Annotated in this window: 54 protein-coding genes (1 of these 54 cut by a window edge); 24 read left to right on the forward strand and 30 right to left on the reverse strand. The window is 71.6% G+C overall.

Going from position 1 to position 56,414, the window contains the following annotated elements:
- Window positions 1-112 precede the first annotated feature (112 nt).
- From ACPC54_RS16595 to ACPC54_RS16610, 4 genes are all read right to left on the reverse strand, one after another.
- On the reverse strand, window positions 113-1,042 hold the full coding sequence (locus tag ACPC54_RS16595; RefSeq protein WP_498965501.1) for a proline dehydrogenase family protein: 930 nt from the start codon (window positions 1,040-1,042) through the stop codon (window positions 113-115).
- 159 nt (window positions 1,043-1,201) lie between these two features.
- On the reverse strand, window positions 1,202-2,830 hold the full coding sequence (gene pruA / locus ACPC54_RS16600; RefSeq protein WP_498965502.1) for an L-glutamate gamma-semialdehyde dehydrogenase: 1,629 nt from the start codon (window positions 2,828-2,830) through the stop codon (window positions 1,202-1,204).
- Between the two features lie 203 nt (window positions 2,831-3,033).
- A complete protein-coding gene (locus ACPC54_RS16605) occupies window positions 3,034-4,284 on the reverse strand; it encodes an FAD-dependent oxidoreductase (protein WP_498965503.1) in 1,251 nt (416 codons plus the stop codon).
- Window positions 4,281-4,877, reverse strand: coding sequence for a PadR family transcriptional regulator (locus ACPC54_RS16610; protein WP_498965504.1), 597 nt, complete (start codon window positions 4,875-4,877; stop codon window positions 4,281-4,283). Before ACPC54_RS16610 ends, ACPC54_RS16605 begins: the two co-directional genes overlap by 4 nt.
- A 145-nt stretch (window positions 4,878-5,022) precedes the next feature.
- Between ACPC54_RS16610 and ACPC54_RS16615 the strand changes: the two genes are divergently transcribed.
- Complete coding sequence (locus ACPC54_RS16615; protein ID WP_498965505.1) at window positions 5,023-6,621, forward strand: PucR family transcriptional regulator; 1,599 nt, start codon at window positions 5,023-5,025, stop codon at window positions 6,619-6,621.
- Between the two features lie 108 nt (window positions 6,622-6,729).
- Here ACPC54_RS16615 and ACPC54_RS16620 read toward each other — a convergent pair whose 3' ends face one another.
- Window positions 6,730-8,043: a hypothetical protein gene (locus ACPC54_RS16620; protein ID WP_498965506.1), complete on the reverse strand. Its 1,314-nt coding sequence runs from the start codon at window positions 8,041-8,043 to the stop codon at window positions 6,730-6,732.
- Window positions 8,044-8,218: 175 nt separating this feature from the next.
- On the opposite strand from ACPC54_RS16620, the gene ACPC54_RS16625 reads away from it, so the two are divergent.
- A complete protein-coding gene (locus ACPC54_RS16625) occupies window positions 8,219-8,686 on the forward strand; it encodes a VOC family protein (protein WP_498965507.1) in 468 nt (155 codons plus the stop codon).
- Window positions 8,687-8,698: 12 nt separating this feature from the next.
- On the opposite strand, the gene ACPC54_RS16630 is transcribed toward ACPC54_RS16625, so the two are convergent.
- Window positions 8,699-10,309: a hypothetical protein gene (locus tag ACPC54_RS16630; protein WP_498965508.1), complete on the reverse strand. Its 1,611-nt coding sequence runs from the start codon at window positions 10,307-10,309 to the stop codon at window positions 8,699-8,701.
- 312 nt (window positions 10,310-10,621) lie between these two features.
- Here ACPC54_RS16630 and ACPC54_RS16635 point away from each other — a divergent pair, with 312 nt between their 5' ends.
- A complete protein-coding gene (locus ACPC54_RS16635; RefSeq protein WP_498965509.1) occupies window positions 10,622-11,953 on the forward strand; it encodes an MFS transporter in 1,332 nt (443 codons plus the stop codon).
- 712 nt (window positions 11,954-12,665) lie between these two features.
- Here ACPC54_RS16635 and ACPC54_RS16640 read toward each other — a convergent pair.
- From ACPC54_RS16640 to ACPC54_RS16650, 3 genes are read right to left on the reverse strand one after another with little or no spacing between them, the layout of a single operon-like run.
- Window positions 12,666-13,484 (reverse strand): WbqC family protein, encoded by an 819-nt coding sequence (locus ACPC54_RS16640; RefSeq protein WP_498965616.1) that lies wholly within the window; start codon window positions 13,482-13,484, stop codon window positions 12,666-12,668.
- Entirely contained in the window at window positions 13,432-14,100 is a 669-nt protein-coding gene (locus ACPC54_RS16645; protein WP_498965510.1) for a YdcF family protein, read from the reverse strand. The genes ACPC54_RS16640 and ACPC54_RS16645 overlap by 53 nt, the downstream gene beginning before the upstream one ends.
- Window positions 14,101-14,113: 13 nt before the next feature.
- Window positions 14,114-15,199 carry a helix-turn-helix domain-containing protein gene (locus ACPC54_RS16650; protein ID WP_498965617.1) on the reverse strand — a complete coding sequence of 362 codons (1,086 nt, stop codon included), beginning with the start codon at window positions 15,197-15,199 and terminating at the stop codon, window positions 14,114-14,116.
- Window positions 15,200-15,347: 148 nt separating this feature from the next.
- Here ACPC54_RS16650 and ACPC54_RS16655 point away from each other — a divergent pair, with 148 nt between their 5' ends.
- The 6 genes from ACPC54_RS16655 (at window position 15,348) to ACPC54_RS16680 (ending at window position 22,231) form a co-directional block, all read left to right on the forward strand.
- On the forward strand, window positions 15,348-16,268 hold the full coding sequence (locus ACPC54_RS16655; RefSeq protein WP_498965511.1) for an ATP-binding protein: 921 nt from the start codon (window positions 15,348-15,350) through the stop codon (window positions 16,266-16,268).
- A 598-nt stretch (window positions 16,269-16,866) separates the two neighbouring features.
- A complete protein-coding gene (locus ACPC54_RS16660) occupies window positions 16,867-18,789 on the forward strand; it encodes a nucleotidyltransferase domain-containing protein (protein ID WP_498965512.1) in 1,923 nt (640 codons plus the stop codon).
- Window positions 18,786-19,901 (forward strand): hypothetical protein, encoded by a 1,116-nt coding sequence (locus ACPC54_RS16665; protein WP_498965513.1) that lies wholly within the window; start codon window positions 18,786-18,788, stop codon window positions 19,899-19,901. Before ACPC54_RS16660 ends, ACPC54_RS16665 begins: the two co-directional genes overlap by 4 nt.
- Entirely contained in the window at window positions 19,898-20,692 is a 795-nt protein-coding gene (locus ACPC54_RS16670) for an SDR family NAD(P)-dependent oxidoreductase (RefSeq protein WP_498965514.1), read from the forward strand. The genes ACPC54_RS16665 and ACPC54_RS16670 overlap by 4 nt, the downstream gene beginning before the upstream one ends.
- 34 nt (window positions 20,693-20,726) lie before the next feature.
- Entirely contained in the window at window positions 20,727-21,158 is a 432-nt protein-coding gene (locus ACPC54_RS16675) for an NUDIX hydrolase (RefSeq protein ID WP_498965515.1), read from the forward strand.
- A gap of 230 nt (window positions 21,159-21,388) precedes the next feature.
- Window positions 21,389-22,231 carry a hypothetical protein gene (locus ACPC54_RS16680; protein ID WP_498965516.1) on the forward strand — a complete coding sequence of 281 codons (843 nt, stop codon included), beginning with the start codon at window positions 21,389-21,391 and terminating at the stop codon, window positions 22,229-22,231.
- 209 nt (window positions 22,232-22,440) lie between these two features.
- On the opposite strand, the gene ACPC54_RS16685 is transcribed toward ACPC54_RS16680, so the two are convergent.
- From ACPC54_RS16685 to ACPC54_RS16720, 8 genes are all read right to left on the reverse strand, one after another.
- Window positions 22,441-22,770 carry a metal-sulfur cluster assembly factor gene (locus ACPC54_RS16685; protein WP_031065274.1) on the reverse strand — a complete coding sequence of 110 codons (330 nt, stop codon included), beginning with the start codon at window positions 22,768-22,770 and terminating at the stop codon, window positions 22,441-22,443.
- Between the two features lie 120 nt (window positions 22,771-22,890).
- Window positions 22,891-23,340, reverse strand: a complete 450-nt coding sequence (sufU, locus tag ACPC54_RS16690) for a Fe-S cluster assembly sulfur transfer protein SufU (protein ID WP_498965517.1) — start codon at window positions 23,338-23,340, stop codon at window positions 22,891-22,893.
- Between the two features lie 14 nt (window positions 23,341-23,354).
- Window positions 23,355-24,623, reverse strand: coding sequence for a cysteine desulfurase (locus tag ACPC54_RS16695; protein WP_498965518.1), 1,269 nt, complete (start codon window positions 24,621-24,623; stop codon window positions 23,355-23,357).
- Window positions 24,620-25,384, reverse strand: a complete 765-nt coding sequence (gene sufC / locus ACPC54_RS16700) for a Fe-S cluster assembly ATPase SufC (RefSeq protein ID WP_498965519.1) — start codon at window positions 25,382-25,384, stop codon at window positions 24,620-24,622. Before sufC ends, ACPC54_RS16695 begins: the two co-directional genes overlap by 4 nt.
- Window positions 25,385-25,390: 6 nt before the next feature.
- A complete protein-coding gene (locus ACPC54_RS16705) occupies window positions 25,391-25,708 on the reverse strand; it encodes a non-heme iron oxygenase ferredoxin subunit (protein ID WP_498965520.1) in 318 nt (105 codons plus the stop codon).
- A gap of 3 nt (window positions 25,709-25,711) precedes the next feature.
- Complete coding sequence (gene sufD, locus ACPC54_RS16710; protein WP_498965521.1) at window positions 25,712-26,944, reverse strand: Fe-S cluster assembly protein SufD; 1,233 nt, start codon at window positions 26,942-26,944, stop codon at window positions 25,712-25,714.
- A 58-nt stretch (window positions 26,945-27,002) separates the two neighbouring features.
- Complete coding sequence (sufB, locus tag ACPC54_RS16715; RefSeq protein ID WP_498965522.1) at window positions 27,003-28,418, reverse strand: Fe-S cluster assembly protein SufB; 1,416 nt, start codon at window positions 28,416-28,418, stop codon at window positions 27,003-27,005.
- A 9-nt stretch (window positions 28,419-28,427) separates the two neighbouring features.
- Window positions 28,428-29,270: a helix-turn-helix transcriptional regulator gene (locus tag ACPC54_RS16720; RefSeq protein WP_498965523.1), complete on the reverse strand. Its 843-nt coding sequence runs from the start codon at window positions 29,268-29,270 to the stop codon at window positions 28,428-28,430.
- A gap of 164 nt (window positions 29,271-29,434) precedes the next feature.
- Between ACPC54_RS16720 and ACPC54_RS16725 the strand changes: the two genes are divergently transcribed.
- Window positions 29,435-30,361: an ABC transporter ATP-binding protein gene (locus tag ACPC54_RS16725; protein WP_498965524.1), complete on the forward strand. Its 927-nt coding sequence runs from the start codon at window positions 29,435-29,437 to the stop codon at window positions 30,359-30,361.
- 47 nt (window positions 30,362-30,408) lie between these two features.
- Window positions 30,409-31,143 (forward strand): ABC transporter permease, encoded by a 735-nt coding sequence (locus ACPC54_RS16730; protein WP_498965618.1) that lies wholly within the window; start codon window positions 30,409-30,411, stop codon window positions 31,141-31,143.
- Window positions 31,144-31,216: 73 nt separating this feature from the next.
- Here the strand turns inward: ACPC54_RS16730 and ACPC54_RS16735 are convergent, their stop codons facing one another.
- Both ACPC54_RS16735 and ACPC54_RS16740 read right to left on the reverse strand, forming a co-directional pair.
- Window positions 31,217-31,891, reverse strand: a complete 675-nt coding sequence (locus tag ACPC54_RS16735) for an LAETG motif-containing sortase-dependent surface protein (RefSeq protein ID WP_498965525.1) — start codon at window positions 31,889-31,891, stop codon at window positions 31,217-31,219.
- A gap of 316 nt (window positions 31,892-32,207) precedes the next feature.
- Entirely contained in the window at window positions 32,208-33,503 is a 1,296-nt protein-coding gene (locus tag ACPC54_RS16740; protein WP_498965526.1) for a choice-of-anchor A family protein, read from the reverse strand.
- Between the two features lie 188 nt (window positions 33,504-33,691).
- On the opposite strand from ACPC54_RS16740, the gene ACPC54_RS16745 reads away from it, so the two are divergent.
- On the forward strand, window positions 33,692-34,672 hold the full coding sequence (locus ACPC54_RS16745; protein WP_498965619.1) for a COX15/CtaA family protein: 981 nt from the start codon (window positions 33,692-33,694) through the stop codon (window positions 34,670-34,672).
- An 82-nt stretch (window positions 34,673-34,754) separates the two neighbouring features.
- On the opposite strand, the gene ACPC54_RS16750 is transcribed toward ACPC54_RS16745, so the two are convergent.
- A complete protein-coding gene (locus ACPC54_RS16750; protein WP_498965620.1) occupies window positions 34,755-35,216 on the reverse strand; it encodes an NUDIX hydrolase in 462 nt (153 codons plus the stop codon).
- 17 nt (window positions 35,217-35,233) lie between these two features.
- Between ACPC54_RS16750 and ACPC54_RS16755 the strand changes: the two genes are divergently transcribed.
- The 6 genes from ACPC54_RS16755 to tgmC all read left to right on the forward strand — a co-directional run bounded on the left by ACPC54_RS16755 (window position 35,234) and on the right by tgmC (window position 39,764).
- Window positions 35,234-36,013, forward strand: coding sequence for a GntR family transcriptional regulator (locus ACPC54_RS16755; protein WP_498965527.1), 780 nt, complete (start codon window positions 35,234-35,236; stop codon window positions 36,011-36,013).
- Between the two features lie 231 nt (window positions 36,014-36,244).
- Window positions 36,245-36,679, forward strand: coding sequence for an ATP-binding protein (locus ACPC54_RS16760; RefSeq protein WP_498965528.1), 435 nt, complete (start codon window positions 36,245-36,247; stop codon window positions 36,677-36,679).
- A 14-nt stretch (window positions 36,680-36,693) separates the two neighbouring features.
- On the forward strand, window positions 36,694-37,251 hold the full coding sequence (locus ACPC54_RS16765; protein ID WP_498965529.1) for a hypothetical protein: 558 nt from the start codon (window positions 36,694-36,696) through the stop codon (window positions 37,249-37,251).
- 136 nt (window positions 37,252-37,387) lie between these two features.
- Window positions 37,388-37,660 carry a putative ATP-grasp-modified RiPP gene (gene tgmA / locus ACPC54_RS16770; RefSeq protein WP_498965530.1) on the forward strand — a complete coding sequence of 91 codons (273 nt, stop codon included), beginning with the start codon at window positions 37,388-37,390 and terminating at the stop codon, window positions 37,658-37,660.
- Window positions 37,660-38,625, forward strand: a complete 966-nt coding sequence (tgmB, locus tag ACPC54_RS16775) for an ATP-grasp ribosomal peptide maturase (protein ID WP_498965531.1) — start codon at window positions 37,660-37,662, stop codon at window positions 38,623-38,625. Before tgmA ends, tgmB begins: the two co-directional genes overlap by 1 nt.
- Window positions 38,622-39,764, forward strand: coding sequence for an ATP-grasp peptide maturase system methyltransferase (gene tgmC / locus ACPC54_RS16780; protein ID WP_498965532.1), 1,143 nt, complete (start codon window positions 38,622-38,624; stop codon window positions 39,762-39,764). The genes tgmB and tgmC overlap by 4 nt, the downstream gene beginning before the upstream one ends.
- A 119-nt stretch (window positions 39,765-39,883) precedes the next feature.
- Here tgmC and ACPC54_RS16785 read toward each other — a convergent pair whose 3' ends face one another.
- Window positions 39,884-40,210 carry a hypothetical protein gene (locus ACPC54_RS16785; protein WP_498965533.1) on the reverse strand — a complete coding sequence of 109 codons (327 nt, stop codon included), beginning with the start codon at window positions 40,208-40,210 and terminating at the stop codon, window positions 39,884-39,886.
- A gap of 72 nt (window positions 40,211-40,282) precedes the next feature.
- Here ACPC54_RS16785 and ACPC54_RS16790 point away from each other — a divergent pair, with 72 nt between their 5' ends.
- A complete protein-coding gene (locus ACPC54_RS16790) occupies window positions 40,283-40,924 on the forward strand; it encodes a DUF2461 domain-containing protein (RefSeq protein ID WP_498965534.1) in 642 nt (213 codons plus the stop codon).
- A gap of 61 nt (window positions 40,925-40,985) precedes the next feature.
- On the opposite strand, the gene ACPC54_RS16795 is transcribed toward ACPC54_RS16790, so the two are convergent.
- Window positions 40,986-41,933, reverse strand: a complete 948-nt coding sequence (locus ACPC54_RS16795) for a heme o synthase (RefSeq protein WP_498965535.1) — start codon at window positions 41,931-41,933, stop codon at window positions 40,986-40,988.
- 481 nt (window positions 41,934-42,414) lie between these two features.
- Here ACPC54_RS16795 and tkt point away from each other — a divergent pair, with 481 nt between their 5' ends.
- From tkt to pgl, 5 genes are all read left to right on the forward strand, one after another.
- A complete protein-coding gene (gene tkt / locus ACPC54_RS16800) occupies window positions 42,415-44,517 on the forward strand; it encodes a transketolase (RefSeq protein ID WP_498965536.1) in 2,103 nt (700 codons plus the stop codon).
- A gap of 92 nt (window positions 44,518-44,609) precedes the next feature.
- Window positions 44,610-45,752 (forward strand): transaldolase, encoded by a 1,143-nt coding sequence (tal, locus tag ACPC54_RS16805; RefSeq protein ID WP_498965537.1) that lies wholly within the window; start codon window positions 44,610-44,612, stop codon window positions 45,750-45,752.
- Between the two features lie 61 nt (window positions 45,753-45,813).
- Window positions 45,814-47,370 carry a glucose-6-phosphate dehydrogenase gene (gene zwf / locus ACPC54_RS16810; RefSeq protein WP_498965621.1) on the forward strand — a complete coding sequence of 519 codons (1,557 nt, stop codon included), beginning with the start codon at window positions 45,814-45,816 and terminating at the stop codon, window positions 47,368-47,370.
- The gene (gene opcA, locus ACPC54_RS16815; RefSeq protein ID WP_498965538.1) at window positions 47,367-48,491 is read left to right on the forward strand and encodes a glucose-6-phosphate dehydrogenase assembly protein OpcA; all 1,125 of its coding nucleotides are present in this window, start codon (window positions 47,367-47,369) and stop codon (window positions 48,489-48,491) included. The genes zwf and opcA overlap by 4 nt, the downstream gene beginning before the upstream one ends.
- Window positions 48,488-49,276, forward strand: a complete 789-nt coding sequence (gene pgl, locus ACPC54_RS16820) for a 6-phosphogluconolactonase (protein WP_498965539.1) — start codon at window positions 48,488-48,490, stop codon at window positions 49,274-49,276. Before opcA ends, pgl begins: the two co-directional genes overlap by 4 nt.
- Before the next feature lie 76 nt (window positions 49,277-49,352).
- On the opposite strand, the gene ACPC54_RS16825 is transcribed toward pgl, so the two are convergent.
- The 8 genes from ACPC54_RS16825 to rapZ all read right to left on the reverse strand — a co-directional run.
- Window positions 49,353-49,640: an RNA polymerase-binding protein RbpA gene (locus ACPC54_RS16825; protein ID WP_030308030.1), complete on the reverse strand. Its 288-nt coding sequence runs from the start codon at window positions 49,638-49,640 to the stop codon at window positions 49,353-49,355.
- A 206-nt stretch (window positions 49,641-49,846) separates the two neighbouring features.
- A complete protein-coding gene (secG, locus tag ACPC54_RS16830) occupies window positions 49,847-50,083 on the reverse strand; it encodes a preprotein translocase subunit SecG (protein ID WP_498965540.1) in 237 nt (78 codons plus the stop codon).
- Window positions 50,084-50,170: 87 nt separating this feature from the next.
- Window positions 50,171-50,956, reverse strand: coding sequence for a triose-phosphate isomerase (tpiA, locus tag ACPC54_RS16835; protein ID WP_498965541.1), 786 nt, complete (start codon window positions 50,954-50,956; stop codon window positions 50,171-50,173).
- Between the two features lie 4 nt (window positions 50,957-50,960).
- Window positions 50,961-52,163 carry a phosphoglycerate kinase gene (locus tag ACPC54_RS16840; RefSeq protein ID WP_498965542.1) on the reverse strand — a complete coding sequence of 401 codons (1,203 nt, stop codon included), beginning with the start codon at window positions 52,161-52,163 and terminating at the stop codon, window positions 50,961-50,963.
- 153 nt (window positions 52,164-52,316) lie between these two features.
- On the reverse strand, window positions 52,317-53,324 hold the full coding sequence (gene gap / locus ACPC54_RS16845) for a type I glyceraldehyde-3-phosphate dehydrogenase (protein ID WP_498965543.1): 1,008 nt from the start codon (window positions 53,322-53,324) through the stop codon (window positions 52,317-52,319).
- A gap of 299 nt (window positions 53,325-53,623) precedes the next feature.
- On the reverse strand, window positions 53,624-54,604 hold the full coding sequence (gene whiA, locus ACPC54_RS16850) for a DNA-binding protein WhiA (RefSeq protein WP_498965544.1): 981 nt from the start codon (window positions 54,602-54,604) through the stop codon (window positions 53,624-53,626).
- A complete protein-coding gene (locus ACPC54_RS16855; RefSeq protein ID WP_498965622.1) occupies window positions 54,595-55,692 on the reverse strand; it encodes a gluconeogenesis factor YvcK family protein in 1,098 nt (365 codons plus the stop codon). The genes whiA and ACPC54_RS16855 overlap by 10 nt, the downstream gene beginning before the upstream one ends.
- A 71-nt stretch (window positions 55,693-55,763) precedes the next feature.
- Window positions 55,764-56,414, reverse strand: partial view of an RNase adapter RapZ gene (rapZ, locus tag ACPC54_RS16860; protein ID WP_498965545.1) — the 3' portion only. The gene runs 234 nt beyond the window's last position; 651 of the gene's 885 nt are visible here — the last part of the coding sequence; its start codon lies beyond the right edge, outside the window; the stop codon is at window positions 55,764-55,766.

Below are 56,414 nucleotides of genomic sequence, written 5' to 3' on the forward strand. Positions count from 1 at the left end.
CCGCCCTTCAACCAACATTTCAAACCCCATCTTGCTAAATTTATGGGGGGGGCCCCCCCCCCCCCCCCCCGCCGGGGGGGCCGCCCCCCCCGCCGCGCTGGTGCGGCGAGTCCTAGCTGCGGGTCGCCATGGCGCGCAGGAAGAAGGTCAGGTTGGCCGGGCGCTCGGCGAGGCGGCGCATGAAGTAGCCGTACCATTCCTGGCCGTAGGCCAGGTAGATGCGCATGGTGTTGCCCTCGGCGGCCAGGCGCAGCTGCTCCTCGGGGCGGATGCCGTACAGCATCTGGTACTCGAAGGAGTCCTTGCCGCGGTTGTTCCACTCGACCAGCTGGCCGGCGATCTTGATCATGTTGGGGTCGTGGGTGGCGACCTGCGGGTAGCCGTCGCCCGCCATCAGGACCTTGAGCGCGCGGACGTACGCCAGGTCGACGTCGTGCTTGCCCTGGAAGGCGACCGACTCGGGCTCCTTGTAGGCGCCCTTGCACAGGCGCACGCGGGAGCCGGCGTGGGCGAGGTCGCGGCAGTCGCCCTCGGCGCGGCGCAGGTAGGCCTGCACGACGACGGCGACCGACGGGAAGTCGACCCGCAGGTCGCGCGCGATGGAGAGCTGGCCGTCCGCCATCGTGTGGTCCTCGGCGTCGAGGCTCGCGGTGATGCCGATCTTCGCGGCGGCCTCGCAGATGCGGTGGGCGTTCTCCAGCGCGATCTTCTCGCCGTCGACGGGCAGCGACTGGCCCACGGCGGTCAGCTTGATGGAGACGTCGGCGCCGGCCGCGATGCCGTTCTCCTCCAGGGCCTTGAGCAGCAGGAGGTAGGCGTCGGTGGTGGCGGTGGCCTGCGAGACGTCGAGGGTGTCCTCGCCGAGGTGGTCGAAGGTGACCGTGCGGCCGGTGGCGATCAGTTCCTTGTACGCGGCGATGGCCGGGTCGAGGGCGTCACCGGCGACGAAGCGGTCGACGATCGCGTGGGTGAGCGGGAACTTCTCGACCATGGTGCGGATCTGCGGGGACCGCGAGGCCGCGAGAAGGGCGGTACGGAGCATCGTGACTCCTGGGCTGAGTTTCCAAGGATGGCAGAAGGGCCGGGGCGGCGGCCACGGGGGTGGGGCCGCCGCCCTGGCGTGCGACGCCGGGCTGCGGGACGGGGCGTCGCGGGGAGGCCGCGGGGTCGGAAGGAGTGACCCCGCGGCCGGAGGGCCTGGTCAGCCCATGTGCGGGTAGCGGTAGTCGGTCGGCGGGACGAAGGTCTCCTTGACCGAGCGGGTCGAGGTCCACCGCGCGAGGTTCTGCTTGGCACCGGCCTTGTCGTTGGTGCCGGAGGCACGGCCGCCGCCGAAGGGCTGCTGGCCGACGACGGCGCCGGTCGGCTTGTCGTTGATGTAGAAGTTGCCGGCGGCGAAGCGCAGCTTGTGCATCGCGTCCTGGGCGGCGGCGCGGTCCTGGGCGATGATGGCGCCGGTCAGGCCGTAGGCCGAGACGGACTCCATCTGGGCCAGCATCTCGTCGTACTTCTCGTCCTCGTAGACGTAGACGGCGAGGATCGGGCCGAAGTACTCCTCGCGGAAGTACTCGGAGGCCGGGTCCTGGCAGACGAGGACGGTCGGGCGGACGAAGTAGCCGACCGAGTCGTCGTAGGTGCCGCCGGCGAGGACCTCCACCGAGGCGTCGGCCTGCGCGCGGTCGAGGGCGGCCTTGTTCTTGGCGAAGGCGCGCTCGTCGATGACGGCGGACATGAAGTTGGACAGGTCGGTGACGTCGCCCATGGTGAGGCCGTCGACCTCGGCGGCGAACTCGTCCTTCAGGCCGGCCCAGATCGAGGCGGGGACGTAGGCGCGGGACAGCGCCGAGCACTTCTGGCCCTGGAACTCGAAGGCGCCGCGGGTCATGGCGGTCTTCAGCACGGCCGGGTCGGCGGACGGGTGGGCGACCAGGAAGTCCTTGCCGCCGGTCTCGCCGACGATCCGCGGGTAGGTGCGGTAGCCGGCGATGTTGTTGCCGACCTCGCGCCACAGGTGCTGGAAGGTGGCGGTGGAGCCGGTGAAGTGGATGCCGGCCAGCGCGGGGTGCTTGAGCGCGACGGCGGAGACGTCCAGGCCGTCGCCGGTCACCATGTTGATGACGCCCTTGGGCAGGCCGGCCTCCTCCAGCAGCTGCATGAGCAGGTGCGCGGAGTACTGCTGGGTCGGGGACGGCTTCCACAGCACCACGTTGCCCATCAGCGCGGGCGCGGTCGGCAGGTTGCCGGCGATCGCGGTGAAGTTGAACGGGGTGATGGCGTAGACGAAGCCTTCGAGCGGGCGGTGGTCGCTGCGGTTCCACACGCCGTCCGAGGAGACCGGCTGCTCGGCCATGATCTGGCGGGCGAAGTGCACGTTGAAGCGCAGGAAGTCGACCAGCTCGCAGGGGGTGTCGATCTCGGCCTGCTGGGCGGTCTTGGACTGGCCGAGCATGGTGGCGGCGGCCAGGGTCTCGCGCCAGGGGCCGGCCAGCAGGTCGGCGGCCTTGAGGAAGATCGCGGCGCGCGAGTCGAAGGAGAGCGCCTGCCAGGCCGGGGCCGCGGCCAGAGCAGTGTCGATGGCCTCCTGCGCGTCGGCCTGGGTGGCGTTGCGCAGGGTGCCGAGCCGCGCCGCGTGGTTGTGCGGCTGGACGACGTGGATCTCGGTGCCGCCGCCCATGCGGCGCTCACCGTTGATCGTCATGGTCAGCTGGACCGGCTCCTGGCCGCCCAGCTCCTTCAGCTTGGCCTCCAGGCGAGCCCGTTCCGGGCTGCCGGGGGCGTAGCTGTGGACCGGCTCGTTCACCGGCGCGGGGACCTGGGTCACAGCGTCCATAGAGCGCACGCTCTCCTTCGATCGTGGGGGGAGGCCGACGCGGATTGCACGCCGGTCACAGTCAGGAACGCTATTCCTGGCCGCCCGGCCGCATGATTGGCCGGGCGGCTAAATTCCCCCGTACGGCGTTGTCCGGCCCGACGAACACGATCACGTCCAGGTCACGGACCCGCCCGGAGACGGCCGCCCGTCCGGCGGCCGCGTCAGGCGGCCCGCCCCGTCCGACCGACCGGCTGGACCCGCCGGTCCCAGTCGATCCGGTAGCCGTGCACCGGCCGCAGCATCTTCTCCGGGCTCATGACGGTCCGCATCAGGATCGGCGCGACCAGCCGGAACACCGTCCGCGCGACCGGCCCGGCGGCCTTCTGGTTGTTGGTGCGCGCGGCGTCGGCGGCGATCTTCTCCACCCGGGGCCGGCGCATCGCCTCGTACGCGGCGAAGGCCTCGGTGTGGTCGGGCAGGTCGCGCAGGCAGCGGGCGAGTTCGACGGCGCTCTCGACGGCCAGCGAGGCGCCCTGGCCGGAGCTGTTGGACGGCGCGTGCACGGCGTCGCCGACCAGCACCATCCGGCCGCGGTACCAGTGCGGGACGGACGGCATGATCTCCAGCCGCGGGAAGGCCTCCATGCTGCCGGGGTCGGCCTGCCGCAGCACGTCCCGGGCCGGCAGGTCGTCGGCGTGCAGGTCGCGGCAGCGGCGCAGCCACTCCGTCATCCCGACCTCGCGGACGTGCTCCGGGGTCAGCTGCTCGGGCTGCGGGATGTTGCTGAACCAGGCGGTGCCGCTGCCGTCCGCCAGGCCCCAGTAGCCGAAGAAGGCCCGGGCGCCGTTGGCGAAGTGCACGGTCTCGCCGCGCCCGGCCCGGCCGGGCAGCCGGTGCGCGCTGTAGCCGCCGATGCCGAGCAGTCCGGTGTACTGGGCGGCGGGCGCGGCCGGGTCGATCAGGGTGCGCACGACCGAGCCGGTGCCGTCGCAGCCGATCAGCACGTCGCCCGTGGCGCTGGTGCCGTCGGCGAAGCGGGCGGTGACGCCTCCGGCGCCCTCCTCGGCGCCGACCAGGCGCTTGCCGTGCCGGACGGCGATGCCGGTCTCGGCGAGCCGGCGCCGCAGCACCTCGTACAACTCGGCGCGGCGCATGAGCCGTTGGCGCGGCAGGTCGGCGAGGCCGGCGAACTCGCCCAGCACGCCGCCCTTGCCGTCCTCGATGACCATCGGCCCGACCGGTTGCCCGATCCGGCCGACCTCCGCCTCCAGCCCGACGACGGCGAGGGCGCCGAGCCCGTTGGGGGCGATCCCGAAGGTTCCGCCGACGCCCTCGGCGGAGCTCCCGTAGGCCTCGAAGACCTCCGCCTCGATGCCCGCCCTGTGCAGGGCCAGGGCCATCACCGGGCCGGCGATGCCGCCGCCGATGACCAGGGCCTTCTTCGATGTGCGGGTGGTGCGGTCAGTGCTCATTCCAGGCTCCTCATGAACTCCCGCAAGGTCCGGTTGAACTCCGGATCCCCGATCTGTGCGATGAGCCTCTCGGTGTAGCGGCGCTCGGCCTGCAGCATCGCGAGGGCGTACTCCTCCTCGACGACGAACATCGGGTGGACACCCATCTCCTCGCCCTTGCGCAGCAGGGCGCGCGAGGTGTCGATCCGTTCGTCCAGCGCCTCCAGGCGCCGGCCGAGCAGTTCGGCCGACTCCTCGGTCGGGAGCACCACGAGCAGGCACAGGGCGACCCCGAACGCCGGGTACTCGTCCTGCGGTTCGGAGACCCACTCGCGCATCCAGTCGAGCATCTCCGTCTGGCCCTCGGGCGTGAGGGCGTAGACGGTGCGCTCCGGCCGCTGGGTGTCGCGGACGGTCTCCTGCTCGGCGACGAACCCGGCCTTCCGCAGCTGCTCCACGACCATGTAGAGCGAGCTGCGGTTGTACTTCACGTTGCGGTCCTTGCCGTGCTCCTTGAGCCGGCGCCCCATCTCGTAGGGGTGCATCGGTTCGGCTCCGAGTTCGGCCAGGACCACGAGGGCCAGCGGGTTCGAGACCTTGCGTCGCTTCGCCATGAGAGCGTTCCTCATCACTTGGTCGGTACTGACTATCCATTCTCAGATAGTCGAAGTCAACTATTCAGGGATGACCAACTCTCTTCTGTCCGTCCGGCTAAAATCGACCCCGGCCCGCTGTCCGCCCGGACGAACTAGGAGTGACGTGACCACCCCCGGCCTCCCGCTCCGCCAACTGCTGATGTCCCTCGGCGAGCCGCTGGTCGAACTCCAGGCCGCCCCACAGGGGTTGGACGTCCCCGTCCGCGACGTCGCGATCCTCGACCCGGAGGACCCGCCGGTCGCCGCCCCCGGCGAACTCGTGCTCGCCATCGGCGCCCGCGGCCGCGCCGCCCTGCCCGCCCTGCGCGCCGCCGGCCGGGCCGGCGCCGCCGCCGTCGCCGTCAAACTGGACGCCCCCGGCCAGGCCGACCCGCTGCGCGAGGCCGCCACCGAGGCCGGCGTCGCCCTGCTCTCGGTGCGCCGCGAGACCCGCTGGGAGCACCTCGACTCGCTCGCCCGCGCGATCATCGCCGGCACCGACCCGCCGGACGCCGGCACCCCCGAGCCCAACGCGGGCGACCTCTTCTCCCTCGCCCAGACCGTCGCCGTGCTCACCAACGGCATCGTCTCGATCGAGGACACCTCCAGCCGGGTGCTCGCCTACTCCCGCTCCTCCGACTCCGACGAGGTCGACGACCTGCGCCGGCTCTCCATCCTCGGCTGGCAGGGCCCGGAGCCGTACCTCTCCAAACTCCGCGAGTGGGGCATCTTCCAGCACCTGCGCAGCTCGGACGCCCCGATCGCGGTCGAGCCGCACCCCGAGCTCGGCCTGCGCCGCCGCCTCGCGGTCGGCATCCGGGCCGGGGCGCAGCCGCTCGGCACCATCTGGGTGCAGGAGGGCGCCCAGCCGCTGGCCCCGCTCGCCGAGCAGGCGCTGGTCGGCGCGGCCCGCGTCGCGGCCGCCCAACTGGTGCGCCGCCGCCGCGAGTTGTCCGCCGACGTGCGGCTCACCCAGACCCTGCTGACCGGCCTGCTGGAGGGCTCCACCGGCCCCCAGTCGCTCGCCACCCACCTCGGCCTGGACGTGCGCCGCCCGGCCACCGTGCTCGCCTACGGCGCGAACACCACCGAGGCGCTGCACCGCTCCGACGTCACCGGCCTGATCTCGGTGCACACCGCCGCCCGGCACCGCACCGCCCTGCTCGCCCCGATCGAGTCCCGGGTGTACGTGCTGCTGCCCGAACTGCCGCCCGGCCTGCCGATGAGCACCGTCCGGGACTGGGCGCGCGAGGTGGTGCAGGCCGCCCGCGACCACCTCGGCGTCCCGCTGCGCGCCGCGATCGGCTCCACCGTGGACGGCCTCGCCCAGGTGCCCGACTCCCGCGCCCAGGCCGACCGCATCCTCGACGCGATGGGCCGCGGCGGCGTGGACCTCGACGTCGCGGCGCTGATCGACGTCCAGGCCGAGGTGCTGGTCAGCGAGATGGTGGCGCTGCTCCAGGAGCGCACCGGCCTGCGCGACCCGCGGCTGACCGCGCTCACCGCCTACGACCGCCGGCACGGCACCCGGCTCGCCGAGTCCGTGCTGGCCTGGCTGGACGCGCTCGGCGAGGTCCGGGTCGCCGCCGACGCCCTGCACATCCACCCCAACACCCTGCGCTACCGGGTGCGCCGCGCCGAGCAGTTGACCGGCATCGACCTCGCCCAGCCGCAGCAGCGGCTGCTGGCGATGCTGCAACTGCGGCTGCCCGCGGACGAGTAGTCCGCGGGCAGCCGATCCACCTGACTGACGGTCAGGCTCCGTAGCCCTGAACGCGCTTGTGCTCGTTCAGCCGCCGCCACCCCGCCGTCCGGACCCGCCCGGCCGGGCTCACCCCGCCCGCGCCGCCAGCCACTGCTCCCAGGCCGCCAGCCACAACTGCTCGGCCAGCCGCTGCTCCTCCCACTCCCGCGCCCCGCCACCCGCGGGCCGCTCCCGCCACAGCTGCGCCCAGGCCCGCTGCGCCGGCAGGCTGGCCACCTCGCTGGCGAACACCGTGTACCGCACGACCTCCTCGACGGCGGCCGCTCCCTCCGCCGTGCCGACCAGCCAATGCGTCTGCTGGGACAGCCGGTTGAGGTGGTCGACCATCGCGGTGACCGCCGCCACCGCCTCCTCCCGGCTCTCCGTGGCGAGCCGCATCTGCTGGCGCACCGCCGCCTCCCAGCGCACCGCCCCGACCTCCCCGCGCAGGTGCCGCGGCAGCCGCGGCGTCCGCCCGGCCCGCACCTGCGCCTCGATCGCGGCCGTCTCCGCGACGGACTGCGCGACCAGCGCCCGGTGCGCCTCCAGCCCGATGACGGGCGGCAGTTCGCGCTCCTCGACCGGCACGTACCGGGCCCGCCGGGAGGCGAGGTCGCGCAGCAACTCGGTGCGCCCGCGCAGGTGCCGCTCGAAGTCCCCGATGCCGCCCAGCTCCACGCCGCCGGGGGCCACCCCGCGCCCGCACACCGTCACGGTCTGCCCGCCGACCCGCAGCCGCCCGGCCCACACCGGCCCGGCCCCGCCTTCCGCCGGGGCGCCGGGCCAGAGCACCGGCCGGTCCTCGTGCAGTTCCACCGCCCGCGGCTCGCCGTCCACGGTGATCCACTCGCGCAACGCCCGCACCCGGCCCGGCCCGTCGCCCTCGTCGATGCCGGACTGCTCGTAGAGCCGGTCCCGCTCGTCCTCGACCACGTCCTCCAGCTCGGGCAGCGACTCGCAGCCGTCCGCGCCCGGGCGGTAGCTGCGCACGGTCACGTACGGGCCGGCCGCGGACGTCCAGTCGCCGCACTGCACCTCGACCCAGCACAGCCGGCCCCCGCAGCTCTCGAAGGCGGCCAGCGCCGCGCCGCCGCGCGCCGGGCCGGCGGCCACGCCGTACACCGGGAAGTCGACCCCGGCCAGGGCGCGGCGGGAGAACTCCTCCTGCTCGGCGAACCGGTCCTCCTGGGCCCCCGGGGCCTGTCCCTGGGCCTCTCCCTGGGTCTGTCCCTGGTCCCGGCCCGTCCGGCCCGTCCGGTCCGTCCGGTCCGTCCGGTCCACCTGGTCCACCCGGTCGGCCGGGTCGCGGCCCATCGGATCGGCGGCGCGATCGGGCGCCGCCCGCTGGACGTTCCGGTCCTGGGGCCCGCCGCCGATCTCCCACGCCATCCTGTGCCGCACCCCCGGTTCCCTCGCACCCACCACGCCGACACGCCAGCTTACGTGCCCGGCACCCGTCGGGTCATCAGCTCCGGCACAGCACCCCGCCCGCACCCGCCCGCACCCGTCCGCACCCGTCCGCGGCGAGCGCCGTGTCAGCCCCCGGTTGTCAGCCGCGCTCCCTACCCTGGGCGGCATGACAGCACAGAACCACCCGACCGCACCGCACGACGGGGCCTTCCCCGCCCGGATCAGCATCGTCACCCTCGGCGTCTCCGACCTCGACCGCAGCGCCCGCTTCTACGAGAGCCTGGGCTGGCGCCGCTCCACCGCCTCCAGCCCGGAGATCGTCTGGTTCCGCACCGCCGACTCGGTGCTCGGCCTCTTCCCCGCCGACGAGCTCGCCGCCGACGCGGGCGTGCCCGGCGGCGGCGAGCCGTCCTTCCGCGGCGTCACCCTCGCGGTGAACCTGGAGTCCCCCGCGCTGGTGGACGCCGCGCTGCGCACGGCGGTGGACGCCGGCGCCGTGGTCGTCAAGCCGCCGACGACCACCAGCTGGGGCGGCTACTCCGGCTACTTCGAGGACCCGGACGGGCACCTGTGGGAGCTGGCCCACAACCCGTTCTTCCCCTTCGCCGAGGACGGCTCCCTCGACCTGCCGTAGCGGCCTGCCCGGCTACTGCTTCGACCGCGCCTTGAAGGCCGCCTTGCGCGCCTCCTTGGCCACCGCCCGGTCCGGGTGCAGCTCCCCGATCGCCTCCAGGACGTCCGCCGTGTACGGGTGGTCGACCCGCCACACCTCGCCGAACCAGTCCGCCGGGTCGTCCGCCACCGGCAGGTCCGCGATCAGCTCGCGCAGCTCGGTCTCGCCACCGGTCCCCAGCAGCTGCGCGGCGAAGGTGTCGACCACCGTCCACAGCGCCATCGACCGCTCCGGCACCGGCACGTCCGCCGCGCCGATCGCGGCCAGCCAGGCCCGGGCCGCGCCGCCCAGCTCAGGGTCGTCCAGCACCTCCCGGGCGGCCGGCTCGGCGTCGGCCCCCAGCACCCGCAGGCCCTCGACGGCCAGCACCCGCCGCATCGGCGCGTACGCGTCGGCGCCGCGCGCGGCCGCCAGCAGCTCCCGGGCGGCCGGCACCGGCTCCCGGCCGGCCAGCCAGACCTTCAGCTCCTCCTCCGGCAGCACATTGACCGACTCGCACACGGCGCGCAGCAACTCGGCGGCGTCACCCCCGGCGAGGTCGCCGACCAGCGGCGCGTCGTAGCCGTCCTCCAGCAGCCACTGCCGGACGCCGTACTGGCCGAGCGGAGTGAGCCGGACCAGCCCGAACCGCGCCGACTCCTCCTCGTCCAGCGGCGCCTCGCCGACGACGGCGGGCTCCTCGCCCTCCTCCTCGTCGAACAGCTCCGGGTCGATCGGGCGGTACTCCAGCAGGCCCAGCTCGGCGAGGTCGGCCAGCATCGGGTCCAGCGCGACCATCACGTCGGTGATCTCGCCCAGCAGCTCCTCGCTCGGCTCCTCGCCCTCGGGCACCACCAGCAGCGCGGCCAGCACGCCCAGCGGCACGGTCTCGTTGCCGGGCTCGGCGAAGGCGGTGGTCTCGTAGAGCACCTGCAGCGCCTCGTCGAGCAGCTCGGCGGCGGCCTCCCGGGCCTCCTCCAGCTCGTTGAGGCCGTCCTCGTCCTCCTCGCCCTCCGCGGCCCGCGCCTCCTCGTCCTCCGGGAGCGAGTCGGCCTCCACGGCCAGCTCCCGGACGATCCCGGCGGCGGTCAGCCACAGCTCCAGGACGGTCTCCGGGTCCCCCTCCTCGGCGGGCTCCAGGTCCGGGCCGGGGACGGCCACGTGCTCGCCGGCCTCGGTCGTGCCGAGCTCCACCAGGTCCAGGTCACAGGCCAGCGACCAGGCCCGCAGCGCCTCGATCTCGTCCTCCTCCGCCACCTCGCCCTCGGCCGGGGCCAGGCCCAGCAGCCGCGCGGCGGGCGCCCGGTCCGCCTCGACCAGGTCGCCGAACTCGTCCACCACCCGGTGCGGGGCCGCCCAGCGGGCCAGCGCCAGCGCGTAACCGAGCATCGGCACGGCCTTCGCCTGCGCCGCCAGCTCCGTCTCATCGGGCAGCTTCACCGGTGGGACGAGCACGGCCGCGTCGTCGTCCAGGCCGTCGTCGTCCAGCCCGTGCGCGGCGAACGCCCCGTAGAGGTCCTGGAGCTCCATGTCGGCGGGCAGGACGGCCCCCGCGGCCCCCTCGCCCTCCGAAGCCCCTGCGTTCTTCCGACGTCGTCCGGCCATCGTCGCGCGTTCTCCCTCAGCCAGCGGCCCGCCCGTGAGCGCCGCGTACCCGTCTACCACCTCAGCGTATAGGCCGGGCACCCCCGGTGCCCGGCCTCAAGGGGGCGCGCGCCGAAACCGTGCGCCCACCCCTTATCCTTCGCGGAGGTACCGCGCACACCCCGCACGGGCCACCGGGCGACGAAGCCCACCCTCTCAGCTCATCCGCTCCACCTGGGAGCCCCGCACCTCGGCACCACCACAGCGCCTCAGGACGGGCGCGCCGGCACACCCCGCCGACCCGGTGGTGCCCTGCCACAGGAGATCCCTTTCATGGCGGACCTCTCCCCCGCCGGCACCGGCCTGCGCACCGCGCAGCTCGACGGACGCCGACTGTCGGAGGCCCTGCTTCCCCTGGAGCTCGCGCCCCGGCCCCAGCTCCAGCTCTCCGCGATCAGCCGCTGGAACGCGCTGCGCGGAGTCCGCGTCGGCCTGGTGTCGACGGCCCTGCTGCTGATGCTCATCGGTGCCAACCTGGCGACGCCGATCTACCCCATGATCCAGCAGCGCCTCGGGCTGAACCCGCTGGACACCACGATCCTGTTCACGATCTACGTGTTCGCGCTGGTCCCCGTGCTCGCCGTCGTCGGCCACTGGTCCGACCACCTCGGCCGCCGCGCCCTGATCCTGCCGGCCGTCGCCCTGGCCGCCGTCGGCGACGTGGTCTTCGCCACCTCCGGCAGCTTCTGGCAGCTCGCCCTCGGCCGCGCCGTCCAGGGCGTCGCGGTCGGCCTGTCCACCGGCGCCGCCGGCGCCGCCCTCGGCGACCTGCTGCCCGACCACCCCACCCTGGCCGCCAAGCTCACCCTCGCCTGCTCGGCGGGCGGCGTCGCCCTCGGCCCGATCGTCGGCGCCCTGCTGGCCGGCGGCTCCGACCCGCTGCTGACGCCCTTCCTGCTGCACGCCATCGCCCTGCTCGCGCTCTGCGTGCCGCTGGCCGTCGTCCACCCGCGGATGCCCGGCCGCAACCGCCCCCCGGCGTCCCCGCCGCGCATCACCACCCCGGCCCACCTGCGCCCGCAGCGCCTGCGGCTGCCGCGCACCGGCCGCCGCGAGTTCCTGCTCGCCGCCACCGCCGGGTTCATCTCCTACGCGGTCTTCGGCGTCTACCTCAGCCTGGCGCCGTCCTTCGCCGCCAAGCTGCTGCACACCCCGTCCCACCTGGTCGGCGCGGTGGTCGCGGCCCTGCTCCTCGGCTCCTCGGCGGCCGCCCAGCTGATCGTCCCGCCGACCTCGGACCGTACGGTCATCGCCCTCGGCATGAGCGGCCTCGCCGCGGGCCTCGCCCTGGTCGTCGCCGCCGGCTACACCGGCACCCCGGCCCTGCTCTTCATCGGCAGCGTCCTCGGCGGCGCCTGCCAGGGCGTCGCCTTCCGGTCCCTGTTCACCACCGCCGTAGCCGCGATGAACCCGGAACGCCGCGGCTCCGAGCTGTCCGCCCTCTGGATCATCGTCTACCTCGGCAGCTCCCTCCCCATCGTCATCGTCGGCGCCCTCGTCCGCAGCTACGGCCTCCTCCCCGCCATCAGCGGCTTCGCCACCGTCGCCGCCCTCCTCTGCGCGGCCCTGGCCCTCGCCGTCGCCCGCAAGCCCAAGCACCACTGACGTACGAAACACCGCTGCCCGGGACTTCCCCCGAAGCCCCGGGCAGCGGCATTTCCGCCCACCGGGTGAACACCCGCGCATCATCTGCTCCGGTGAGCAGCCCTACCGCCGTTCCCCACCATCCACCCCCCACCCGCCTGCCGGCGGGCGCCCGCCCCGGCCCTAGGTTTGCGCAGCAGCAGGCTGACGACTTCCCCAAGAAGCACGAGCCCTGCCTCCGCCCCACTGGATGCGATCCAGCGGGGCGGAGCGCTGCCGGGGCGGCTCCGGCGCCTTGGCCTTGGAATCGGGCTGTTCCCATGGCGACTCCGGCCTCGCGGAGCTTGGCGAGCGCGCCGGGGTGGTCGCTGGTGGGCGAGGGCGGGGCCCTGCTGGCCGGCAGGAAGGCTCGCATCCGTGGTCCGGCCTGAGGCGAGGCCGCAGCTGCGGCGTCCGCATACCTCAACGCCATTGAACCGTAGCCCAGTTCGACGGCCTGGACGCTCACGCCGCGAAGCTTGATGCAGTAGGTGAGCTGGGGCTTCCGTACGGTCGGCGCGGCAGGGTCTGTCCAGCCATTGGCAGCAACGCTGTTGACTGCCGTCCCCGCTGCCGAGGAAGCCGGCTGCGAGCGACGCCGCGCGGCCACGCGGCGCTTCCTCGTCGGCGGGGCCGAAGCGGGGGCGGGGTCAGGAGGGTTCGGGAAGGGCGGGCGGGCAGGTGGCGGGCTCGCTCAGGGGGCGGAGCTTGACGGCGTGGAGCGGGGAGTCCTCGAGCGGGCGGCGGCGGCCCGGTGGCTCAGGAGTTCGGCCAGCCGGTGCGGCCCGTAGGTGGTGAGTGCGGCGACCGCACTCGTCCGGGACGCTCCGGCCCACAAACCGCTGCTCGGGACCGCAAAAGGCCTCAGCTCCACAGCAGCGCGGTCGAACGCCGCAGGTTCGATGTATCGCATGCCGCCTGTCCCGCAGAGATAGGCGTCGGCACCGACCGTTAAGCACAGGTCGGCCAGACGCCTGGAGCGGTCACTGCTCGCGTTCAGGTCACTGCTGGCCACTACCTGGCCGGTCCAGCCGACCATCGACAGGAGCAGGAGCGCGGACTCCTGCGCCACGATCCCGGTCCGGTCGGTGCGTTCGAATACGTCGAGGAGTCGGTCCAGCCGGTCCTTGAACGCCGCCCAGTGAGGAGCGGTCCGGTAGTGCTCGCGCAGCAGGTCCGCTGTCCGATGGCGGCTGGGCTTCGGAGCGACCATTCGGGCGTCCCTGATCAAGGTCGCCCGCCCCGCCGGAAGGTGCGTGGGGATGCTCAGCCATCGGGTAAGGCCAGGTGCGCCTGCGGCCGGCGCGAGGCGGGCGCGGTGCTGGTGGTCACGGCGGGCGAACTGCACGTCGTCCAGGACGATCCACACGTCCGCGGTGAACAGCTTGGCGAGGGTGGACAGGCGGGGAAACAGGTTCGGCTGGTGGATGGCACACACCAGCCCACCGACTGGTGTTGCGTCAGGTGAGCAGCTTGCTGTCGAATCCGTCGGCCAGAAGCCGCTGGTACGCATCACGGACGGTCTCCGGAACATCCTGGGCGACGGCGAACCCTAGCCTCGGGTACTCGATCACCCGTTGGAGGTCACCCACGAGGCCGTCGATCACAAGCCCGTCATCGCCGATCGTCTTCACGTAGTCGTTCAGGTTCATCGGGGCCGAGGCGCACACCGCCTCGACCTGCGGCCACACCTTGCGGCACGTGGCGTACGCCCTGCGTTCCATGTACGGCATGCTCACCAGCAGCACCGAGTGCACTTCGAGGCCGGCGGCCTCCAGGACCTCCCGGGAGTACTGGATGTTCTGCCCTGTGTTGCGGGCCCGCGGCTCCTGGAGGATCGCGTGATCGGGCACGCCGAGCGAGAGGGCGTGCTCGGTGAAGTGCGCGGCCTCACCTCGGGGGAAGTGGTCCGGCCGGGACGGGTTCGGCCCGCCGGTGAACACGATCCTGGACACCAGGCCGTCCAGGTACAGCTCGGCCGCCTCGGCGGCGACCCCGAGGTCGTGGCAGCCCAGGCCGATCGCCACGTCGCACAGCCGCCGCTGATGCCCCATCTGGTGGAACTCCCAGATCAGCGCAGCGTCCGCCCACTGCCGATCGGTGATCTCGCGCTGCCGAGTGTCCGCCACGTCGTTCTCCCGCTCACTGGAGGCACGGTGCCCGCTGGAAGCTGGCCCGGATGCCTTGGATGCTCCTCTGCTGGTGGGTCATACCGTACTTGGCCGCCAGCGCCTCGGCCCGGTCCAGCAGGGCAAGCCCCTCTCCAGCAGTCGCGCGGTCGCTCAGCAGAATGTGCCCGTGAGCGGTGGTCAGCCGCACGTCCTGCATCGGGACGGAACCGGTCGCGTTCGACCGCGCGATCTCGATCTGTCGTGCCGCCTCCCCGAGGTTCCCCGTGCCCCGGTGCGCGAGCGCGAGTTTCTGGTGCGCTGTCGCCCAGTCCTCCACCTCCCCCAGATTCTCGAACGCCAGGATCGCCGACTCCGTGATGCCGATCGCCTGCTCATGCCGCCCTTGCTTGTCCAACGCGGTGCCGACCCAAAGGGCCGCCCTCGCCCGGTCCCGCGGGCTGAGACGGACGTCGCCGGCCAGCTCCGAGTACCGGGACGCCGCCGCACCGAGCTTCCCCGACATCTCGGTGACCACCGCCAGCGATAAATCCAACTGCGCGGTCCGCCTCGGGATATCGAGTTGGGAGAACAACGACCGCGCCTGGGTGTACGACGTCACAGCCGACAGCGGACCGAGCAGCACCCCCTGGTCGCGGCGCAGGTCACCCACGAGCGCGCTCGAGCGGGCCAGCAGATAGAGACCTCGCTCGTCGAGCTCTCGCACAGCCCAGCGCGATCGCCAGCGTTCCAGCAGGCTTCCGGCGAAGACGAAGTCCTGCCGAGCCGCAGCAAGAACCGCCCGCTCGATGTCTTCCGTCCACGATTCGTACTCCCATGCCCGAGGCCCTGCCTGTATCTCCGCGTGCATCGGAACGCCGGTCTGCTGCGCTACGAGGGTTTCGAAGCGCACTCGGGCCCCGGGATCGCACTGGCGCAGCACGGTGTCGAAGATCGCCTGAGTGTCCGGCCGGGGCTGGGTTCCTGCTCCCAGCCTCTCCCAGTTCGTCACCGCCCGCACCGACATGCCAAGGAGCGCGGCGAAGTCCCGCACTGACTTGCGGCACGCCACCCGCAGGGCTTTTGCTTCGAGCCCGGTCCACACGATCACCGCCGCCATCGTCACCTCCTGCTCGGAAACCATCGAAGCACTGGGGGCAGTGACGGTGCGTCGAAACTGCCACGGAACTGCCACGACGCGCGATTCCGTGGCGATCCGGGTTCGGGCAGCCTCGAAGAAGACGACCTCAGCGACAGGAAGGAAGCGGATGCTCACCGAGCAACTCCCCGTCCCGCAGCCCGTGGTGGTCGGACTTCTCTGTAAGGCCGTCGCCGCCGGACTGCCTCGCCGGCACGCGCTGGCCGGCGTCCTCAACGACTTCTGTGAGCGCCGGGAGTTCAGCCTCGCGGAGGTGATCGCCGATGACGGCGCCAAGCCCGACGTCCTCCTCATCCGTATCAAGGAGCGGGCCGACCTGTATGCCGTGGTCCTGCCCACGATCGCGCACCTCGGCAGCCGCGCTGACGCCGACCGTCGGCTCAGGTACCTCGCCGACGCCGGCATACGGCTCCTCGTCGTGCGAGGCCCCCAAGACCGTTTTCCGACCCCCGAACGAGTGAGGCAGCCCATGGAACCGGGATCACGAACCGTCACGATGAGGTTCGCCGCCGACCGGGCGAGCATCGGGTCTGTCCGCCGCTGGGCGCAGCGGGCACTGCCAGAACTCGGCCTGGGTGCAGAGGAGTCGGACGATCTTGCGGGCGATGTGAAGGTCGTGCTGTCCGAGCTCGCCACCAACGCGGTCGTTCACGGCTGCGGGGACGGACGGGCGGGTTTGGTGCTGGGCGCGGCGCTGGGGATCGGCGCAGGCGGTGCGCTGCGGGTGTGCGTCAGCGATCCCGGGCCCGGGTTGCCCGAGCTCAGGGCGGCGGACGGCGAGGCGGTCGGCGGCCGTGGGCTCACGCTCGTCCTCGCCCTGACGGAGCGGTTCGGTGTTGACTCCCTTGCCGGGGGCGGGAAGTCGGTGTGGGCCGAGTTCGATCTGACTGCACCCGCCCGTGCCGTGGTGACCGGCCTGCACGCTGACGCGCCACTCCCCGTGGCCGCCTCGCGGGCCTCCCGGCGCCGGCCGGTGGTGTCGGCGCCGCAGGGCGGGCCAGCGGCGCTGGAGCGAATACCGGCGGCGTGACCGTCCGGCCGTAGAACCTCCGGCGCCGCCCCTGTGTGCCGACCCCCCAGCGCCCGCCCCGCCGGGGGCTGCTGCGGAAGGGCCTCACGCCGCTGCTCCGACCGGTGCCGGCCCACCGCAACACCGGGCCGCTGGGTTCGGTGAACGCTGGCGGCTCGTTGGTGAATTGGGCCGTCCGCGCACGGGGCCCGGCTCCACTGAGGCCGGGCCTTCGCCACCGATGACCGATCCTCTGGGCGAGGACGGAAAGCCCGTGACCGCCGCGCCCGCCAGGCCGTGCGGATCTCCGGCACGACAGATCCCGTGCGCTGCCGGTCCTGATCGACGCCGCCCGCATTCGCCGGCCTTGGCGACCCGCCAGGCCGGAAACCCGTCACGCCGAAGGGAGATTCGCCGTGCCGCAAACCGTCGCTCCGACCTTGGAGGCTCCCCAGCCTCCGCCGCCCCCGCCGCCTCCGCCCCCGGCCCCGCCGGTCCCGCAGCCGCCGTACCCGGGCCGGTAACCCGACCCGATCCGGCTCTCGGCCGGGCGTCCTCGCGGCGCCCGGCCGAGAGCCACCAACTGCCCCACGGACGTTGTGCACCACCCGGAGGAATCGTGTCCATCTCCCCTGAGCACGACCACACGCCTTCCCGGCACGTCACGATCGCGATCAGCGGTCCGGACAACGTCGGCAAGACCAAGCAGATCGGCATCCTGGCTCGGCGCCTCGGACCCGACGCCCACGCCACCGGGCCGCTGGACGGCTACGACCCGCGCTGGGACGCCATCAAGGCCATGGGCATGGGCGCCTGGTGGTTCGAGCTCGGCCCGATCGAGGAGGTCGCCGACGTCCTCGCCAGCTCCTACCTGGAACGCTCCCGCAGGCCCGCCGCCGCACCCGTGCGCCTGATGGACCGGGGCATCCCGATGCTGGAAGCCTCGCTGGCCGCCACCGTCGCGGTGCGCGAGCGCCTCAGCCCTGACGAGGCCGCCGACCGGGCCCGCAAACTGCTCGACGCCTACGCCGCCGACGTGCGAGCCGCCGAGACCGCTGAGCACGGCATCGTGCTCCTCCATGACGACGACCCGGTGATCGGCACCTCCCGCAGCCTCTCGCACGAGCGGCACGTCACCCCGACCTACGCGGACTACCAGCGGCACCTCCACCTGCAGATGCACCAACTCGTCGCCGAAGACAGGTGGGCTCAGACCATCGTGGTGGGCGAGCGCCGGGTCATGGCCGTCCAGGACGAGATCCGCCAGCGCCTGCACCCGGTCGCCCCGCTCGTGCCGTCTCGCGCCCTTCCGGGCCTGCAGGTGGTCGCACTCGGTGGCATGTCGGAGAGCGGCAAGAGCACGGCGGGCGAGTACCTGCGGGTCAGGCACGGATACGCTCGCCTCAAGATCGGCTATCTGATCGAGGACGCCGCCCAGCGCGCCGGCATCGCCGACCCGTACGAGCTCCCGGCCGTGGTGCGGGCCGAACTGCTGGTCGACGGCCTCGACCGCTACTGCGCGGCCCACCACTTCCTCGACCACGTCACCATCGAGTCGCTGCACGACCAGGACGCGACCGCCGAGCTGCGGCGGATGCTCGGCGAGCAGCTGACCGTCGTGTACGTCGACGCGACTCCGAAGGTCCGCGCCGAACGCGGCACCGCCGGACCCGAGGACGTGGTCGAGCGCGACGCCGTCAAGGCCCGCCGTGGCGCGGCCGGGATCGCCTCGCTCGCGCAGGAGGTCATCGACAACAACCACAGCCGCCTCCACCTGGAGCGCCGCCTCGACGGGATCGCCCTGGCCCGGCGCTGGCCGCTGCGCAGGCCGACCACCGCGCCGGTGAACACTCTGGGCCTGCCCGTCCACCTGGAGTCCTACCTGTCCGAGCTGCTGGACCGCACCACCGTCCAGGTGCCGCCCACCATCGACCTCCTCGCTGTGACCGGCAGCGGAGCGCGCGGCAAGTACCAGCACGGATGGTCCGACCTGGACGTCTTTGTCGTCGCCGAGCAGGACAGCCTCCCCGCGCTCCGGCAGGCCCTCGCCGAACTCGAAGCCGATCTCGGTGGCGTCAAGCTCGGCCTGACCGTGCTGACCCAGGACGAGTGCCGAACCGGGGCGGTCACCTCCCGCCTGCTGCACGTCCTCATGCTGATCGGCTCTGGCTCCCTTGTACCGCTGTGGTGCCGCCCCGGCCTGGCCCTGCCCGCCCCGGACGCGGCCGGCGACGTGGCGGCCAGCGTCGAGGCCGGCGTGCAGGCCGCCATCGAGATCCGCCGCCAACTCCTCAAGGGAGCCCCCGACCTCCGCGCCCTGTTCAAGATCACCGCCCTGCTAGCCAAGGTGATGCTCCGCTTTGAGGGCACCGAACGAGCCTCCGACGACGACGCGCTGGGCGTCTTCCTCGACCGCGAGCCCACCACTGACGCCGACCTGCGCCGCCAGGCCCGCGAGGACCGCGAGAAGGCGGTGGAGCTGGCCAGCATCGTCCTGGGCCACTGGCTGGCCACCATCGCCCTGCCGACGAGCCGCGCATGAACGGCCCCGCCTCGGTCCCGGCCTTCCGCAAGATCCTCGCCCCCGCCGCAGCAGAGGCCGAGGTCGAGGGCTGGCAGGCCACCGCCCGCACGCTGCCGGTCCCCCGCCTGCTGGGCCGCAGCCAGGCAGCGGGCAAGCACGTCGTGGCGTACGAGGACGTGCTCGCCACCGGCCGGTGCAGCATGCTGCTCGGCGACGTCATCGCCACCGCCGACCGGCACCTGATTGCCCTGCCCCGGGTCACCGCGCTGATCGACGCCGTCTGCGACAGCCTGCTCGCCGCAGTCGCCGACAGCGGTCGCACCGCGCCGCTCTCGGACTGCGTGCCCGGCCTCTACCTGGACCGCATCCGCCCCGGCGGGCGGATCGATACCTGGTACCTGTCCGGCCAGCTCACCGTCCCCGCCCCACGCACCGACCAGCCGCTGCCCGTGCACGCCCTCACCGGCCACATCCTCGTCGTCAACGGCGTCCCGATGCGCCTCGACCTGCCCGCCATCATCTGGGAAGCCCGCGAAGCGCTCTGCTCCGCCCGTACCTGGGTCACCGCGCTCACCCAGGGCGACCCGACCGAACCGAACATCGCCGACCCGCTGTGCTGGCTCGACTTCGAGTACGCCGGACGCAACACGCTCGCCGGGGAAGTCGCCATCCTCATCTGGTACTTGCTGGGCATGGGCGGCTGGCTCGTACCGACCTACCAGCCCGACGTTTACGCCCGCACCCTGCCGCTGCACCTGCCGCCGGTCGCCACCCCGCGCCTCGAACACGTCGACCACGACGAGCGCCACCGCCGTCTGGAAATCCGATACACCTGGACGGTCGGCGCCGGGCGCCAGGCCGCAATCGACTGCCTGCTGAGGCGAGTTCGCGCCGACCTCGCGCCCGCCGCCGGGCTGGACCCGGACCGCTTCCTCGCCCAGATCCGCCACTTCCTCGCCCTGCGGATCCTCGGCGTGATCCCGCCCGGCCGCCTCACCGGCCACGACCTCCTCCTGCTCCTGGCCAAGCTCGCCGAGACCCAGCAGCCCGAGACCGTCTGCCAGACCTTCACCCGCACCCAGCCCGCGCCGGCCACCGACCACCGGCCCCGACGATCGGATGGACGATGACCACACCCACGCCGCTTGAACTGCCCATCGCCGCCCTGCCGCTCCAAGGCCGGGTAGCCCTGGTGACCGGCGGAGCCACCGGGATCGGCGCCGCGATCAGCCGAGCACTGGCCGCTGCCGGAGCCGCCGTCGCCGTCAACCACCTCGCGCAGATCCACCAGGCCCGCACCGTGCTCGCCGACATACGGCGCGAAGGCCGCAGCGGCATCGAGGTCAGCGCCGACCTCACCGACCCGAACGCCGTCGCCGCACTCACCAGCCAGGTCGAGTCCGAACTCGGGCCCATCGACGTCCTCGTCAACAACGCGGGCGCCTACCCCCGCATCCCCTGGGACGAGCTCGGCGAGGACGAGTGGGCGCGCGCCATCGAGTCCAACCTGACCATCCACTACCGCACGTGCCGTGCCATCACCCCGGGCATGGCCGCGCGCCGATGGGGCCGGATCGTCAACATCGGCAGCGTCAACGCCCGCGTCGGCCGCCCCGGACTCACCGCCTACAGCACCGCCAAGGCCGGACTCCTCGGCCTCACCAGGTCGCTGGCCAGGGAACTTGGACCGGCCGGGATCTGCGTGAACACTGTCGTACCCGGAGCCATCCAGGTCGAGGCTGAGAACGACCTGTCCGCCCACCACCGAGCCCGACCCGAGGACCAGATCCGCCGGCAGTGCATCCAGCGCCGAGGCCGCCCCGAGGACGTCGCCGCTGTGGTCGCCTTCCTCGCCAGCCCCAGCGCGTCCTTCATCACCGGCCAGTCGTTGCACGTCGACGGCGGCTGGCTCCTCCACTGACCCGCCCGTCCTACCGAACAGGAAGCAGGCCACCATGCAGCACCGCGTCCGCGCCGTCCTCCTCACCCCGAACGACACCATGCTGCTGATCAAGCGCATCCGCCCCGGCATCGACCCGTACTGGGTGATCGTCGGCGGCAGGATCGAACCGACCGATGCCAGCCCCGAGGAGGCCCTGCTGCGCGAGGTCCGCGAGGAGATCGCGGGCGAGGCCGAGATCGTCAGCCTCCTCCACACCACCGAAACCGCCAACGAGCGCCAGGACTTCTACCTCGCCACCATCGAGAAGTGGAGCTTCGAGGACCGCACCGGCCCCGAGTTCAGCCAGGAAGGCCGGGGCGAGTACCTCCTCGAAGAGATCCCCCTGACCACCGACGCCCTCGACGCGGTCAACCTCCTGCCCCAGGACTTCGCGGCGGTCCTGCGCGCGGCCGTCGAGCGCGGGGAACTCCTCGCGGCCGGGTAGCCACGGGAGCGGCAAGGAGGTCGGCCATCCGATCATCCACGCACAAACCACGACGTCCATCGCACACGGTTCCGCCAGAAACGATCTGACCTGACTGTCCGTCATGCATGCTTGCGTGAACGCGGCTTGCCTGTCCGACCGTTGTGGTACGTTCCGTACCCAAACAGAAAATAGGCGACCCCGGCGGTGCTGGAACACCCCGGGGTCCGGCACAGGAGCAGCAACTCCCAATGCGCGTCCATCGTAGCGCCCACGTGCGCGACTTCACCGTGCTGCCCAACTGCATGCTGCAGTTCCGGCGGCTGTCCTACACCGCCCGCGGCCTGCTCGCCGACCTTCTCTCCCGGCCTGACGGCTGGCGTGAGGACGGGCGGCACATGGCCGACACCAGTCCGCAGGGGCGCGGCGCGATCCGCAAGGCGCTCAATGAGTTGACCGAGGCCGGGTACTACCGGGTCGAGAAGATCCGTTTGCCGGACGGCAGGATCGTCACCGAGACCCACGTCTACGACACCCCGCAGCTCGTGCGACCGGGTGTCACCCCTCCGGCGTCCGGTGGAGCGGCTGCCGGTCGCACAGACCGCTCTGTAGTAAAGAACCGGGAGCAAGAACCCACCCTCCCCCCGCAGACCGAGGAGGTCCGCGCGGCGGTGGCCACTCTGTTCCGGGTGATCCGGCCCGAGCCGCGGCTGCGCCTGGGCGAGGCCGAGGCCCGGGAGTTGGCGCCGCTGGTCGCGCAGTGGCTGGCGCGCGGCAGCACGCCCGCCGACCTCGCCCACGCCCTGCTGCCGGGCCTGCCCGTCCCGATGCACTCGGCGGCGGCGGTGCTCCGCTACCGGCTGGAGCACAAGATGCCTCCTGCCCCGGCCGCAGCGGCAGCCAGGTACGCCGAGTGCGCCAAGTGCCACGACCCCGTGCCCCGGCCGGGCATCTGCCGCCCGTGCGCCGGCCTGGCAGCCCGAACCCCCAGAGCCTGCCAGGGGGCGGACGTGGCAGCCGCAGGTGCCGCCCGAGCCCGAACCGCCCTGCGCTCCGCACTGACCGGCAGCCGGCCTGCACACCGCGCCGCCTGAGACACGCTGTCCCACCGATGCGTCGCCCTTGCTCCATCAGCGCCGCGCGCCGGCAGGCCGGCGTGGGGTGGATGGTGGGGAACGGCGGTGGACCTGCTCAGCTCAGCTCAGCTCATGCCGCACGGGTGCTCATCCGGAACCGGAAACGCCGCTGCCGCGCGACCCCAGGGGGTTCGCGCGGCAGCAGCGAGCTGAAGCCGGAGAAGATCTCAGACGTTGAAGCCCAGCGCCCGGAGCTGGTCGCGGCCGTCGTCGGTGATCTTGTCGGGGCCCCACGGCGGCATCCAGACCCAGTTGATGCGCAGGTCCTGGACGAGGCCGTCGGTGGCGGTCTTGGCCTGGTCCTCGATGACGTCCGTCAGCGGGCAGGCCGCCGAGGTGAGCGTCATGTCGATGGTGGCCACGTCGGACTCGTCGATGTGGATGCCGTAGATCAGGCCCAGGTTGACGACGTCGATGCCCAGTTCGGGGTCGACGACGTCCATCAGGGCCTCGGTCAGGTCCTCGACGGAGACGGTGCCGGCGGTGGTGCCGACGATGAGGCCTGCGGGCTGGTCCTCCGCAGCGGAGGCCTCGGTGCCGGTGGCGCCGGTGCCGGTGGCGTCGGTGGCGTCGGCGGTGGTGGTTTCGTCACTCATGGTCTGTCCTCCTCTGCGGGATCAGTCGGTGGCGGGGTGCTGGGCGAGGGCCTGGGCGGTGGCGTCCTTCCAGGCCATCCAGCTGAGCAGGGCGCACTTGACCCGGGCCGGGTACTTGGAGACGCCGGCGAACGCGACCGCGTCCTCCAGCACCTCCTCGTCGCCCTCGCCCTGGCCCTTGCTCTGCATCAGCTCCAGGAAGGCTTCCTGGACCGCCTGCGCCTCGCCCACGGTCTTGCCGACCACCAGGTCGTTCAGCACCGAGGCGCTGGCCTGGCTGATCGAGCAGCCCTGGGACTCGTACGAGACGTCGGCGACCGTCGAGCCGTCGAGCTTCACCCGCAGGGTGATCTCGTCGCCGCACGTCGGGTTGACGTGGTGCACCTCGGCGTCGCCGTCCCGCAGCCCCTTGCCGTGGGGGTTGCGGTAGTGGTCCAGGATGATGTCCTGGTACATCGAGTCGAGCTTCATGGTCGTCCTGCCCGTCAGCCGAAGAAGTTCCGGACGTGGTGCAGGCCGTCGATCAGCGCGTCGACCTCGCCCGGCGTCGAGTACAGGTAGAACGACGCCCGCGTGGTCGCCGGAATTCCGTACCGGAGGCAGACCGGCCGCGCGCAGTGGTGGCCGACGCGCACGGCGATGCCCTGCTCGTCGAGCACCTGGCCCACGTCGTGCGGGTGGATGTCGCCCAGCGTGAAGGAGATCGCCGCACCGCGGTCGACGGCCGTGCGCGGGCCGATGATCCGCAGGTCGGGGACCTCCAGCAGCCGCTCGACCGCGTACTCGGTGATCGCGTGCTCGTGCGCCGCGATCTTGTCCATGCCGATGCCGGACAGGTAGTCGATGGCCGCGCCGAGCCCGACCGCCTGGGCGATCGGCGGGGTGCCGGCCTCGAACTTGTGCGGCGCCGGGGCGTAGGTGGACGAGCCCATGGTGACGGTCTCGATCATCTCGCCGCCGCCGAGGAACGGCGGGAGGTCCTCCAGCAGCTCCTGGCGGCCCCAGAGCACGCCGATGCCGGTCGGGGCCAGCATCTTGTGGCCGGTGAAGGCGACGAAGTCGGCCTCCAGCGCCTGCACGTCGAGCACCATGTGCGGCGCGGCCTGCGAGGCGTCGATGACGACGAGCGCGCCGACCGCCTGGGCCTTGCGGACGATCGTCTCGACCGGGTTGACGGTGCCGAGCAGGTTGGAGACGAGGGTGAACGAGACGACCTTGGTCTTCTCGGTGATCAGCTCGTCGATGTTCGACAGGTCGAGCCGACCCTCGTCCGTCAGCCCGAACCACTTCAACTTCGCGCCGGTGCGCTGCGACAGCAGCTGCCACGGGACGATGTTGGAGTGGTGCTCCATCTCCGTGATGACGATCTCGGAGTCGGCGTCGACCCGGTACGGCTCGTCGGCCCAACCGAGCATGTTGGCAACGAGGTTGAGCGACTCCGAGGCGTTCTTGGTGAAGATCACCTCGTTGCGGCTCGGCGCGTTGACGAACGCCGCGACCTTGTCGCGGGCGCCCTCGTACAGCGCCGTGGCCTCCTCGGCGAGCACGTGCACGCCGCGGTGGACGTTGGCGTTGTGCCGCTCGTAGTAGGCGGTCAGCGCCTCCAGCACCTGGCGCGGCTTCTGCGAGGTGGCCGCGTTGTCCAGGTAGACCAGCGGCTTCTCGTCGTGCAGCACGCGCTGCAGGACGGGGAAGTCCTTGCGGATCGCGTCCGTGTCGAGCAGGGCGCTGTGGCCGGTAAACGGATGCGTCACTCGGATGCGCCGCCCTTCACATACGACTCGTAGCCCTCTTCCTCCAGCTTGTCGGCCAGCTCGGCACCGCCGGACTCGACGATGCGGCCGCCCGCGAAGACGTGGACGTAGTCGGGCTTGATGTACCGCAGGATGCGGGTGTAGTGGGTGACCAGCAGGGTGCCGACCTCACCGGTCGAGCGGACCCGGTTGATGCCCTCGGAGACGATCCGCAGCGCGTCGACGTCCAGGCCGGAGTCGGTCTCGTCGAGGATCGCGATCTTCGGCTTGAGCAGCTCCAGCTGGAGGATCTCGTGGCGCTTCTTCTCGCCGCCGGAGAAGCCCTCGTTGACGTTGCGCTCGGCGAAGGCCGGGTCCATCTGCAGGGCGGCCATCGCCTCCTTGACCTCCTTGACCCACAGCCGCAGCTTCGGGGCCTCGCCGCGGACGGCGGTGGCGGCGGTGCGCAGGAAGTTGCTGACCGAGACGCCGGGGACCTCGACCGGGTACTGCATGGCCAGGAAGACGCCGGCCTTGGCGCGCTCGTCGACGGACATCTCCAGGACGTCCTCGCCGTCCAGCAGCACGGTGCCGCCGGTGACGGTGTACTTCGGGTGGCCGGCCAGCGAGTAGGCCAGGGTGGACTTGCCGGAGCCGTTCGGGCCCATGATGGCGTGGGTCTCGCCCTGCTTGACGGTCAGGTCGACGCCCTTCAGGATCTCGCGCGGGCCGTTCTCGGCTTCGACGGAGACGTGCAGGTCGCGGATTTCAAGGGTTGCCATGTGTACTCAGGACTCCTGGTTGACGGAGACGAGCACATCGTCCCCTTCGATCTTTACGGGGTAGACGGCGACCGGCTTGGTGGCGGGCAGGCCGGAGGGCTTGCCGGAGCGCAGGTCGAAGCTGGAGCCGTGCAGCCAGCACTCGATCATGCAGTCCTCGACCTCGCCCTCGGAGAGCGAGACGTTCGCGTGCGAGCAGATGTCGTTGATCGCGAACACCCCCTCGTCGGTGCGGACGATCGCGACCGGCACGCCGTTGAGTTCAACGCGCTTGGGCACGTCCTCCTGGAGGTCGCCCAGTGCGCAGGCACGCAGGAAGCTCATCGGTCAGACCGCCGCTTCCAGCTCGGCGTCGATCTTGACCATGAGCTGCTCCTGGACCTCGGCCACGCCGATCTGCTGCAGCAGCTCGGCGAAGAAGCCGCGCACCACCAGGCGGCGGGCCTCGTCGGCCGGGATGCCGCGGGCCATCAGGTAGAACAGCTGCTCGTCGTCGAAGCGGCCGGTCGCGGAGGCGTGGCCGGCGCCGACGATCTCGCCGGTCTCGATCTCCAGGTTCGGGATCGAGTCGACCCGGGCGCCGTCGGTGAGCACCAGGTTCCGGTTGAGCTCGTAGGTGTCGGTGCCGAGCGCCGCGGCGCGGATCAGCACGTCGCCGACCCAGACGGCGTGCGCGTCCTGGCCCTGCAGCGCGCCCTTGTAGGCGACGTTGGAGCGGCAGTGCGGGGTGTCGTGGTCGATGACCAGACGGTGCTCCAGGTGCTGGCCGGCGTCGGCGAAGTACAGGCCGAACAGCTCGGCCTCGCCGCCGGGGCCCGCGTAGTTGACGCGCGGGTGCAGGCGGACGAGGTCGCCGCCGAAGGTGACGACGACGGACTTGAACGAGGCGTCGCGGCCGACCAGCGCGTTGTGCTGGGCGACGTGCACGGCGTCGCGCTCCCAGTCCTGGACGGACACGAAGGTGAGCTTCGCGCCGTCGCCGACCAGCAGCTCGACGTTGGCGGCCCGGGTGCCGGTGCCCTCGTGGTTCAGCACCACGACGGCCTCGGCGAACGGCTTGACGTCGATCACCACGTGGGCGAAGCGGACGCCGCCCTCGCCGCGCACGTCGATCTTCACCGGCTCGGTGAGCACCGCGTCCTTGGGGACGGTGACGACCAGCGCCTGCTCGAAGGCGCTGAACGCCTGCGCGGCGACCCGGTCGACGGGCGTGCCGGCCTTGCCGAGGCGGGCGTCGTCGCGGCCCACGTTCTCGGCGGTGACGCCGTCCGGCAGGGTGAACTCGACCTTGTCCTCGCCGCGCGGGCCGGCGGCGGCGGTGCCGTCGTGCAGGCCGCCCAGGCGCTGCAGCGGGGTGAACCGCCAGTCCTCCTCGCGGCCGGTCGGCACCGGGAAGTCGTTCACGTCGAAGGACGGCTTGACCGCGACGCGCGCGTCGATCGGCTGCTGGACCGTGGTCCGGCCGGTGCCGGGGCCGGCGAGCTGCGCGCCCGCGCCGGCGGTGCCGACCTCGATCGAACCGGCGGTGGTGGAGCCGGAGGTGTTCTGAACGTCAGCCATGGCTGTTCGTAGTGCTCTCTTCCTCAAAAAGTCGGACGGGGTCGCGTGCGGCTGGACGTCAGCCGACCGCGCCCTCCATCTGCAGCTCGATCAGCCGGTTGAGCTCCAGCGCGTACTCCATCGGCAGCTCCCGCGCGATCGGCTCGACGAAGCCGCGCACGATCATCGCCATGGCCTCGGTCTCGGTCAGACCGCGGCTCATCAGGTAGAACAGCTGGTCCTCGCTGACCTTGGAGACGGTCGCCTCGTGGCCCATGGACACGTCGTCCTCGCGGACGTCCACGTACGGGTACGTGTCCGAGCGGGAGATGGTGTCGACCAGCAGCGCGTCGCACAGCACGTTGGACTTGGCGCCGTGCGAGCCCTCGCCGATCTCGATCAGGCCGCGGTAGGAGGTGCGGCCGCCGCCGCGCGCCACCGACTTGGAGACGATGTGCGAGGAGGTGTTGGGCGCCATGTGCACCATCTTGGCGCCGGCGTCCTGGTGCTGGCCCTCGCCCGCGAAGGCGATCGACAGGGTCTCGCCCTTGGCGTGCTCGCCCATCAGGTAGACGGCCGGGTACTTCATGGTGACCTTGGAGCCGATGTTGCCGTCGATCCACTCCATGGTCGCGCCCTCGTACGCCACGGCGCGCTTGGTGACCAGGTTGTAGACGTTGTTCGACCAGTTCTGGATGGTCGTGTAGCGGCAGCGGCCGCCCTTCTTGACGATGATCTCCACGACCGCCGAGTGCAGCGAGTCGGAGGAGTAGATCGGCGCGGTGCAGCCCTCGACGTAGTGGACGTAGGCGTCCTCGTCGACGATGATCAGCGTCCGCTCGAACTGGCCCATGTTCTCGGTGTTGATCCGGAAGTAGGCCTGCAGCGGGATGTCGACGTGCACGCCCTTCGGCACGTAGATGAACGACCCGCCGGACCACACCGCGGTGTTCAGCGCGGCGAACTTGTTGTCGCCGGCCGGGATGACGGTGCCGAAGTACTCCTTGAAGATCTCCGGGTGCTCACGCAGCGCGGTGTCGGTGTCCAGGAAGATGACGCCCTGCTCCTCCAGGTCCTCGCGGATCTGGTGGTAGACGACCTCCGACTCGTACTGGGCCGCGACACCGGCGACGAGGCGCTGCTTCTCCGCCTCCGGGATGCCCAGCTTGTCGTAGGTGGCCTTGATGTCCGCGGGCAGGTCCTCCCAGGACTCGGCCTGCTTCTCGGTGGAGCGGACGAAGTACTTGATGTTGTCGAAGTCGATGCCGGAGAGGTCGGAGCCCCAGGTCGGCATGGGCTTCTTGCCGAACAGCTTCAGGCCCTTGAGACGCAGGTTCAGCATCCACTCGGACTCGCTCTTCTTCGCGGAGATGTCGCGGACGACGTCTTCGCTGAGCCCGCGCTTGGCCACGGAGCCGGCGGCGTCCGGGTCGGCCCAGCCGTACTCGTAGTTACCCAGGCCGTCGAGCTCCGGGTGCGAAACGGTGTCAGTCATGCGAGCTTCCTAACGCGCGGACGCAGAATCTTCGGTGGACGTACCGGCAGTCGGCGCCGCATCGGTGCCGTGGCCCGCGGAGCGCTGGGCGGACGACGATGCGGCACCGGGTGCCGGCACATAGGTGGTGCAGACCCCGTCACCGTGGGCGATGGTGGCCAGCCGTTGCACATGGGTGCCCAGGAGCTGGGAGAAGACCTCGGTCTCCGCCTCGCAGAGCTGGGGAAACTGCTCGGCGATGTGCGCGACCGGGCAGTGGTGCTGGCAGAGCTGGGCGCCCGCCGGGGCCTTGGCCGCGGCCGACGGGACACGCCGCACCGTGGCAGCGTACCCGTCCGCGCTCAGCGCCTGGGCCAGGGCCTCCGGACGCTCCAGCGCCCCGGCCTCCAGCAGGCTCTCCCGGTACTTCTCGCCCTGCCGGCCGAACCTGGCGCGGGCGAAGGCGGCGACGGCCTCCTCGCCGGCCTTGCCGCCGCCCACGGAGTCCGAGATCCAGCGCAGCGCGTCGGCCGCGAGCTGGTCGTACGCCTGGTAGAAGGCGTCCCGGCCGGCGTCGGTGAGGCCGAAGACCTTGGCCGGGCGGCCCCGGCCGCGGCTGCCGTAGACCCGCTGTTCGCGGGCGTCGACCAGGCCGCTGGCGGCCAGCGAGTCGAGGTGGCGGCGGACGGCGGCGGCGGTCAGGCCGAGCCGGTTGGCGAGGTCGGCGGCGGAGGACGGGCCGTGGTCCAGGATCGACCGGGCGACCCGGTCGCGGGTGGCGCGGTGGCCGTCCAGCAGCACCTCGGCCGCCGTCGCGGGCACGTCACAGCCGGGGGCCGACTCGGCCTCCTGCTGCGTGGCGTGCTCGCGCATGTTTTTCACAACACCAGTGTTGCGTAATTACTTCCGACAGGACAAGCCGTGATCCAGGCCTCACCCGTGTCATCTGTCACGCAGGTAAGGCTTACCTTCTCAACGAAAACGATCACCAAGGCCGCCGTACGGGCCGGGCGTTGGGCCCTCTTAGACTCGCCGGTATGCATTCCGAACCCGCGGTCCAGATCGCCGGGCTGGTCAAACGCTACGGTGACAAACCTGCGGTGGACGGCCTCGACCTCACCATCGCGCGCGGCGCGATCACCGCCGTCCTCGGTCCCAACGGCGCCGGCAAGACCACCACCATCGAGACCTGCGAGGGCTACCGCCGCCCCGACGCCGGCACCGTCCGCGTCCTCGGCCTCGACCCGGTCGCCCAGAGCGCCGCCCTGCGGCCGCGGATCGGCGTGATGCTGCAGTCCGGGGGCGTGTACGCGGGCGCGCGCGCCGTCGAAATGCTGCGGCACACCGCCAAGCTGCACGCCCACCCGCTGGACGTCGACGCCCTGGTCGAACGCCTCGGCCTCGGCTCCTGCGGCCGCACCACCTACCGCCGGCTCTCCGGCGGTCAGCAGCAGCGGCTCGCCCTGGCCATGGCCGTGGTCGGCCGCCCCGAGCTGGTCTTCCTGGACGAGCCCACCGCCGGGCTCGACCCGCAGGCCCGCCGCGCCACCTGGGAGCTGGTCCGCGACCTGCGCCGGGACGGCGTCACCGTGGTCGTCACCACCCACCACATGGACGAGGCCGAGCAGCTGGCCGACCACGTCGCCATCGTCGACCGCGGCCGGGTGATCACCACCGGCACCCCCGAGGAGCTGTGCCGCGGCGGCGCCGAGAACGCGCTGCGCTTCGACGGCCCGCCCGGGCTCGACCTCGCCGCCCTGCTCAAGGAACTGCCCGCCGGCGCCACCGCCACCGAGACCGCCCCCGGCAGCTACCGCGTCGAGGCGCCCGTCGACCCGCAGCTGCTGGCCACCGTCACCGGCTGGTGCGCGAGCGCCGGCGTGCTGCCGGAGCGGCTGTCGGTCCAGCGCCGCAGCCTCGAAGACGTCTTCCTCGACCTGACCGGACGGGAGCTGCGCTCGTGAGCCGTACCGACTACTCCCCCGCGCCGGGCGCCGCCCCGGTCGGCCGGATGCTGCTCGCGCAGACCGCGTTCGAGACCCGGATGCTGCTGCGCAACGGTGAGCAGCTGCTGCTCACCGTGGTCATCCCGACCGTGCTGCTGGTGCTGTTCTCCGCCGTCGACATCGTCACGGTGGAGGGCCCGGGCAAGCGGGTCGACTTCCTGGCGCCCGGCCTGCTCGCGCTCGCCGTGATGTCCACCGCCTTCACCGGGCAGGCCATCGCCACCGGCTTCGAGCGCCGCTACGGCGTGCTGAAGCGGCTCGGCGCCAGCCCGCTGCCGCGCTGGACGCTGCTGACCGCCAAGACCGGCTGCGTCCTGGTGACGGAGATCCTCCAGGTCGCCCTGCTGTCCGTGATCGCCCTCGCCCTCGGCTGGTCCCCCCACGGGCTCGCTACACCGCAGGGGGCGCTGGCCGTCGCCGCGCTGCTCGTCCTCGGCACCGCCGCCTTCTCCGGCCTCGGCCTGCTGATGGCCGGCACCCTCAAGGCCGAGGCGACGCTGGCCGCCGCCAACCTGGTGTTCATCCTGCTGCTGCTCGCCGGCGGGGTGATCGTGCCGCTGGGCAAGTTCCCGGACGCCGTGCGGTCGGTGCTGGAGCTGCTGCCGATCTCGGCGCTCTCGGACGGCCTGCGGTCGGTGCTGCAGCACGGCGCCGGGGTGCCGTGGTCGGACCTCGGCATCCTGGCCGGCTGGTCGGTGCTCGGCCTGGCCACGGCGGCCCGCTTCTTCCGCTGGGAGTAGCCCCGCTTCGGGACGAGCGACGCCCCCCGGCCTCAACGGGCCGGGGGGCGTCGGGCGTTCGGCGGGTGGCGGGTCAGCCCTGGCTGCCGCTGCGGCGCTTGCGGGCGAGCAGCACGAGCGCGCCGCCGACCAGCAGCACGCCGCCACCGGCCGCCGCGATCATCGGGGTGGCGTCGTTGCTACCGGTCTGGGCCAGCGCCGGGGCGGGCGTGGTGGCCACGGGCGCCGGGGTCTTGCTCGGGGTCGCCGTCACCGACGGGGTCGGGGTCGCCGTGGTGGGGGTCGGCGTCGGCGTCGACGTCCTGGTGGGCGTCGGCGTCGGGGTGGGGGTCTGGGTCGGGGTCTGGGTGGGCGTCGGGGTGGGCGTCGGCGTGTGGCACGGCGCGATGGTCTTGGTCTCGTCGATGTTCCAGCCCTTCTCGTTCGGGTTCTCCGTGGTGGAGACCACGAGGTGGGCCTGAACCGGGGCATTGTGGTCCTTCACCGGGAAGGACTTGTGGAACTCCTTGGGGAAGGCCTGGTTGTCCAGGACCTTCTCGCCGTCGATGGTGAGGCTGACGGTGTTCTTCACGTCCGCCTTGTCGCTGTAATTGATCAGATCGATCACGACCTTGTCGCAGGTCACCGACCAAGTCGGCACGTGCGCCGAGGCGTTGGTGGCCAGCGCCAGGGGCAGTACGATTCCGGCCGTCGCCGTACCGACGAGGGCCGCCGCGCCGATCCTGAAGTGTCGCTGCTGTCGCGCCATACCTTGTTCCCCTCCGAACGGTCTTGCGCAGCAGGCGCGTTGAGTGGTCCGCGGTGGCCCGCTGCGACTGTCCGGGGGACTCTACCGGCACGTCCGCACCTCGCTACACCCCGCCACTCGACCGGATATCGCCTGTCGGTCTGCTCTCGAATGTGTATGACCAGCCCATCACAGCCGCCACCTCGCAGAATGCGTTTTCGGTAAAGCCGCATGAACTTCGTCACCTTCATGACAAACGGCGCCTCCGGTGATCGGGTTCAGTCACCAGGGGCGCCGTTTCGGTCAGTAGTCAGTCAGTCGAGGAACTCGCCCGCGGTCAGGCCTTCTTGGCCGCCCGCCGCCGGCCGGCCACCACCATCGCGCCGCCGGCCGCGGCGATCACCGCACCGCCGATCGCCAGCGGCAGCACCGGGCCGGAGCCGGTGTGCGCGAGGTTGCCGCCGCCGTTCGCCGAGGCGGACGGGCCGGCCGACACCGCGGGCGCGGCCGTCGAGGCGGACGGGCTGGGCGAGGCACTGCCGCTCGGCCTGCCGGTCGCCGGAACGCTCGGGCCACCGGACGGGCTGCCCGTGGTGGTCGGCGTCGCCGGGGTCGACGGGGTCACCGAGTTCGACGGCGTGCCGGTCGGCTGCACCGGCGGAGCGGTCGGCATGGTCGGCGTCGTCGGCAGGCAGCCGGTGAACGGGTAGTGGTGCGTCTCCGCGCCGCCCTTGCCGGTCAGCGAGGCGGCGATCACCGAGCCGTTGACCGGGCCGCCGCTGCCGAGGTCGAAGGCGGCGTTCGGGGCGAGCACGGTGCCGGCCCAGGCGGCGGCGCTGTTCTTGACCACCTTGGTCGCGGTCGGGAAGTTCCACAGCAGCTTGGCGCGGATCGCGCCGCCCGCCGCGCTCTGCAGCTTGTCGTCCAGGACCCAGGTCTCCTTGGGCGCGTCCCAGAGGTTGAACCCGGTGGTCCCGGCCGCGGCCATGTCGTACGAGCCGCCGGTCACGTTGACGACCGTGACCGCGCCGGCCGGCACCCGGAGGTAGATGTCCTTGGCGCCCTGCAGCTTGGCCGCGTCGACGGTGAAGCTGTTGTACGTGGCGTCGCCGCCGGTGAACGTCAGCTTGGCGCCGTCCGTCTGGACGGTGGCTCCGGCCGTCTGCGGCACGGCGGCCAGCGCGGTGGAGGCGGCGCGCAGCTTGGCGAACTCGGCCTTGAAGTCGATCGGCGCGGAGCCCTGGGCGACGGTGCCGGCGTGGGCCTGGACGATCGCACCGTCCGCCTTGGAGCCGTAGACGCCGTTGCCCTTCATCACCTGGGTGTTCGCGCCGTTGAGGCTGCCGGCCACGACGAGCGCGTTCTTGCCGGGCAGCGCGTCGACCTCGGCCTGGGTCAGTTCCTGGCCGACCGAGAAGCCGCCGCCGAAGTAGGCGTCGCCGCCGACCGCCACAGCACCCTCGGCGTCGGGAACATGATGATCATCGCCCTCGATGAACTCGCCGTAGAGATTGGCGACCCCGAGGTTGCGGCACTCCTCGGCGGGGGCGGCCTGGGCGGCCGGGGCGACGAGGCCGGCCAGTACGAACGAGCCGCCCACGGCGAGCGCGGCGGCTGAGGTGGATATGCGCATGTGCAGGATCTCCGCTTACGTGCGGGAGGAGTGGGAGTGGCCCGAAAAAAGGTATGGACCAATCCGCACTCTTTCGGCCACACGGGCGATTGGTCAAGACCATTGTCCGGCTTGTCCGGGAGATCCACTTTGCGCCCCTACCGCCCTGCCCGTGCCCCACCCCAAGATCGCCTGTAAGGCCACCTACGATTGACCCCGTGCTGAACCCCTTCTCCCTGCTCGCCGAGCGCTGGCAGCCCTCCGCCGCGATGGTCCGGCGCGCCGCGTTCGCCGCGCTGGTGATGAGCGTGGTGATCGTCGTCACCGGCGGCGCCGTCCGCCTCACCGCCTCCGGCCTCGGCTGTACGACCTGGCCCCAATGCACCGACGAGAGCCTGACACCCACCGCCGAGATGGGCTTCCACGGCATCGTCGAGTTCACCAACCGGATGCTCACCTACGTGCTGAGCGCGGCGGTCGGCTGGGCGATCCTGGCGGCCCGCTGCCACCGCCCGTGGCGGCGCAGCATGACCAAGCTCGGCTGGGCCCAGTTCTGGCTGGTGATGAGCAACGCCGTCCTCGGCGGCATCACCGTGCTGACCGGCCTCAACCCGTACACCGTCGCGCTGCACATGATCGCCGCGATGGCCCTGGTCTGGGTCGCCCTGCTGATGTGGGAGCGCTCGAAGGAAGGCGACGGCACCCCCAAGCTCGCCGTGGCCCGCCCGATCCACCAGCTCTCGTACGTCCTGGTCACCGTGATCGGCCTGCTCGTCGCGGCCGGCACCCTGGTCACCGGCGCCGGCCACCACCCGGGCACCCCGCAGGACAACAAGATCGTCCCGCGCATCCCGATCGACTACGACAGGCTGGCCCAGTTCCACGCCGACTTCGCGTTCATCTCGGTCGGCCTGGCCATTGCTGTGCTCTTCGTCCTCGCCGCCGTGAAGGCCCCCCAGCCCGCCAAGGCCCGAGCGAAGGAACTGCTCGCCGTGCTGCTGCTCCAGGGCATCCTCGGCTTCATCCAGTACTTCACGGACGCCCCCGAGCTGATGGTCGGCCTCCACATGCTCCTCGCTGCGATCACCTGGATCGCCGCCCTCCGCATCCCCCTCGCCCTCCGCGTCCGCGAGGTCGAAGAGGCCCCCAACCAACTGCCCGCCCAGACCCCGCAGACTGCCACGGTCTGAGTGGAATCGATCGACGGCCCCCATCCCACGATGGGGGCCGTCGTCGTAAGACCTCGGTTCGCCGCACAGCGGGTCGACACTGTCACAACAGGTGTCGGCCGTCATGGGTTCGGATACTGGTTGCCATGTCGTCCCGTAGCGCGTCCAGAACGCGTACGGCATAGACCTCGGCCATGCGGTCGGAGACCTCGGCCGGTGTAAGCCAGGCGACCTCGACCGACTCGTCCGAGAGCCGCACGGCCTCGCTCTCCGGTCGGCAGCGGAAGACGAGGGCGACGATCCCCCGGCTCACGTTCTTGTAGACGCCGGCCAGCCGCTCCACACCGACCTTGATCCCGGTCTCCTCGTAGACCTCGCGGCGCACGCCGTCCTCGACGGCCTCGTCCAGCTCCAGCACGCCGCCCGGCGGCTCCCAAGTCCCGTTGTCGGCCCGGCGAATCGCCAGAACCCGGCCATCCTCGCGTGCGACCACCCCCGCGACGGACACCGAGTGGAGCGGCGTTGACTGGGACTTCCCGGCGCTGTTACTCATGTGCAGGAGAATAGGAGCCCTGAAGGACTATGGCGAGTGGTGAGGTGGCCTCGTCGGCCACAGCGAAGTACCTGCAGATCGCGGCCGACCTTGCCGCACAGATCAAGTCGGGCGCTCTCACTCCCGGCGCGATCGTGCCGAGTGAGGCCGAGCTCATGCAGCGGTACGGAGTCGCGTCCGGGACAGTTCGAAAGGCTGTCGCTGAACTACGAACGGCTCAGCTCATCGAGACCCACCACGGGCGAGGCTCGTTCGTCCGCTCCCGCCCACCGGTACAGCGGAAGTCCGCAGACCGATTCCGCCGCGCCCATCGCCAAGCCGGCAAGGCCGCGTACCTCGCGGAGTCGGAGGCCTCTGGCGGCGTGCCGTCCGTGACCGTGCTGTTCGTGGGTCCCACAGCAGCACCTCCTGAGATCGCCGATCGATTGGGCCTTCCCGCCGGCACTCAGGTATTGGCCCGCAAGCGGCGGTACTTCCGCGATGGAGTACCCACCGAGGAGGCCACGTCATACCTGCCGTGGGATGTGGTCAAGGACATCCCTGAAGTCTTCGCCGAGAACCCCGGTGGCGGCGGCATCTACGCCCGGCTCGAAGAGCACAGCCACTGCCTCGCCGAGTTCACCGAGTCCGTGCGAGCCCGGCTCGCGACCAAGCCCGAGACCAAAGCACTCGCCCTGAGCCCCGGTGCACCAGTGATCCATCTCGTTCGCGATGCCGTCACGACGGATGGCCGCGTGGTGGAGGTGTGCGACACCATCATGGCCGCTGACCAGTTCGTTCTCGACTATCGCTTCCCCGCACACGACTGACTGACGATCAACTACTCCAACCCGTCGCGAGATTCTTCTCGCGACGGGTTGACTCATGTACAGGAGTCAGGCATTCTTCTATTCGCTACTCATGTACATAAGTGCATGGATCCGTCTCATCTAGAGGAGATGGGCGAGTCGTAGCACCCGATCGCAGGATGGCGCCGCAGCCGGAACGTGCGGCGCGACAAGTCTCTCCACCGCACCGATGCTCCCTTGGGGTACTTCGCCATGCTCAAAACCTGCTGCCTCCCCCGCCCCCGCGCGTTCGCCACGCGGCTCGCCCCCTGCATCGAATCGACCCGCCTCGCTCGGCAACTGCTCCGCGCGTACCTCTGCGCCCTGCCCTCCGGGGACCGCTTCTCGGACGTCGCCGAGCTCCTGCTCGGGGAGCTGTTCACCAATGCCGTCCAGCACTCGGACGCGCCGGACGACCGCCTGATCGAGATCCGCTTCGCCGTCACCAACCACCTCCTGCGCCTCGAGGTCCACGACGCGGGCAGCGGCCGCCCGTCCCTGCGCGCCGTCTCCCCCGACGACGAGTGCGGGCGCGGGCTCTTCCTCGTCAACGAGCTCTCCACCCGCTGGGGTTGCTGCCCCCGCGCCGGCGGCATCGGCAAGTACGTCTGGGCCCTCATCAGCCCCTCCCCCGCCCTCGCGGCCTGAGGCAAGGAATCACCATGCGACTCGCCCTCACCGCCCGCCACCTGCTCGACACCGGCGCCACCCCCGCCGAGACCTACGCCACCCTCGCCCGCCGCACCCGCGAACCCCTGCGCTCGGCCCGCGCCGTCTGCACCGCCCTCAACATCCCCGCCGCCGAGATGGACCGCCGGCTCGACGACTGCTACGACGCCCTCCTCGCCAACCCCCGCCCCAACTCCGAAGCCGACACCGGCGAACTCCTCGAAGCCCTCGGCGTCTTCGACATCCCCAAACAGCTCACCCCCCACGAACTCGCCATCGTCGACCTCTTCCTCGCCGCCATCGACGCCATGGGCGGCATCCGCGCCGGCCACCAGCACGGCCTCGCCCGCTGGTTCACCACCGGCAACCTCACCGCCGCCTACCTCTCCCTCACCGCAGCCACCCCCCGATCCGCCACCGGCGACCCCACCCTCTACTGGACCACCCTCATCCAGGCCGGCGAGCTCCTCACCACCACCCCCAACCCCGACACCCGCATCAAGTACGCACTCACCCGCTGCCGCGACCACCTCACCCGCACCAACCAGTGATGCGCAGGAAGTCGACCCCACCGACTTCCTGCGCACCACCAGCCCCCCACCCCAACCCCGGGGTTGGGGTGTCGACAACTCTGCTCAACAGCAGGGCTGTTGATCTGATCCATCACCATCAAAGCGAGGAGAAGGCATGACCCAGACACCCGCACCCTGGGGCACCAGCAGGATGGAGCCCTACCCCTCCACCGCCACGCTCCCGGCCTTCACCCCGGTCATCGACCCCGAGACGCAGATCGCCGTCATCGTGGACGAGCACGGTCGAACGGTCGAGCTTGGGAGCCACGGCACGAGTACCAGTGGTGTGACCCCCACCCAGACCAGCCCCGGTGACGGAGCCAAGCCTGGCGGAGCCACCGACAGCGATGTCACCGAGTCCTACGACCAGGACCAGAGTTCTGACTGATGGACGACCGAAGCAGGGCGGTGCTGGTACTGACCAATCCCTCCGACGTGACAGCGGATGCGGTCCTACGGGTGCTCGCCGAGCGCCGGGTTCCGGTGGTCCGTCTCGACCCCGGCACCGACCTGCACACGGGTGCCTCGCTGACCGCCACGTACCGCACGGGCGGCCAGCGGGGCACCCTCCGCACGTCGAGCCGCGAACTCGACCTCACCGCCGTCCGATCCGTCTGGGTCCGCAGGCCCTCGCCCTATGAGGGGCCGCCCGACCTGGACGGCCAAGACCGCCGATTCGCCGCCTCCCAAACCTTCTGGGGAACGGGCGGCATCCTCGCCTCCCTCCCCGGCGCGCGCTACGTGAACCACCCCTGGCACAACCGAGCCGCCGAATACAAACCGTCCCAGCTCTCCGTCGCACAGCGCTGCGGATTCCGCGTGCCCCACACTCTGATCACCAACAATGCCAAAGAGGCACAGGAGTTCACCGCCCGCCACGCCGCTGGCACGGTCTACAAGCCCCTGTGGAACGCCCCGTACTCGGTCAACGGCCAAGCCCACTCCGTATGGGTCCGCGAAGTCCACCGCTCGGAGATCACCGAGGCTGTGGCGGCGTGTCCGCACATGTTCCAGGCCAAGGTCCCCAAGGTCTTCGACGCCCGAGTGACCGCAGTCGGCGACCGACTCTTCGGCACCCGCATCAACAGCCCGGATACCGACTGGCGACACCGCCAGGCCCTGATGCACTGCGCGCCGATCGAAGTCCCCACCTCGGTCGCCGACGCCGCCGCCAGATACCTCTCCACCCTCCACCTCACCTTCGGCGCCTTCGACTTCGCCGTGACCGCAGACGGAACGTGGTACTTCCTGGAGTGCAACCCGAACGGGCAATGGGCATGGCAGCCGACCGAGACCACTGACCAGATCGCACACGCGATCGCCGACCAACTGGAAAGAGGCCACGACGAGTGACCACCTCCAACACCCTCCGAGCCGCCCTGGTCGACCAGCTCACCGACAACGGCACGCTCACCGACCCCGCCTGGACCAAGGCCGCCATGGCCGTACCCCGCGAACTGTTCGTCGGCAGCTACTTCGTCCCGATCGAGGGCAGCACCCCGACCAGCTACCGAACCATCCGTCACGGCGACCCCGGGTGGCTGGAGGGGATCTACACCGACCAGACCCTCATCTCCCAACTCGACGGCCGCACAGGGCCGGAGGACACCGGAGAGCACCCGATCACCGGAGCGCCCTCGTCCTCCTCCACCCTGCCCTCGCTCGTCCTGGACATGTGGCAGCAACTCGGCGCCGACACCGGCCACCAGGTCCTCGAAGTCGGCACCGGAACCGGCTACTCGACCGCGCTCGGCGCCCACCGCCTCGGCGACGCGAACCTCACCAGCATCGAGTACGACCCCCGAGTCGCCGAACGCGCCGCCGCCGCCCTCACCACCGCCGGCTACACCCCGCGCCTCCTCGTCGGCGACGGTCTCGGCGGAGACCCGGACGGCGGTGCCTTCGACCGGCTGATCGCGACCTGCTCCGTCCGCTACCTGCCCATGGCCTGGCTCCACCAGGTGAAACCGGGCGGCCGCATCCTGGTCACCCTGTCCGGATGGGGTTACGCCAACGCCCTCGCTCTACTCCACGTGACCGGCCCCGGCGAGGCCACCGGCCACTTCCTCCCCGGCTACACCAGCTTCATGATCGCCCGCCCCCACGACCGCCCGCCCCACCCCACCCTCGCGCTGCTCCCCGGGGAGCAGCGCGCGAGCCGGATCGACCCCGCGACACTCGACACCTGGACCGGACGCTGGATCGCCCAGCTCGCAGCGCCCTCCGCCGAACGCATGGGGGCGGGCGGGCACCAGATCCTCTCCGACGTGGCCACCGGCTCCCAGGCCCGCACCACCCCCGACCCCGCAGGCGGGTGGACCGTCGTCCAACGCGGCCCACTCCGCCTCTGGGACCAGGTGGAAACCGCCATCGAAACCTGGCACAACGCGGGCGAGCCCCACCAGGACGCCTTCGGCATCACGGCCTCGGCAGCAGGCCAACGGGTCTGGCTCGGCAACGAATCCGGCCCGAGCTGGAACCTGCCTGTCTGACCCGCCCTCCGAGGATCTGATCCCCTACCTCGGGCCGCGGGCATCCGTCCGGCGCCTCCGGGCATGGCGAACGGCCCGGTTCCCCACTTAGGGGAACCCGGTCGTTCGCGATTCGACGGTCAGATCTGGATGCCGGCCATGCGCTTCCACTCGTACGGGCCGGTCTTGACCTTCAGGCCCAGCTCGCCCTCGAAGTCGTCGTGCAGGGTCAGCCCGGCCAATTCGGCGGCGCGGCGGCCCACGGCGTAGCTCGGGGCGACCTGGTCGCCCCAGGCGCCGTCCGCGCCGACCACGACGATCCGGGTGGCCACGGAGCCGACGTACTCGACGACGGCGTCGCCGCCCCCGTGCTGCTGGGCGAAGCTGGTCAGGTGCTTGGCGATGCGCTTGGCACGGCGCTCGGTGCGGGCGTCCGGCGCGGCGGCGGTGGCGGTCTCTGCGCTCATGCCCGCATGCTACCCAGCGGTAGGCGCGCTGGCGACGGGACCACCCTGTGCACCGGGACACATACTGGAGAGGTGACGTTCACAGGCTGGCCGGCCGAGGCGCTCGACTTCTACGAGCACCTGGAGGCCGACAACTCCAAGACCTTCTGGCAGGCCCACAAGGCCCGGTACGACGACGACGTGCGCGCGCCCATGGAACAGCTGCTCGCCGAGCTGGAGCCGGAGTTCGGGCCCGCCAAGATCTTCCGCCCCAACCGCGACGTCCGGTTCAGCGCCGACAAGTCCCCGTACAAGACGCACATCGGCGCGCACCTGGAGGCCGGCGGCTACATCCAGCTCTCCGCGGACGGGCTGGCCTGCGGCAACGGCATGTACCAGCTCGCCCCGGACCAGCTGGAGCGCTACCGCGCCGCCGTCGCCGAGGACGTCAGCGGCGCCGAGCTGGAGCGGGTGATCGCCGCGGTGGAGAAGGACGGCCCCAAGGTCTTCGGCCGGGACTCCCTCAAGTCCGCCCCGCGCGGCTTCGCCAAGGACCACCCCCGGATCGAGCTGCTGCGCCACAAGGGCCTGGTCGCCTGGCAGGAGTGGCCGCCGGCGAAGTGGCTGGGCACCCGCGCCGCGTACACCCGGATCACCGACTTCCTGCGCACCTCCCAGCCGCTCAAGGACTGGCTGGACGACCACGTCGGCCCCTCCGAGCTGCCGTCCCGCTGAGAGCCGGAACGCGAAGGAGCCCCGGTCCATCGGACCGGGGCTCCTTCGACGACAGGACCGCCTACTTCACGAACGGGTCGATCGCGCAGACCACGAAGAGCAGCGACAGGTAGGTGATCGACCAGTGGAACAGCCGCATCTCCTTGAGCTTGGCGCCCACCACACCGGCCTTGGCCCGCCCGTACAGCGCGTGCGCCTCGCGCAGCCAGGCCGCGCCCAGCACCACCGCGACGACCGGGTACAGCCAGCTCATGTGCCCGAGCGGCCAGACCGCCAGCGAGGTCGCGACCATCACCCAGGAGTAGGCGACGACCTGCTTGCCGACCGCGACGTTGCCCTTGATCACCGGCAGCATCGGGACGCCCGCCCGCAGGTAGTCGTCGCGGACCTTCATCGACAGCACCCAGGTGTGCGGCGGCGTCCAGAAGAACACCACCAGGAACAGCGCCACCGACACCCACGACACCGTGTTGGTGACGGAGGACCAGCCGATCAGCACCGGCATGCAGCCGGCGATGCCGCCCCAGACGATGTTCTGCGAGGTGCGCCGCTTGAGCCCCAGCGTGTAGACGAACACGTAGAACAGCAGGGCGCCGAGCGCGAGCCCGGAGGACAGCCAGTTGACGCCGTAGCCGAGCAGCAGGGTCGACAGGACGGCGAGCGAGATGCCGAACACCAGCGCCTCGCGCGGCGAGACCATCCCGGTGACGATCGGGCGCCGCTCGGTGCGGGACATCAGCGCGTCGATGTCCCGGTCGATGTACATGTTGAGGGCGTTGGCGCCGCCCGCCGAGAGGTAGCCGCCGACCACGACCTTGGCCACCAGCCACATGTCCGGGACACCCTGCTGGGCCAGGAACATCACCGGCACCGTGCTCATCAGCAGCAGCTCGATGATCCGCGGCTTGGTCAGTGCGACGAAGGCGCCGACACGGGCCCCGATCGGCCGGTGCGCAGGCGTCGCCCCGGTGACCCCGGCGGGACGGGTTTCGACGGCGGTCACTAACACCCCAACTGAAGATGAATCCTCGCAGGCGTCCACAGGAACGATGGGTCCCGAATCGTCCGCTCTGCGCGTACCACGCCACCTTAGACGCTCCATATATCCCAACCGGCTCCGGGGTCCCCGGCGAGGCGCGACGATCACCCCCCGGTGAACCGTCCGGGTGACGGCCCCGCGAGGCCCCGGCGCGCCCGCGCAAACGTGCCGCGACCGTCCCGCAACCCGTCCTGACCACCGGGGCGGCGGGCCGGGGTGAACCGGGAGAGCCTGGGGCAAAGCGGTCAGATCGCCCACGTGGGAATATCGCACGGCAATACCCGTTGTCTCAGCACGGAGGGTGAGCCCCAGCCTGGACGGTAGGCTCCCGGGAGAAGCGGGATCTACCCTCCGTGACCGGCACCACCCAACGTCGGGACCACAGCGTCGTGGCCGACCCGGTCCCCATTCACGGGGTCACTCTTCACAATGGAAGGAGCCCTGAGACAGGGTGAGCACCACTGCGCCGACGAACGCATTCGAGTGGACCGACCTGGACGAGCGCACGGTTGACACCGCGCGCGTCCTGGCCATGGACGCCGTCCAGAAGGTTGGCAACGGACACCCGGGGACGGCCATGTCGCTGGCCCCCGCCGCCTACCTGATCTTCCAGCGCTTCCTGCGCCACGACCCGACCGACCCGTCCTGGGTCGGCCGCGACCGTTTCGTCCTCTCCCCCGGGCACACCAGCCTGACGCTGTACACCCAGCTGTACTTCTCGGGTTACGGCCTGGAGCTGGACGACCTCAAGGCCTTCCGCGTGGCCGGCAGCCGCACCCCCGGCCACCCCGAGCACGGCCACACCGCCGGCGTCGAGACCACCACCGGCCCGCTCGGCCAGGGCATCGCCAACGCGGTCGGCATGGCGATGGCCGCCCGCTACGAGCGCGGCCTCTTCGACCCGCAGTCCCCGGCCGGCGAGTCCCCGTTCGACCACACCATCTGGGCCATCGTCTCGGACGGCGACCTGGAGGAGGGCATCTCCGCCGAGGCCTCCTCGCTGGCCGGCCACCAGAAGCTGGGCAACCTGGTCGCGGTCTACGACGACAACCACATCTCGATCGAGGGCGACACCGAGACCGCCTTCTCCGAGGACGTCCTCAAGCGCTACGAGGCGTACGGCTGGCACGTCCAGCGCGTCACCCCGAAGGCGAACGGCGACATCGACGTGGCCGCCCTGGCCGACGCCCTGGCCGCCGCCAAGGCCGAGACCGCCCGCCCGTCGCTGATCGCGATGCGCACGATCATCGCCTGGCCGGCCCCGGACGCCCAGAACACCGCCAAGGCGCACGGCTCCGCGCTCGGCGCCGCCGAGATCGCCGCCACCAAGAAGGTCCTCGGCTTCGACCCGGAGAAGACCTTCGAGGTCAGCGACCAGGTCATCGAGCACGCCCGCCAGGTCATCAAGCGCGGCAAGGCCGCCCGCGACCAGTGGCAGCAGGGCTTCGACGCCTGGCGCACCGCCGACCCGCAGCGCGCCGCCGAGTTCGACCGCATCCAGGCCGGCGAGCTGCCCGAGGGCTGGAAGAAGGCCGTCCCGACCTTCCCGGCCGGCAAGGACGTCGCCACCCGCAAGGCCTCCGGCGAGACGCTGAAGGCGCTCGGCGCGGTGATCCCGGAGCTGTGGGGCGGCTCGGCCGACCTCGCCGAGTCGAACCTCACCACCATCGACGAGGAGAGCTCCTTCCTCCCCGAGGGCAACCCGCTGAAGTCGGCCAGCCCGTACGGCCGGACGATCCACTTCGGCATCCGCGAGCACGCCATGGGCTCGACCATGAACGGCATCGCCCTGCACGGGAAGACCCGCGTGTACGGCGGCACCTTCCTGGTCTTCGCCGACTACATGCGCCCGGCCGTGCGCCTGGCCGCGCTGATGAAGCTGCCGGTCACCTACGTGTGGACGCACGACTCCATCGGCCTCGGCGAGGACGGCCCGACCCACCAGCCGGTCGAGCACCTGGCCTCGCTGCGCGCCATCCCGGGCCTGGCCATGGTCCGCCCGGCCGACGCCAACGAGACCGCCGTCGCCTGGCGCACCATCATCGAGCGCCAGACCACCCACCCGGGCCCGGTCGGCCTGGCGCTCACCCGCCAGAACGTCCCGACCTTCGACCGCTCGTCGTACGGCAACGCCGAGCTCACCGCGAAGGGCGGCTACGTCCTGGCCGAGGCCTCCACCGGCGACCCGCAGGTGATCCTGCTGGGCACCGGTTCCGAGGTCCAGCTGGCCGTCCGGGCCCGCGAGGTGCTGGAGGCCGAGGGCATCGCCACCCGCGTGGTCTCGGTCCCGTCCTTCGAGTGGTTCCAGGAGCAGGACCAGGCCTACCGCGACAGCGTGCTGCCGCCGTCGGTCAAGGCCCGCGTCTCGGTCGAGGCCGGCATCGCCCAGGGCTGGCGCGAGCTGGTCGGCGACCACGGCCGGATCGTCTCGCTGGAGCACTTCGGCGCCTCCGCCGACTACCAGGTGCTGTTCGAGGAGTTCGGCATCACCGCCGAGCGCGTGGTGGCCGAGGCCCACAACGCCCTGCGCTCCCTCGAAGCCGTCAACCGCTAGCACCTCCCGGGCCGCGTGCCCGCCCGCACGCGGGCACGCGGCCCCGCTGACCACACCACGAAGCACAAAAGAAGCAGAAGGACTGAAGCACCATGACTGACGCACTGAAGCGCCTCAGCGACGAAGGCGTGGCGATCTGGCTGGACGACCTCAGCCGCAAGCGGCTGAACACCGGCAACCTGGCCGAGCTGGTGCAGCACAAGCACGTGGTGGGTGTGACCACCAACCCGACCATCTTCCAGAAGGCCATCGCCGGCAGCGGCGACAGCTCCTACGACGGCCAGCTGCGCGACCTCGCCGTCCGCAAGGTCACCACCGACGAGGCGATCCGCATGATCACCACCTCGGACGTGCGCGACGCCGCCGACGTGCTGCGCCCGGTCTACGACGCCTCCAACGGCCGCGACGGCCGGGTCTCGATCGAGGTCGACCCGCGCCTGGCGCACCAGACCGCCCCCACCGTGGCCGAGGCCAAGCAGCTGTGGTGGCTGGTCGACCGCCCGAACGTCTTCATCAAGATCCCCGCCACCAAGGCCGGCCTGCCCGCGATCAGCGAGGTCATCGGCCTCGGCATCAGCGTCAACGTCACGCTGATCTTCTCGCTGGACCGCTACAAGGCCGTCATGGACGCCTACCTCACCGGTCTGGAGGCCGCCAAGGCCAAGGGCCTGGACCTCTCCCAGATCGAGTCCGTCGCCTCCTTCTTCGTCTCCCGCGTGGACACCGAGATCGACAAGCGCCTGGACGCGATCGGCGGCGAGGCCAAGGAGCTGCGCTCCAAGGCCGCGCTGGCCAACGCCCGCCTCGCCTACCAGGCGTACGAGGAGGTCTTCGGCAGCGTCGACGGCAAGACCGCCGGCAGCGCCCGCTGGGCCGCCCTGGAGGCCGCCGGCGCCAAGCCGCAGCGCCCGCTGTGGGCCTCGACCGGTGTCAAGGACCCGGCCCTGCCGGACACCCTGTACGTCACCGAGCTGGTCGCCCCCGGCACCGTCAACACCATGCCCGAGGCCACCCTGGACGCCACCGGCGACCACGGCGTGGTGACCGGCAACACCATCGTCCCCAACTACGCCGACGCGAAGGCCGTCCTGGACGCCATCGCCGCCGCCGGTGTCGACTACGACGACGTGGTGCAGGTGCTGGAGGACGAGGGCGTGCAGAAGTTCGAGCAGTCCTGGCAGGAGCTGCTCGACACCGTCACCGCCTCGCTCGCCGCCTTCGCCGACGAGAAGTGACCCTCGCTCACAGCCAGCGCACGAAAGCGGAGCCCATCAAGTGAGCACTGATTTCCCCGAGTTGACGGCCGACACGGATGCGGGCGATCCCCCGCCGGCGCCCGTCAACCCGCTGCGTGACCCCACCGACCGGCGGCTCCCGCGCATCGCGGGGCCGTCCGGCCTGGTCATCTTCGGGGTCACCGGCGACCTGTCCCGCAAGAAGCTGATGCCGGCCATCTACGACCTGGCCAACCGCGGCCTGCTGCCGCCGGGCTTCTCCCTGGTCGGCTTCGCCCGCCGCGAGTGGGAGGACGAGGACTTCGCCAAGGAGGTCCACGACGCGGTCAAGGAGCACGCCCGGACGCCGTTCCGGGAGGAGGTCTGGCAGCAGCTCGCCAAGGGCATGCGCTTCGTCCAGGGCACCTTCGACGACGACGACGCCTTCGACAAGCTCCGCGAGACCATCGAGGAGCTGGACAAGGCGCAGGGCACCGGCGGCAACTTCGCCTTCTACCTGTCCGTCCCGCCGAAGTTCTTCCCGACCGTCGTCCAGCAGCTCAAGAAGCACGGCCTGGCCGACCCGCCGAAGGGCTCCTGGCGCCGCGCCGTCATCGAGAAGCCCTTCGGCCACGACCTGGAGAGCGCGCAGGAGCTCAACAAGGTCGTCCACGAGGTCTTCCCGCGCGACGAGGTCTTCCGGATCGACCACTACCTGGGCAAGGAGACGGTCCAGAACATCCTGGCGTTGCGCTTCGCCAACCAGATGTTCGAGCCGATCTGGAACCGCTCGTACGTCGACCACGTGCAGATCACCATGGCCGAGGACATCGGCATCGGCGGCCGGGCCGGCTACTACGACGGCATCGGCTCCGCCCGTGACGTGATCCAGAACCACCTGCTCCAGCTGATGGCGCTCACCGCCATCGAGGAGCCGGCGTCCTTCCACCCGAAGGCGCTGGTCGCCGAGAAGCTCAAGGTGCTCAGCGCCGTCAAGCTCCCGGCCGACCTGGGCAAGCACACCGTGCGCGGCCAGTACGCGGCCGGCTGGCAGGGCGGCGAGGAGGTGCCCGGCTACCTGGACGAGGACGGCATCAACCCCGACTCCAGGACCGACACCTACGCGGCCATCAAGCTGGAGATCAACAACCGCCGCTGGGCGGGCGTCCCGTTCTACCTGCGCACCGGCAAGCGGCTGGGCCGCCGGGTCACCGAGATCGCGGTGGTCTTCCAGCGCGCCCCGTACCTGCCGTTCGACTCCTACGCGACCGAGGAGCTGGGGCAGAACGCCCTGGTCATCCGGGTCCAGCCGGACGAGGGCGTGACGGTGCGGTTCGGCTCCAAGGTGCCGGGCACCTCCTTCGAGGTCCGGGACGTCACGATGGACTTCGCCTACGGCGAGTCCTTCACCGAGTCCAGCCCGGAGGCGTACGAGCGGCTCATCCTCGACGTGCTGCTCGGCGACGCCAACCTGTTCCCGCGCCACCAGGAGGTCGAGCTCTCCTGGCAGATCCTCGACCCGATCGAGAAGTACTGGGACACCCACGGCAGGCCCGCCCAGTACGCGGCGGGGACCTGGGGCCCCGTCGAGGCGGACGAGATGCTCGCACGAGACGGCAGGAGCTGGCGCCGGCCATGAAGATCGACCTCACCGACACGACCTCCAGCAAGATCAACGCAGCGCTGATGGCGGCGCGCCGGGCCAGCGGCTCCACCGCCGCCGGCATGGTGCTCACCCTCGTGATCGTGACCGACGAGGGCAGCGCCTACGACGCCCTCAAGGCCGCCAACGAGGCCTCCCGCGAGCACCCGATGCGCACCCTCGCGGTGATCAAGCGCGCCGGGCGCTCGCCCCGGGCCCGCGCCGAGACCCGCCTGGACGCGGAGATCCTGGTCGGCTCGGACGCCGGCTCCGGCGAAACGGTCATCCTGCGCATGCACGGCGAACTCGTCGCGCACGCCCAGTCCGTGGTCCTGCCGCTGCTGCTGCCGGACGCCCCGACCGTGGTGTGGTGGCCGGAGAACGCCCCGCTGCACCCGGCACAGGACCCGCTGGGCGCGCTCGCCCAGCGCCGGATCACCGACGCGGTCACCGCCGAGTCCCCGGTCGGCCAGCTCGCCCAGCGGGCGCAGAGCTACACCCCGGGCGACACCGACCTGGCCTGGACCCGGATCACCGGCTGGCGATCCATGCTGGCCGCCGCGCTGGACCAGCGGCCGTCCCAGATCACCTCCGCGGTGGTCGAGGGCGAGTCCTACAACCCCAGCGTCGAGCTGCTCGGCCTCTGGCTCACCAACCGGCTGCACGTGCCGGTCGAGCGGGTCGTCACCGGCGGCCCGGGCATCACCGCGGTGCACCTGCGCACCCCGGACGGGGACATCACCCTGGACCGCCCGGACGGCCTGCTGGGCACGCTCTCCATGCCCGGCTCGCCGGACCGTCAGGTGGCGCTCAAGCGGCGCGACACCTCGGAGCTGATCGCCGAGGAGCTGCGCCGGCTCGACCCGGACGACATCTACGCGACGGCCGTGCGCACGCCCGTCGAGCGGCTGCGCGAGCCGGTCGACGGCGAGCCGGCGGCCCCGGCCGGGCAGCCCGCCGGGGACTCCGCCGAGGCCCCGGGGGCCACGGAGGCCGCAGAGGCCACGGAGGCCACGGAGGCCACGGAGGCCAACCCCGCCCGGGTGACCGCCGACGGCACGGACCGGACCACCGCGAAGAAGACCGCGGGCAAGCGCGCCGCCAAGGGGAGCGCATGACCGCCGCCACCCCGCAGCTGGTCGTCCACCGGGACAAGGAGCTGATGGCCCAGGCGGCCGCGGCCCGCCTGATCACCCGGATCGTGGACGCCCAGGCCGCCCGCGGCACCGCCTCGGTGGTGCTCACCGGCGGCCGCAACGGCAACGCCCTGCTGGCCGCGATCGCCGCCTCCCCGGCGCGCGACGCGGTCGACTGGGGCCGGCTGGACCTGTGGTGGGGCGACGAGCGCTTCGTGCCCGCCGCCGATCCGGACCGCAACGCCGTCCAGGCCCGCGCCGAGCTGCTGGACGCCGTCCCGCTCGACCCGGCGCGGGTGCACGAGATGCCCGCCTCGGACGGGGTGGACGGCTCGGACGTGGAGGCGGCCGCCGCCCGCTACGCCGAGGAGCTGGCCAGGGCCGCCGAGCCGGGCGACCGGCTCCGCGTCCCGGCCTTCGACGTGCTGCTGCTCGGCGTCGGCCCGGACACCCACGTCGCCTCGCTCTTCCCCGAGCACCCGGGCGTGCGGGAGACCGAGCTGACCGTGGTCGGCGTGCGCGGGGCCCCCAAGCCCCCGCCGACCCGGGTCTCGCTCACCCTCCCGGCCATCCGCGCGGCCCGCGAGGTCTGGCTGCTGGCCGCCGGCGGGGACAAGGCGGGCGCCGTCGCGCTGGCCCTGTCCGGCCCCGGCGAGCTGCAGGCACCCGCCTCCGGCGCGTACGGGCGCAGCCGCACCCTGTGGCTGCTGGACCGCGCCGCGGCGGAGCGGATCCCGCCGCAGCTCTACCCGCCGGCCTCGGCGTAACGGAGCACGGAAAGGGGGCGCCACCGTCATCGTGACGGTGGCGCCCCTTTCGCACTCGCAGCTGTGGGAGCCCGGCTCAGATCTCGCCGCGCAGCTTGGCCAGCGCCTCGGCGAGGATCGCCTCGCCGTCCGCGTCGGTGCGCCGCTCGCGGACGTACGCGAGGTGGGTCTTGTAGGGCTCGTTGCGGGACGGCGCCGGCGGGTTGTGCTCGTCCTGCCCGGCGGGGAAGCCGCAGCGCGGGCAGTCCCAGGTGTCCGGGATGACGGCCTCGGCGGCGAAGCTGGGCCGGGTCTCGTGCTTGTTGGCACACCAGAAGCTGATCCGGTTGCGCGGGGCGGACTCGCCGCGCTCCGCCTCGCCCATCGGGCCGGCTCCGACCCTGCTGCCACGGATGGCGTTGCCACTTGCCACGGTCTGACTCCCTGCGTGCTGGTGCGCCGACCCGCCGCGATGCGCGTCGGTGGCGAAAGTCGTCCTAGTGTAAGCAGGAGCTAAGCATCCGCCACCATCGCCCACGGGCCCCGACCGTCCCAGGATAATCGCTCGGACGACGGGGCGTCAGGCCCTCGTCAGCTCTTGTACTTGAGCACCATGTTGAGCACGATGATGCAGGCGAACCAGCCCAGGCCGACCACGATGGTGATGCGGTCCAGGTTGCGCTCGGCCACCGCCGAGCCTCCGCCGGTGGAGATGGCGCCACCGCCGAACATGTCGGACAGACCGCCACCCTTCCCCTTGTGCAGCAGCACCAGCAGGATCATCAGTGCGCTGAAAACGATCAGGGCAATCGAGAATCCGAGAACCACGACGGGACCAACTCTCTCGTATCTTCGGCGAAGGGGCCGGGCCGCGTACGGCGGTCCGGCCCCAAAGCCTACGTTGCTGCGGCGGCGTTAGCCTACTGCCTGGTCACGGTAGCGCACGATCTTGACGAACTCGTCGGCGTCCAGCGAGGCACCGCCGATCAGGCCGCCGTCGATGTCGGGCTTGGCCATCAGGCCGGCCGCGCTCGACGACTTGACCGAGCCGCCGTACAGCACCCGGACCTTGCCGGCCAGCTCGGCGTCGTACAGCTCGGCGATCCGCCCGCGGATGGCGGCGCAGACCTCCTGCGCGTCCTCCGGGGTGGCCACCTCGCCGGTGCCGATCGCCCAGACCGGCTCGTACGCGACCACGATCGACTCGGCCTGGTCCGCCGGGACGCCCTCCAGGGCGCCGTCCAGCTGGGCCAGGGTGTACTCGACGTGGGTGCCGGCCTTGCGGATCTCCAGCGGCTCGCCGATGCACAGGATCGGGGTGACCCCGGCCCGGTAGGCGGCCTTGACCTTGGCGTTGACGATCTCCTCGTTCTCGCCGTGGTACTGGCGGCGCTCCGAGTGGCCGATCACCGCGTAGGTGCACTGCAGCTTGGCCAGCATCGGGCCGGAGACCTCGCCGGTGTAGGCGCCGGAGTCGTGCTGCGAGATGTCCTGCGAGCCGTACTTGATCTTCAGCTTGTCGCCGAAGACCAGGGTCTGCACCGACCGCAGGTCGGTGAACGGCACCAGGACGGCGACCTCGACGGCCTCGTAGTCCTTGTCGGCCAGCGCGAACGCCAGCTTCTGGGTGTGCTGGATGGCCTCAAGGTGGTTGAGGTTCATCTTCCAGTTGCCCGCCATCAGCGGGAGACGCTCAGTCATGCTGTCAGCCTTCCAGGGCGGCGAGACCGGGAAGGGTCTTGCCCTCCAGGTACTCGAGGCTCGCGCCACCGCCGGTCGAGATGTGTCCAAAGGCGTTCTCGTCGAAGCCCAGGATGCGAACGGCCGCGGCGGAGTCGCCGCCGCCGACCACGGTGAAGCCGGGGCTGTCGAGCAGGCCCTGCGCGACGGCCTTGGTGCCGTTCGCGTAGTCGGGGTGCTCGAAGACGCCCATCGGGCCGTTCCAGAACACGGTGCCCGCGTCGGCCAGCTTCGCCGCGTACAGCTCGCGGGTCTTCGGGCCGATGTCCAGGCCCTCCTGGTCGGCCGGGATCGCGTCCGCGTCGACGGTCGTCGGGTTCGCCGGGGCCTTGGTCTTGAGGTCCGGGAAGTCGGCCGAGACCAGGACGTCGACCGGCAGGACGAACTCGACGCCCCGCTTCTCGGCCCGGGCCAGGTACTCCAGGCAGACCGGGATCTGGTCCTTCTGCAGCAGCGAGATGCCGACCTCGTGGCCCTTGGCCGCGAGGAAGGTGTACGCCATGCCGCCGCCGACCAGGATCTTGTCGGCCTTCTCCAGCAGGTTGTCGATCACGGCGAGCTTGTCGGACACCTTGGCACCGCCGAGCACGACGACGTACGGGCGCGCGACCTCGTCGGTGAGCTTCTTCAGCACGCCGACCTCGGTGGCGATCAGGTCGCCGGCGGCGTGCGGCAGCAGGCCGGGCAGGTCGTAGACCGAGGCGTGCTTGCGGTGCACGGCGCCGAAGCCGTCGCCCACGTACAGGTCGGCCAGGGTGGCGAGCTGCTCGGCGAAGGCCTTGCGCTCGGCGTCGTCCTTGCTGGTCTCACCGGCGTTGAAGCGCAGGTTCTCCAGCAGCGCGACGTCGCCGTCGCCCAGCCCGGCCACCGCGGCCTTCGCGCTGTCGCCCACGGTGTCGGCGGCGAAGACGACGTTCCTGCCGAGGATCTCGCCGAGGCGCTCGGCCGCCGGGGCGAGCGAGAACTGCGGGTCCGGCGCGCCCTTGGGCCGGCCGAGGTGCGAGGCGACGACGACCCTGGCACCGCGCTCGACGAGCTTGGCGATGGTCGGCGCGACGGCGCGGATCCGGCCGTCGTCGGTGATCGTGCTGCCCTCCAGCGGCACGTTCAGGTCGGCGCGGACGAAGACGCGCTTGCCTGCGACGTCGAGGTCTTCGATGGTCTTCACGGGTTCTTCGGTCTCCTGGGGAGATGGTTGATGCGCAGAGAGGCGGCACGGCGCAGGGGCCGCCTGGAAGGTTCTTGTACGCAGAACGAGGGCCCGGTCGGCATGGTGCGCCGTCCGGGCCCTCGCCCTCACATCACGTCAGCTCCCACTTCGTCAGAGCTGGTCACCGACGATGGCGACCAGGTCGACGACGCGGTTCGAGTAGCCCCACTCGTTGTCGTACCAGCCGAGCACCTTGACCTGGTTTCCCTGGACCATGGTGAGCTGGGAGTCGAAGATGCAGGAGTGCGGGTCGTTGACGATGTCCGAGGAGACGATCGGGTCTTCGGTGTAGGCCAGGATGCCCGCGAGCGGGCCCTCCTGCGCGGCCTTCTGGAAGGCCGCGTTGACCTCGTCCTTGGTGACCTCGCGCTCCAGGGTGACGACCAGGTCCGTGATGGAACCGGTCGGGACCGGGACGCGCAGCGAGGTGCCGTCCAGCTTGCCCTTCAGCTCCGGCAGGACCAGGGCGGTCGCCTTGGCGGCACCGGTCGAGGTCGGGATGATGTTCTGCGAGGCCGCACGAGCACGGCGCAGGTCCTTGTGCGGGAAGTCCAGGGTGACCTGGTCGTTGGTGAACGCGTGGACGGTGGTCATCAGACCCTTGACGATGCCGAAGCTCTCGTTCAGCACCTTGGCCATCGGCGCCACGCAGTTGGTGGTGCAGGAGGCGTTGGAGATGACGTGGTGGTTGGCCGCGTCGTACTTGTCGTCGTTGACGCCCAGGACGACGGTGATGTCCTCGCCGGTGGCGGGCGCCGAGATGATGACCTTCTTGGCGCCGGCGGCGATGTGCTTGGCCGCGGCCTCGGCCTTGGTGAAGATGCCGGTGGACTCGACGACGATGTCGGCGCCCAGGGCGGCCCAGGGAAGGTTGGCGGGGTCGCGCTCGGCGGTCACCTTGAAGGTGTGGCCGTCGACGGTGATGCTGTCCTCGGTGTGCGAGACCTCGCCCGGGAAGGTGCCCAGGGTGGTGTCGTACTTGAGCAGGTGGGCCAGGGTCTTGGTGTCGGTGAGGTCGTTGACACCGACGATCTCGATGTCCGCGCCCTGAGCCTTGACAGCGCGGAAGAAGTTGCGGCCGATGCGGCCGAAGCCGTTGATGCCTACCCGGATCGTCACGAACCGATCTCCTCGTTAGGTACGCCGGCACGAGGCCGACGGGATGAGATTTGGGAAGTCCCCGACCGCCTACGACCCTACCCCTCGGACGGCTGGGAGGGCACATCGCGCCACCTCGTGAGACTGGGCGTGGCGCCCCCGAAACCCGCTTTCAGGCCGTCCGTCCCTACCCCGCCGGGCAGTTGGTCCCAGGACCATTGGTCTTGACCAATTCGGGAGCCCGGCCCGGCCCCGGAACGACGCACGGCCGGCGCCCGTCGTGCGGGCACCGGCCGTGGTTTCGTCACGCACCGTGAGCGTCAGTTGAGCGCCATCTCGTCCGTCAGGCTCGCCTCGGTGCCCGGCAGGCCCAGCTCCGACGCGCGCTTGTCCGCCATCGCCAGCAGCCGGCGGATCCGGCCGGCCACCGCGTCCTTGGTCAGCGGCGGGTCGGCGAGCGCGCCCAGCTCCTCCAGCGAGGCCTGCTTGTGCTGCATCCGCAGCTGGCCGGCCGCGGCCAGGTGCTCGGGCACCTCCTCGCCCAGGATCTCCAGCGCGCGCTGCACCCGGGCGCCGGCCGCCACCGCGGCGCGGGCCGAGCGGCGCAGGTTGGCGTCGTCGAAGTTGGCCAGCCGGTTCGCGGTGGCCCGGACCTCGCGCCGCATCCGGCGCTCCTCCCAGGCGAGCACCGACTCGTGGGCGCCGAGCCGGGTCAGCAGCGCGCCGATCGCGTCGCCGTCGCGGATGACCACCCGGTCCACCCCGCGCACCTCGCGGGCCTTGGCCGGGATGCCGAGCCGGCGGGCCGCACCGACCAGCGCCAGGGCGGCCTCGGAGCCGGGGCAGGTGATCTCCAGCGAGGAGGAGCGGCCCGGCTCGGTGAGCGAGCCGTGCGCCAGGAAGGCTCCGCGCCAGGCCGCCTCGGCGTCACAGGTCGCGCCGGAGACGACCGCCGGGGGCAGGCCCCGGATCGGGCGGCCCCGGCCGTCCACCAGACCGGTCTGGCGGGCCAGCAGCTCGCCGTCCTTGACCACCCGGACCACGAAGCGGCTGCCGCGCCGCAGCCCGCCGGGGGCCATCACCACGAGGTCGGAGGAGTGCCCGAAGATCTCCAGCAGGTCCTTGCGCAGCCGCCGCGCCGCCGCCCCGGTGTCCAGCTCCGCCTCGATCACGATGCGGCCGCTCACGATGTGCAGTCCGCCCGCGAACCGCAGGATCGCCGACACCTCCGCCTTGCGGCAGCAGGCCCGCGTGACCGGGAGCCGGCTGATCTCGTCCTTCACCGCTGGAGTCATCGCCATGGCCCGATCCTTCCATGTGTCCGGAAAATCCGGTCGTACGCGGCCGCCAACAGCTCCGGGTCGTGTCGCGGGCTCCCGTCGGTGCGGGCCACCGTACCGAGCACCAGAGCGGCACCCATCCGTTCGGCGGCCTTCTCCAATCCGGCCAGGTCCGCCTGGCCGAAGGCGCCACCGGTGACGGCGCGCTCGTCCACCAGGATCGCATCCACGGCGAGGCCCGGGGCGTGGTCGGCGATGACCTCCAGGTGGCGCTGCGGGGTGAAGCCCTCGGTCTCGCCGGGCTGCGGGGCGAGGTTCAGGGTGAGCAGGCGGCGGGCGCGGGTCTCCTCCAGCGCCTTGGCCAGCTCGGGGACCAGCAGGTGCGGCAGCACGCTGGTGAACCAGGAGCCGGGGCCGAGCACCACCCAGTCCGCCTCGCGCACGGCCGCGACCGCCTCCGGGACGGCCGGCGGCTCGGCCGGCAGCAGCCGGATCGACTGCACCGTGCCCGGGGTCGCCGCGACGCTGGCCTGGCCGCGCACGGCGGTGACCGCGCCCGGGCGGGCCGGGTCGAGACCGCGCACCGTCGCCTCGATGTCCAGCGGCACCGCCGACATCGGCAGCACCCGGCCCTGGACGTTCAGCAGCCGGCCGACCCAGTCCAGCGCGGCCACCGGGTCGCCCAGCTTCTCCCAGAGGGCCACGATCAGCAGGTTGCCGACCGCGTGGCCGCCGAGCTCGCCGGTGCCGGTGAAGCGCTGCTGGATCACCTCGGACCAGGTGCGGCCCCAGTCGTCGTCCCCGCACAGCGCGGCCAGCGCCTTGCGCAGGTCGCCCGGCGGCAGCACGCCCAGCTCCTCGCGCAGCCGGCCGCTGGAGCCGCCGTCGTCGGCGACGGTGACCACGGCCGTCAGGTCGGTGGTCAGCCGGCGCAGCGCGGACAGCGAGGCGGACAGGCCCTGGCCGCCGCCGAGGGCGGCGATCCGGGGGGCGGGATTGGTCCGGGCGGGACTGCTGCGCGGCCGGCTCGGAGCCGGGGGCCGGGCCGGGCTGCCCGCCCGGTCACCGGCTCTGCCCTGCGGCTGCCGCCCGGGCCCGTATCCCGCCACTCCCGCCACGAATCACCTCGCGTTCCTCGCCCCGCCACCGGCTCCGCCGGGGCCCGGCAGGAGGGCGGCGGTCACTCCCGGCCCATGTCACGGTGGACGAGCACCGTTTCCACCCCGTCCGCGATGAGACGCTTGGTCAGCCGCTCGGACATGGCGACGCTCCGGTGCTTGCCACCGGTGCAGCCTACGGCAAGCGTCATGTAGCGCTTCCCCTCCCGGCGGTACCCCTCGGTCACGATCCGGAGCAGCTCCGCGTAACCGTTCAGGAACTCGTTGGCACCGGGCTGCTGGAACACGTAGTCGGCGACGTCCGCGTCGGTGCCGGTGCGGGCGCGCAGCTCGGGCACCCAGTGCGGGTTGGGCAGGAAGCGGCAGTCCACCACCAGGTCGGCGTCGACCGGCAGGCCGTACTTGAAGCCGAAGGACATCACGGTGGCGCGCAGCTCGGGCTCGTCGTGGTCGGCGAACTGGGCGTCCAGCTTGGCGCGCAGCTGGTGCACGTTGAGGTTGGACGTGTCGATCACCAGGTCGGCCTCGCCGCGCAGGTCGCGCAGCAGGTCGCGCTCCTGGGCGATGCCGTCGACGATCCGGCCGTCCGCCTGCAGCGGGTGCGGGCGGCGGACGCTCTCGAAGCGGCGCACCAGGGCCTCGTCGGAGGAGTCGAGGAAGACCACCTGGAGGCGCACGCCGCGCTTCTCCAGCTCGTCCAGCGAGGTCAGCAG

The sequence above is a fragment of the Kitasatospora sp. NPDC094028 genome (assembly GCF_049543595.1).
Taxonomy (GTDB): domain Bacteria; phylum Actinomycetota; class Actinomycetes; order Streptomycetales; family Streptomycetaceae; genus Kitasatospora.

Excerpts from the sequence above, each read along its gene's own strand:
- pgl (WP_498965539.1), top strand. The coding sequence starts at position 48,488 with ATGACCGCCGCCACCCCGCAGCTGGTCGTCCACCGGGACAAGGAGCTG.
- ACPC54_RS16720 (WP_498965523.1), bottom strand. The coding sequence starts at position 29,270 with ATGCGCGAGCACGCCACGCAGCAGGAGGCCGAGTCGGCCCCCGGCTGT.
- ACPC54_RS16725 (WP_498965524.1), top strand. The coding sequence starts at position 29,435 with ATGCATTCCGAACCCGCGGTCCAGATCGCCGGGCTGGTCAAACGCTAC.
- ACPC54_RS16605 (WP_498965503.1), bottom strand. The coding sequence starts at position 4,284 with ATGAGCACTGACCGCACCACCCGCACATCGAAGAAGGCCCTGGTCATC.
- pruA (WP_498965502.1), bottom strand. The coding sequence starts at position 2,830 with ATGGACGCTGTGACCCAGGTCCCCGCGCCGGTGAACGAGCCGGTCCAC.
- tpiA (WP_498965541.1), bottom strand. The coding sequence starts at position 50,956 with ATGACTGAGCGTCTCCCGCTGATGGCGGGCAACTGGAAGATGAACCTC.
- sufD (WP_498965521.1), bottom strand. The coding sequence starts at position 26,944 with ATGGCTGACGTTCAGAACACCTCCGGCTCCACCACCGCCGGTTCGATC.
- ACPC54_RS16640 (WP_498965616.1), bottom strand. The coding sequence starts at position 13,484 with ATGCGTACCAGCGGCTTCTGGCCGACGGATTCGACAGCAAGCTGCTCA.
- ACPC54_RS16665 (WP_498965513.1), top strand. The coding sequence starts at position 18,786 with ATGAACGGCCCCGCCTCGGTCCCGGCCTTCCGCAAGATCCTCGCCCCC.
- ACPC54_RS16705 (WP_498965520.1), bottom strand. The coding sequence starts at position 25,708 with ATGAGCTTCCTGCGTGCCTGCGCACTGGGCGACCTCCAGGAGGACGTG.
- ACPC54_RS16755 (WP_498965527.1), top strand. The coding sequence starts at position 35,234 with ATGGCGAGTGGTGAGGTGGCCTCGTCGGCCACAGCGAAGTACCTGCAG.
- ACPC54_RS16740 (WP_498965526.1), bottom strand. The coding sequence starts at position 33,503 with ATGCGCATATCCACCTCAGCCGCCGCGCTCGCCGTGGGCGGCTCGTTC.
- tal (WP_498965537.1), top strand. The coding sequence starts at position 44,610 with ATGACTGACGCACTGAAGCGCCTCAGCGACGAAGGCGTGGCGATCTGG.
- ACPC54_RS16735 (WP_498965525.1), bottom strand. The coding sequence starts at position 31,891 with ATGGCGCGACAGCAGCGACACTTCAGGATCGGCGCGGCGGCCCTCGTC.
- sufC (WP_498965519.1), bottom strand. The coding sequence starts at position 25,384 with ATGGCAACCCTTGAAATCCGCGACCTGCACGTCTCCGTCGAAGCCGAG.
- ACPC54_RS16730 (WP_498965618.1), top strand. The coding sequence starts at position 30,409 with ATGCTGCTCGCGCAGACCGCGTTCGAGACCCGGATGCTGCTGCGCAAC.
- ACPC54_RS16595 (WP_498965501.1), bottom strand. The coding sequence starts at position 1,042 with ATGCTCCGTACCGCCCTTCTCGCGGCCTCGCGGTCCCCGCAGATCCGC.
- ACPC54_RS16650 (WP_498965617.1), bottom strand. The coding sequence starts at position 15,199 with ATGGCGGCGGTGATCGTGTGGACCGGGCTCGAAGCAAAAGCCCTGCGG.
- ACPC54_RS16635 (WP_498965509.1), top strand. The coding sequence starts at position 10,622 with ATGGCGGACCTCTCCCCCGCCGGCACCGGCCTGCGCACCGCGCAGCTC.
- tgmB (WP_498965531.1), top strand. The coding sequence starts at position 37,660 with ATGGACGACCGAAGCAGGGCGGTGCTGGTACTGACCAATCCCTCCGAC.
- ACPC54_RS16765 (WP_498965529.1), top strand. The coding sequence starts at position 36,694 with ATGCGACTCGCCCTCACCGCCCGCCACCTGCTCGACACCGGCGCCACC.
- sufB (WP_498965522.1), bottom strand. The coding sequence starts at position 28,418 with ATGACTGACACCGTTTCGCACCCGGAGCTCGACGGCCTGGGTAACTAC.
- sufU (WP_498965517.1), bottom strand. The coding sequence starts at position 23,340 with ATGAAGCTCGACTCGATGTACCAGGACATCATCCTGGACCACTACCGC.
- ACPC54_RS16675 (WP_498965515.1), top strand. The coding sequence starts at position 20,727 with ATGCAGCACCGCGTCCGCGCCGTCCTCCTCACCCCGAACGACACCATG.
- opcA (WP_498965538.1), top strand. The coding sequence starts at position 47,367 with ATGAAGATCGACCTCACCGACACGACCTCCAGCAAGATCAACGCAGCG.
- whiA (WP_498965544.1), bottom strand. The coding sequence starts at position 54,604 with ATGGCGATGACTCCAGCGGTGAAGGACGAGATCAGCCGGCTCCCGGTC.
- ACPC54_RS16610 (WP_498965504.1), bottom strand. The coding sequence starts at position 4,877 with ATGGCGAAGCGACGCAAGGTCTCGAACCCGCTGGCCCTCGTGGTCCTG.
- ACPC54_RS16680 (WP_498965516.1), top strand. The coding sequence starts at position 21,389 with ATGCGCGTCCATCGTAGCGCCCACGTGCGCGACTTCACCGTGCTGCCC.
- ACPC54_RS16760 (WP_498965528.1), top strand. The coding sequence starts at position 36,245 with ATGCTCAAAACCTGCTGCCTCCCCCGCCCCCGCGCGTTCGCCACGCGG.
- ACPC54_RS16825 (WP_030308030.1), bottom strand. The coding sequence starts at position 49,640 with ATGGGCGAGGCGGAGCGCGGCGAGTCCGCCCCGCGCAACCGGATCAGC.
- ACPC54_RS16625 (WP_498965507.1), top strand. The coding sequence starts at position 8,219 with ATGACAGCACAGAACCACCCGACCGCACCGCACGACGGGGCCTTCCCC.
- ACPC54_RS16655 (WP_498965511.1), top strand. The coding sequence starts at position 15,348 with ATGCTCACCGAGCAACTCCCCGTCCCGCAGCCCGTGGTGGTCGGACTT.
- ACPC54_RS16785 (WP_498965533.1), bottom strand. The coding sequence starts at position 40,210 with ATGAGCGCAGAGACCGCCACCGCCGCCGCGCCGGACGCCCGCACCGAG.
- tgmA (WP_498965530.1), top strand. The coding sequence starts at position 37,388 with ATGACCCAGACACCCGCACCCTGGGGCACCAGCAGGATGGAGCCCTAC.
- ACPC54_RS16630 (WP_498965508.1), bottom strand. The coding sequence starts at position 10,309 with ATGGCCGGACGACGTCGGAAGAACGCAGGGGCTTCGGAGGGCGAGGGG.
- ACPC54_RS16670 (WP_498965514.1), top strand. The coding sequence starts at position 19,898 with ATGACCACACCCACGCCGCTTGAACTGCCCATCGCCGCCCTGCCGCTC.